We start from the raw sequence: 57,065 nt of genomic DNA on the forward strand, positions 1-57,065 counted from the left end.
CTTCCCCCGCAAGCGGGAGAAGGGAAAGAAAACAGCAAGGCAGGAGCAGGAGCAGAAGCCAAAGCCACTGCCACTGCCACTGCCAAAGCCAAAGCCACTGCCACTGCAATAGCAACGGCAACGGCCAGAGCCACAATCAGGGCCAGAGCTGGAGCCAAAAACAGAGCAAAAGTCGCAGCCACAAAAGCTATAGCCGCACTTCCCCCCGCCACGATGCGCAGCGAGCCAAGCAAAAAGTCCGAAGAGCAACAGCCCACTTTAGTAAAGGGGGCGCGCCGACAGGCGCGGGGAATTGGAGGGCAGAGGCCCGGGGCCCAAAGTTTTGCGCTGCAAAACTTTGGGGCTTTCATCGCCCGCCAGGCGATGAAAGCGGCGGAGCCGGCCGATAAGCCGGGTTTTGTCGTGGACAGTCATTCCTCTAGGCGCTACGTCACCGTAACGCTCAAGCAACCTACCCGGACCCGACGCGGGCCACGCCATTAGGTCCCTATTTGGTCTTGCTCCAGGTGGGGTTTGCCGTGCCGGTCTGTTGCCAGACTCGCGGTGCGCTCTTACCGCACCATTTCACCCTTACCACGCGCCCTGCTACCCCTTTGCCGTCTCCGGAAGCACTTGGCCAGCTTCGCTGGCAATCCGAAACACCGTCGCTTCGGCCAGCGGCGGCAAAGGGGTAACAGGGCCGTTCGGCGGTATCTTTCTGTTGCACTTTCCGTCGGCTTGCGCCGCCCAGGCGTTACCTGGCACCTTGCCCTGTGGAGCCCGGACTTTCCTCGGCATTCCCGAAGGAATGACGCGACTGTCTGGCCGACTCCGCCGTGCGCATTATCGCACGTCCGGTACACCACCGGCCGATCATTTCATTCAGCTGCAAGCATCTGGTAACGCAGCGGTCGCACGCCTTCATCAGTGAATGACAGCAGCCAGCCTTCATGCAGGATGTCGATCTGCTGGAAGTCCGCATGCGCGCCACTGTCCCGCAACTGCTGCGACAACTCATCCAGCGCCGCCAACGCCCAGCTGCGTAAAACTGCCGGATCGGCATCTTCGACAAAGGCCACAGCCGGCAACGGCCAGTTGTCGTACAGCAACAACACATTGCGCGACTGTCGCGCGAAGCCCGGCTTGTGAAGCACCTGACGCTTCTTCTCCACCGCCCAGCGCATCACCTCCACCCACAGCCGCTCAGGCTCATCGCCCGCCCATGGACTGCCTTCATAGGTATCAGCCAACAACTGACGCAGCAGCGGACTATCCCATTCGGCGCGTGCTTCCTCGGCGCGATGCTGCGGCACCGGCCGCACCCAGCCGGAATTGATGCCGTTCAACTTGGCCTGTAGCTGCTTGAAGGCCTCAGGCACCACTTCCATACATTCCACGCCAATCCGATCGTTGCCGACGTCCAGCATGAAGTCCGGGCTCTCGCGCTTGCTCACCCGCAGCGGATAGGCCAGCTCCGACGCCCAGGCGGCCAACCAGCGCACCATCATCCAGCGCTCGCGCTGGGTCTTGATCTCGCCGCCAGTGCCCCCCGCCAGCGGATGCTCGCGCAGGTCGAGTTGCTGACGCAGGCTGGCGGCATCGGCCGCCGCCCACATCGCTTCAGTCGTTGCTGCCCTGTCCATACAAAGCCTTGCGCGGCGCGCCGCTCAGTTCGGCCGCAAGCTTGGCGGCAGTGGAAGGCGGCAGGTGTTCGTTCAATTTGGCGTACAAGCGGCGGCCCTCGGCGACCTTGGCTTCTTCATCATCGCCTGCGCCCTGCACCATCACCACGAACTCACCCTTGCGCTGGTTGTCATCGGCCAACACCTTTGCCAGCAGCTGATCCAGATTGCCATCAAGCACGGTCTCGAACAGCTTGGTCAGCTCGCGCGCCACCACCGCCGGGCGCTCACCACCAAACGCGCCCGCCATGTCAGCCAGCGACTCGGCAATGCGGTGCGAAGATTCGTAGAACACAAGGGTGCCGGTCTCGGCTGCCAGCTTGTTCAGGCGTTCACGGCGGGCGGCGCCCTTGGCCGGCAGGAAGCCTTCAAATACGAAACGATCGCTGGGCAGACCGGCCACGCTCAAGGCGGCAATTGCCGCGCAGGCACCTGGGATAGGACTGACTTTGACCCCGGCCGCGCGCGCCGCGCGCACCAGACGGAAGCCCGGATCACTGACCAGCGGGGTACCCGCGTCACTGACCACCGCCAGCGACTCACCACCCAGCAACCGCGCCACTACGCGCTCGGCCATCGCCTCTTCGTTGTGGTCGTGCAGCGCCACCAAGGGTTTGCTGATGCCGAAATGCGATAACAGCTGACCGGTATGACGGGTGTCTTCCGCGCAGATGGCGGCCACCGAACGCAGCACCTCCTGTGCACGCGGGCTCAGATCGCCAAGGTTGCCGATCGGCGTGGCAACGACATACAAGGTGGCAGCAGCAGTACTCATCATCGGTATTTCCGTGGGCCAAGGGTAGAATCGTACCGTTTCCCCCGCCCGGCACTGCCGCGCCCTGTCGAACGGACCTCAAATGAACAAGCCAGCCGCACGGATATCCGCCCTGTCATTGTCGATGCTGCTGTTCGTCGGCTGCGCCACCACCAGCGTAGCGCCGACCAGCTCACCCGCCCAGCAGGCCGCCATCGCCCTGCTAGAACAAGGCAAACCGCGCGACGCCGCGCAGCAACTGGAAGCACAGGCCGCACTGGTACGCGGCGCCGCCAAGAGCCCGCTGCTGGCCGATGCCGCCTTTGCCTGGCAGGAAGCCGGTGACAGCGCGCGTGCGCGCATGCTGATGGCACAGGTGCAGCCGCGCCAGCTGTCCGGCGCCACCCGTCAGCGCTTCAACCTGCTGCAGGCCGAGCTGGCGCTGGGCGACAAGCAGCCGGCCACCGTGCTGCAGGTATTGACCGAAAATCCGGCAGCACTACCGGCGCCACTGCAGGCACGCTGGTACCTGGCCCGCGCGCAGGCGCTGGAAGCCACCGGCGACGCCTTTGCAGCCGCCGCCGAGCGCGCCCGCGCCGGCGCCCTGCTCAGTGGTAGCGAGCGCAATGACAACCAGCGCGCCATCACCCGCCTGCTGGCCGGACTGAATGACGCCACCCTCAGCAGCCGCGCCGCCGCGCTGCCAGTCGGTGATCCGCTTTACAACCACGCCGGCCGCGCCATGATCGGCCGCGGCCTGCCGCTGCCGCGTCCGTTCGACCGCGATACCGCCTCGCAACTGGATACCAGCAAGCGCCCGGCCGCCGATGCCGACGGCTACCGCCCGCCAGTGAAGATGGCCGTGCTGTTGCCGCTCAGCGGCAACCTGGCCGCTGCCGGCGCCTCGGTCCGTGACGGCCTGCTGGCCGGCTACTACGGCGAAAGCCGCCGTCGCCCGCCCATCGACTTCATTGATACCAAGGGCACTGCCAGCGGTGCCGGCGCGGCCTACGACAAGGCTGTAGCCAACGGCGTCGACTTCATTGTTGGCCCGCTCGGCCGCGACGAAGTGGACGCGCTGTTCCACCGCAGCGAGCTGCCGGTGCCTTTGCTCGCCCTGAACCGCGGCAAGGACGCACCGCCGCCGGGCAGCGCGGCTTTCTCGCTGGCACCGGAAGACGATGGCCTGATGGCCGCGGAGTATCTGCTGGGCCGCGAGCGCCGCAATGTATTGGTGATCGCCAGCAGTGATGATGCCGGCCGTCGTTCCAGCGGCGCATTCAAGGAGCGTTTCAGTGAGCGCGGCGGCAAGATCGCCGCGACCATCAATGTCGGCGAAGTGCCTGCCGATATCACCGCACAGCTGCGCCAGGCAACCGGTATCGACGCGATCCTGCTCGCGGTCAAGGGCAACCAGGCGCGCGTACTGGCGCCGCAGCTGGCCTTGGCCGGTTTGGGCGGCGTCAGCCGTGTCGGCACCTCGCAGTTGACCGCCGGCACCGGCAAGGCCGAAGACGACGTCACCCTGGATGGCATCGCCTTCCCGACCGATGCCTGGAGCAGCCGTGGCGTTGCCGGCCTGCCTGCAGCGGCGGCAGTCGCCACCACCTTGCCGACCGCACGTGGCGGCGCTGGCCGTTTGTTTGCGTTCGGCTACGACGCCTGGAAGATCACCGCCTATATGGAGAAGCTGGCCAACAGCACCAGCGGCGGCCTCAGCGGCGCCACCGGCACCCTGCACCTGGACGGCTTCGGCAATGTGCTGCGCACACCGGCCTGGTCCACCTTCAGCACGGGCCGCCCGGTTGCCATTGGTGATGGTCGCTGAGCAGAGCGAACGCGGTGCAGCGGTGGAAGCCGCTGCCCGTGTCCTGCTTCAGAACGCTGGCCTGCAGTGGCGGGCCAGCAATGTGCGCTTTCGCGGCGGTGAGCTGGACCTGGTGATGTACGACCGCGATGCAGCCAGCTTGGTCTTTGTCGAAGTGCGCTATCGCCGCTCCGCTCAGTTTGGCGGCGGCGCTGCCTCCATCGATATCAACAAGCGCCGCAAGCTGGTCCGCGCCGCCCAGCTCTACCTGAGCCAACATCCCGCACTGGCCAACAGCCCCTGCCGCTTCGACGTAGTCGAAGCCAGCGGCGAACCGCCTCGCCTGAACTGGATCCGTGACGCGTTCCGCGCCGACGACTGCTGATGCCAAGCATATTCACCCACGCCGCAGTTCCACTCGCACTGTGGTGCGCCAGCGAGCGCGGCCGCATTTCCACGCGCCTGCTAGGTGCTGGCGTTGTTGCAGCAATGCTCCCCGACGCCGATGTACTGGCCTTCGCCCTGCATATTCCTTATGCCGATAGCTTTGGCCATCGCGGTGCCAGCCATTCGATGATGTTCGCCACGCTGCTGGCGGCCTTGGCGATTCCTTTTGCGAAAGCGCTGCGTGCAAGCCGCCTGCAGGCCTTTGCATTCGTCTTCATCTGCGCGCTGTCACATCCCTTGTTGGACGCCCTGACCTCTGGCGGCCTTGGCGTCGCGCTATGGTGGCCGTGGAGCGATCAGCGTCTGTTCGCACCGTGGCGGCCAATCCGCGTATCACCCTTCGCCAACAACTTCTTCAGCGCGCGCGGCCTGCAGACCGTACTGTCTGAGTTGCGCTGGGTATGGCTGCCGTTGCTGATGGCCGTAGTCGGCTGGAAGATGGTTCAATCGCCCCACGGTTGGCGCCGCCGCGCCGACGACTGAGCCACCAAGGGGAAACCATGCGCCACCGCCTGCTGCAGTCTTCAAGACTGCTGTTGTCCTGCTGCCTGTTACTGCTGTCAGTTCAGTCATTCGCCGCTGCCATCCCTACCGCCGGCGAATTTCCGCCCCCGGTCGCACTTGGCAAGACCCTGCCGGGCGAGCTGGTCGACCTGCAGCAACGCCGTGGCAAGGTGGTCATCATGACCTTCTGGGCGAGCTGGTGTGGCCCCTGCATGCGCGAGCTGCCGGTACTGGCGCAGATGCAGAGAGTGATCGGCAAGGATGCGCTGGAGGTCATCGCGGTGAACTGGGACGAGCCACGCGCGCAGGTGGTGAACTTTGCACGTCGCAACAGGAAGCTCGACCTGGAATACGTACTCGACAGCAAGGGCAAGGCCGCCACCGCTTATGGGGTAAAGGCGATCCCCTTGATGTTCGTGCTGGATCAGGAGGGCCGCATCAACGCTGTCCACCAAGGTTACTCGGAGCAAGCGCTTCCGGGAATTCTGGAGCAGGTGCTGGCCCTGCTGCCCGAACATGTACGCACGCGGCCGGTACAGAACACCGACGGCGGCGGATGACACGGCCTAGAATGGGCGGGTGAACACGCACCTTTCCGACGCATTCAAGCACACCCTGTCACAGCTGCTGGGCGATGGCTGGCGCACCGATGCCACCTCGCTCGCAGCCCATGCACAGGACAACTCCTGGCGACACGCCTTGCCACAAGGTGTGGCGCTGCCAAGCACACGCGAGCAGGTGCAGGCCATCGTCCGCGCCTGCCGCGAACACGGTGTGCCCTTGGTCGGGCGCGGCACCGGCACCGGCACCACCGGTGCTGCAGTGCCCACGGCGGGTGGCATCGTGCTGTCGTTCGCACGCATGAACCGCATCGTTGCGATACAACCCGGCGATCGCTGCGCAGTGGTCGAACCCGGCGTTCTCAACGGCGATCTGCAGCAGGCCTTGATGCCGCATGGCCTGTTCTGGCCACCGGATCCTTCCAGCGCGGAGATCTGCAGCATTGGCGGCAACCTGGCCTGCAATGCCGGCGGCCCGCGCGCGGTGAAGTACGGCACCAGCCGCGACAACGTGCTCGGCCTGGTTGCGGTCACCGGCACTGGTGAGCTGATCCAATGCGGCGGCGCTTACACCAAGGATTCCACCGGCTACGACCTCACCCATCTACTGGTTGGCAGCGAAGGCACGCTGGCACTGATTGTTGAGGCCACGCTCAAGCTGACCCCACGCCCGCGCAGCCAGGCCGGCCTGCGCGTGCTGTACCGCGATGCCGAAGCAGCCGCTGCTGCCGTATCGCGGGTGATGGCACAACCGGTGACGCCGACCACCCTGGAATTCATGGATGCACGCAGCCTGCAGTTGCTGCGTCACAACGGCGCGCAGGTGCCCGAAGCCGGCGCGATGTTGCTGATCGATGCAGACGGTGATGAAGACACCCTGCCCTATCTATTGAATGCCTTGGCCGAGGCGGCTGAAGGCGACGGCATGCTGGCGCTGGATGTGGCCACCGATGGCAGCGCGCGCGAAAAGCTGTGGGCGGCACGCCGAGCACTGTCACCGGCACTGAAAACCATCGCGCCGGGCAAGATCAACGAAGACGTGGTGGTGCCGGTGTCGCAGATCCCTGCTCTGGTGGAAGGCGTGCAGCAGTTGTCAGCACAGGCGCAGCTGCCGATTGTCACCTTTGGCCATGCCGGCAATGGCAACCTGCACGTCAATATCCTTTATCACCCGGATGATGCGGACGAGAACGCACGTGCGCATGCGGCCTTGCCGAAGGTATTTGCGCTGGCCCTGCAGTTGGGCGGCACCTTGTCGGGTGAGCACGGCATTGGCCTGGCCAAACGCGATTTCATGACGCAGGCGTTTTCGGCAGGCACCTTGGCGACGATGCGTGCGATCAAGCAGGCACTCGATCCGGACGGCATTCTCAATCCGGGCAAGGTGTTGCCGGAGGCGTAGGGCACGGCTGGCTGTAGTGCCGAGCCATGCTCGGCAGGGGCTTTACAAGCGCCACGCCTGACAGCTCACCGGCTTCGCGGCTTACGCCGCTCCTACAATCCGACGCCGCTCCTGCAATAGACAGCTCAGGCAATCGCTTCGGCGTAGCGGCAGGACAGCAGCGCCTTGATCAGGAAATCGACCTGACTGGTTTCGCGGGCGTCCACCCACATCACCGGCAGGCGGTGGCCTTCGCCGGCCAGGGCATTGCGGAACTCGCTGAAGCTGAAATCAGGCTCACGGTCCTGACAGGTCACGCCTACGGCAAAGCAGGCATCCGGTGCCAATGCACGGAAACGCTCGAGCAATGTCAACGTACTTGGCAGCGCGCGCGGGTTGAGTGCGCTCACAAGTACGATCACGCCGATTGCACCTTCGGCCACGATCGGCCACATGAAATCCAGGTAGGCCTGACCCGGCACACCGTAGACATGCAGCAGCTCTCCATCGCCCAGTTCAATGGAGCTGTAATCCAGCGCCACCGTCGTATGCGACTTGTCTTCAAATGCTTCCAGCGCCGCGTCATCGCTGATCGGCATTTCAGTGCTGATCGGCTCCATGTCCGAGATCGACCGGATCGCAGTCGTTTTACCCGCACCCATTTCACCGACAAAAACCAACTTGGTTGCCATAGCCGTCAGACCTGAAGCCCCTTGGAAAAATTGAGCCCGAATCGCTTGGCGATACGTGTGAAGAAGCCGGATACCTTGTTGCCAGAACCCTGCGCAGGTACGACCTCGGCGCCGCTGGCATCGAGCAGCCCACTGCAGGCCGCCGCGGCCATGATACGGGCAATATCATCCAGCGACGTGCCGGTGGCCTGGGCCAGTTCGCCCGGCCGCCACGGTCGTCGCATCATCGCCGCCATCGGCAGCAGCCATTGCACCGGCAATTTGCCGGTTTCCACCTCCGGCCAGCCGCGCAGCTGGCATGGGTTCGTGGTCTCCCGCTGCAACAGCGGCTCGTGCGAAAGCGCCGCCGCCTGCCAGCAGAAATCCTCGAAGGCATGGCTGCTGACAGCATCAGCCATGCACTCGCCCACCGCCTCGGCGCTACCCAGCAGCGACAGGGTCCAGCCCGGTTCGGCGGCGGCCTTCAAGAAGTTCTCATAGGGCAGGTCGCGCAGCAGGGTTACCCGCGTATGCGTGGCATCAATCAGCAACTTGACCAGGCCCATGTGCAGCAGACTTGGCTTGCCCTTGCTATCGCCAAGACTACGGAACAGCGTGCGCGGCTTGAAGCGCTCACCACTGCTGTCAGACGCCAACAGCAGCTGCCGCAGCTGCTGGAAAATATCGCGGACGCTGGCGCCATAGGCCACGCCCGGAATGGACAGACCCGACAGCACCTTGCGCGTCACCGCCAGCACCGGCAAACCCTGCTGGTTGGCCTCGCGCAGCAACTGCTGACCACTGGTGTCATCGATGCATGCCACCAGCAGATCCACCTGTTGGTGGTTCCACTCCTGCACCTCGGCCTGGATGTACTCGGCCATCAGCAACGAGCTGGCAACCTTCAGCCGCATCATGTGCAGGACATCCAAACCCTGGCAGCCGATCACGGCAGCAGAGATTTTGCGGGCAGGTGCACTCATGGTGTCGATCAAGTCTGTGAGTCGAAGCTCTATCGGCGCTCAGCTGCTCCGTCACGGAGCAGCTGAACGTCATTGCATCACTTGAAATCGAGCGTCTGTTCGAACGACTTCAGCTCGTGGCGTGCCAACGCCAGGTTGGCGCGCGAACGGTCCAGCACCACGTACAGGAACAGGTCCGCATTGCTTTCCAGCGGACGGATCAGGTGGTACTGCTTGGTCAGGGTGATCAGGATGTCTTCGATCGCATCGGTGATACCGAGCGAGGCAGCAACGCGGCGCTTGGCTCGCACCACTTCGGTGTTGCCGGCAGCAGCAACTTCCAGGTTGATCGGGCCACCGCCGAGCATACCCAGGGCCATGCCGCTATCGCTGTCGACCAATGCAGCACCGACGAAACCAGCGATTTCATTCAACTTGTCCAACTTGACGTTTCCAGCCATGTGATTCTCCATTCCTGATCGATTGTTGTCTAAGTGTCGAGTGCGGCCATGCCGTTGTGCAGCGCTGGCAACACCTCGAATTGTTGTACCCGAACCCGTTCATCCGCGCCGCCTCCCTGGCATGCCAGGCAAGCTGCAGCACCGATGATTTACAGCCAGAGAGTTACAGCAACACCTTGATCCGCGCCGCGGCATCGCGAGCGGCATACAGCAGGATGGCAAGGGAGGTATCGGCATGGCCGAGCGCGGCCAGCGTATAGGGCCGGTCCGCAGCAACGCGTACCAGCACCATGCTGCCCTGTGAGGTGGACATGGTCACGTAGTCGGCCGCCGTCAGGCCGAGTTCGCGCGACAAGGTTTCCCCAAGCGTCAGGAAGGAATTGCTCATCGCTGACAAGCGCCGTGGATCGAGCTTGTTCAACGAACGGTGAGCGATCGCACGACCATCGGCCGTGGAGACCAGCAGCATCGAGATGCCAGCATTGCCGTTGATGACGGTGTCGAGTGCTGTTTCCAAGGCACGACTGTCCACCGTGACCGAGGGCGTACCTACATCACTCATCTTCGCCCTCACTTTTTCCAACGTTGCTGTTTCCACGACTACTTCCCCCTGTTTGCCGTCGCCGGATGCAGACTCTCGATTGCATCAAACCGCGACTTCCATCACGAACGAGATGGTAAATATGAATACGTGGACGCCGCGTGAACACAGAAATTCTTCTTACGGATTGCGGGGCTCCCCTATTCCCCGACGTCAGAAAAGTGGTTGTAGCCCTGCCTTGATGCCACCAGCACGCCGCCCTCCTGGTTGATCACCTGTACCCCTGTCCCGGCTCGAATATAGCCAATACGGGTAAGCGGAACTGCTACGGATGCCATGGTTTCGTGCACCGCCTGACGCCGTGCCTGCGGCGCGGTGAAGCACAACTCATAGTCGTCGCCGGCGCTGGCACGCGACGCGTTGAACGCCTCGGACAGGCCCGCCTGCGCAGCAGCCGACGAGCTCGGCAATGCGTTTTCGAGCACATCGGCGGCAACCCCGCTGCGTACACAGATGTGCCCCAGGTCGGCGAGCAGACCGTCGGATATATCCACCGCAGCCGTCGCTACACCCTGCAACGCACGGCCCAGCTCAACGCGTGGTGTTGGTCGCGCCAAGCGCTGGCGCAGATGCTCCAGCGCTGTATCACTTGCAACCCGGCTTACATCCAGTGTTTTCTGTTGCCACAACGCCAAGGCCAGGCCGGCCTCACCCGGCGCGCCACTGACCCAGATGTCATCGCCTACCTGTGCGCCATCACGGCGCAATGCCTGCCCCGCTGCTGCCTGGCCCATCGCGGTGATCGAGATCGACAGCGGGCCGCGCGTGGTGTCGCCGCCTATCAAGGCAATGCCATGCAGATCGGCAAGCTGGAAGAAACCTTCAGCGAATTGATCAACCCAGTCCGGATCAGCATCGGGCAGCGACAGCGACAGGCTGCACCAGGCCGGTTGTGCGCCCATCGCGGCCAGATCGGACAGATTCACCGCCAATGCCTTCCAGCCGATATCGGCTGGCGGGGTTTCCGCCGGAAAGTGCACGCCTACGTTGAGCGTATCGGTGGTCACCACCAGCTGCTGGCCCGGCACCGGCTGCAGCAAGGCCGCATCGTCACCGATGCCGAGCACGATGTCAGCGCGCGCGGCAGTACGACTACGGATCCGTTCGATCAGTCCAAACTCGTCAAGGCTCATGATCGCGCTCCCTTAAAAACAACAACGCCGGTGCCGATGATGCCGGCCCGGCGCTGTAGCAAACCCCGTTGTCGGCGAAACCGCCGACGTCGGTTATTGGTTGGATTCAGTCTTGCGCCACTCTAGCGCGGCACGGTCAAGCACGCCATTGACGTAGGTATGGCCGTGCTCGGAGCCGAAACGCTTGGCGGTTTCGATGGCTTCGTTGATGACCACGCGGTACGGCACGTCCTGGCGGTAACGCAGCTCATAGGCGGCCACGCGCAGCACTGCACGCTCGATGGCATCGACTTCTTCAACCGCGCGGTCGACGAACGGGGCCAGCGCCTCGTCCAGATCACGACGGTTGTCGAGCACACCACGCAGCAGGCTTTCGAAATACGTCAGATCGGCGATTTCGTGGGCCTGTTCATGGGCAAACTGGGCCAGCAGCGACTCGGCGTTGCCACCGGAGATCTGCCAGGCGTAGATGGCCTGCAGGGCACGGCGGCGCGCGCGCGAGCGCAGCACCGGATCGATGCCGTCGCGACGGACCGGCTTTCCGGCAGGCTTGCCGTTGTTCTTGTTGTTCATGGCAGCTGTTCCAGAAGATTGACCATTTCAATTGCCGACAATGCGGCTTCCTCACCCTTGTTGCCGTGGCTGCCACCTGCGCGGGCCTCGGCATCTTCCACCCGCTCCACCGCCAGCACGCCATTGAGCACCGGCACGCCGAAATCGAGCTGGGCGCGCATCAGGCCTTCGGCACAACGATCGGCAACGTGCTCGTAATGGCGGGTATCGCCACGGATCACGCAACCCAGGGTGATGATTGCAGCGTGCTGCCCGGCCGCAGCCAGACGTGCCGCAACCAGCGGGATTTCCCAGGCACCGGGCACACGCACCACGTCGATGGCGTCCTCGCCGACACCATTGCCGGCCAGGCTCTGGCGCGCGCCGGTCACCAACGCATCGGTGATGCGGGCATTCCAGCGGCTGGCAATGATGGCAAAACGGGCCGATCCGGCCGGGCGGAGGTCGCCTTCGTAGTGGCTCATGGGGGGCGTGGGGTTCCAAAAGGTGGGTAAGTCTAACGTGCGGGGGCTTAACCCGCGACGCAGAAAGCGGCTGCAAGCCCGGTCCAGCCGGGCTTGCAGGTCAGCCCAATGGCTCAGGGCTGCACGGTTTCGACGATTTCCAGCCCATAACCGGCCAGGCCGATCTGCCGGCGCGGGGTACCGAGCACACGCAGCTTGCCCAGCCCCAGGTCCGACAGGATCTGTGCGCCGGCACCGTTACGGCGCCATTGGCCCACGTCCTTGTCCTTGCCCGGGGTGACCGGCGCCGGCTGTTGACGCAGGCGGGCCAGCAGCGAATTGGTGTCACGCGGCGCCGACAGCACCACCATCACCCCGGCTCCGGCGGAGTCGATGGCGCGCAGCGCGTCGGTATTGGCTACACCGAAGTCGTCACGGCGCCAATGCAGCAGGTCGGCCAGCGGGTTCTCCACCTGCACCCGCACCAAGGTGGGGGTGTCCTTGTCCGGGGTACCGCGGACCAGCGCGAAATGCAGGTCATTGGCGATGCGGTCGCGGTAGGTCACCAGCTTGAACGCGCCGAACTCGGTGTCGATCTCGCGCTCATCCACGCGCTCGACGGTGTGCTCGGTGGCCAGGCGGTAGGCGATCAGGTCGGCGATGGAGCCCATCTTCAAGCCGTGCTCGCGGGCGAACACCTCCAACTCCGGGCGGCGCGCCATGCTGCCGTCGGGGTTGAGAATTTCCACCAGCACGCCAGCCGGTTCCAGCCCAGCCAGCATGGCCAGATCGACACCAGCTTCGGTATGCCCGGCGCGGGTCAGCACGCCACCCGGCTGGGCGATCAGCGGGAAAATGTGACCCGGCTGGTGCAGGTCGGACGGTTTGGCATTGGCCTTCACCGCAGTGCGGATGGTGTGGGCACGGTCATGCGCGGAGATGCCGGTGGTCACGCCTTCGGCGGCTTCGATGCTGACCGTGAAGTTGGTCTGGAACTGCGCGGTATTGGCCTGCACCATCGGCGCCAGACCGAGGTCGGCTGCGCGGGTACGGGTCAGCGGCAGGCACACCAGGCCGCGGCCGTGGGTGACCATGAAGTTGATGTCCGACGCCTTGACCAGCTCGGCGGCCATGATCAGGTCGCCTTCGTTCTCGCGGTCCTCGTCATCGACGATGACCACCATGCGACCGGCGCGGATCTCTTCCAGCAGTTCGGGAACGGGGGCGAAATTCATTGTGCGGCTCCTTGGCCCAGCAGGCGCTCGACATAGCGGGCGACCAGATCGATTTCCAGATTCACCGCACTGCCCACGCCGGTGGCGGAGAACGCGGTATTGGCGACGGTGTGCGGGATCAGTGCGACCTCGAAGCCCTCGTCATCGGCTTCGTTGACGGTGAGGCTGACGCCATCCACGCAGATCGAGCCTTTCTTGGCGATGTACTTGAGCAACGCCTTGGGCGCGGCAAAGCGCCAGCGCAGCGCGCGTGCATCCTCGTGGATGGACAGCACCTTGCCGAGGCCATCGACATGGCCACTGACCAGATGCCCACCGAGGCGGTCGGTCGGGCGCATGGCGCGCTCAAGATTGATTACCGCGCCTTCGGCCAAGCCACCAAGGGTGGTCAGGGCCAAGGTTTCGGTTGAGGCATCGGCCTTGAAGCTGCTGCCGTCGAAGTCGATGACGGTCAGACAAACCCCGTTGACGGCGATGCTTTCGCCCATCTGCACCTGTTCGAACGGCAGGCTGCCGACATTGAAGGTAAAGCGGACATCGCCGCCGATGGGTTCGCGTGCGGCCAGACGGCCGACGCCTTCGATGATTCCAGTGAACACTAACGTTCTCCGCAGTAGATGAGCGAAAAACGCCGCAAGGCAAACAGGCGCACGGACCCCGCAAGGGGCCCGAAACACCGTCTTCTTTCATCCGGACTATGACCGTCGGCTCCGGCATCTGACCGGATCTGCTGACCTCCAACCGGGTAGCCGCACTGCTGTGCGGACCTTGCTGGAGCGCTCGCGGGCTCGCACAGCGCCCCATCCGAGGCATTGCACCTACCGCCGGTGGGGAGTTGCACCCCGCCCTGAAGACGTTTGTGAGTGCCGGCGAACCGGCCCGGTGATTGTACCAGCGCCGTTCCAGGGAAGGCCTTGGCCGGGCTGAACAAGTGCTTCCCATCGCTGGAACGGGTATCAGGCCCCACCGCCCCCATGGAAAGCCGCGTGCGGCTACTGCCGCTTGCGCACGAAAAAACTGCCCACGCTGACAAGGGCAAACAGGCAGCCCAATCCGTTCATCATTTCATCGCGCCACTGCGACATTGCCGCTGCTGCAAACCAGAGAACCGCCACGCAGAGGAACAAACAGCTTTCAAGCTTCAAGACGATTACTACCTCTGAGCGCCATTGCTCACCGTGGAGCGCGCACAAATTAGGTAGCAATCAGCCTCGCGATAATAGGATTGTTCTGGAAAATGAGCCTTTCGGGAGCGCCCCGGGCCGCAGTCGCGCAAACATACAAGCGCCCATCATCTTCCAACGCCAGCAAATCGGCAGCCATCTTCGGTAAAAACCCCATCAACGCGCGCCCTTCGCGACTGCAACCTCGGTCACCAGCACGATTTTTCAGGTGTAAAGGTTTCGTTAGACTCCGCCCGCCGCTACATGACGTACGGTCCCGACCCGCAGTGGGCCGGTTGACACGGATATCGCACCGAAGAGGATTCCATGCGCAAGACCCTGATTCTGGCCGCCATGCTGGCTGCCGCACCTGTTGTCGCCTCTGCCGACGAGCTGAGCTACACCTACGCCGAAGCTGGCTGGACCCAGGTCCAGATCAACGACAACTTCCTCAACGACCCGAGCCTGGACGGCGCCTATCTCCGCGGTTCGTTCGACATCGCCGACAAGGTCAACCTGTTCGCCGGTTATTCGCGCATCTCCAAGACCTACAAAGTAGAAGGCATACGCATCAAGCACGAACTGGGCCTGCCGGAACTGGGCGCCGGTTACCACATGAACATGAGCGATCGCGTCGACTTCACCGCCGATATCGCGTGGCTGCGCCTGAACAATGAAGTAAAGGTCCGCGATGCTGGCCAGTACAGCGATACCTATAAGGACCACACCAACGCAGGTCGTGTGACCCTGGGCCTTCGCGGCAAGCCGTCGGCACGTACCGAAGCCTGGATCAAGGGCGGCGCCATCGATGGCAGCGACATGGACACCGAGTTTGTCGGCGTGCTGGGCGGCCAGGTCAAGTTCAACAAGACCTGGGGCGTGGTTGCGGAAGGCCAGTGGCTGGGCGACTTCGCCCAGTACTCGGTCGGCGTACGCGCCAGCTTCTGATCCGGCACTACCGGGTTTAATGCAGCGGGGGCCGAAAGGCCCCCGTTTTTATTGTCTCGATTACGCCGACCAGCGCGACCGGCCACGGCAGCAGCACTGTCTTGTGGGAGCCACAGCTGTTTGTAGGAGCGGCATCAGCCGCGAAGCTGGCATTGATGAAGTACCAACTTGTCCATGCCATCTGATGGTGTACGTGCTTCGCGGCTGACGCCGCTCCCACATGATGGCGATCAGGCAGGCCGCAGCAGTAGCCGCAGATCCTGGCCCAGCATCCGCGTATCCAGCAACTGCAGGTTCTGCACCTGCACCATGGCATCTATGCCCAAGCCCGCCAACAGCGGACGTGCGCTATCGCCCATCAGCAGCGGCGCCATGTACAGCAGCAGTTCGTCGACCAGCTCCGCCTTGAACAAAGCGCCGCACAAGGTGGGGCCGGCTTCCACGTGCACTTCGTTGATACCGCGTGCAGCCAGCACCGCCATCACTTCAGGCAGATCAAGCCGACCGTCCTCCTGCGTCGGAATACCGGCAAATTCAGCGCCCTCCAATTCCGGCGCCGGCACCGCCGGATCATGTAGATACAAGGTAGACGCATCGCCGTGGCGCACACGCTTGCACGCCAGACTGCGCAGCCGTGCATCCAGCACCACCCGCAGCGGTGGCAGAAACTCGCCCGCGTCCGGGCGTGCGGTCAGCAGGGGATCATCCGCCATTACCGTGGCCGCGCCGGTCAGGATCGCGCCAGCGCGCGCACGCCATTGCTGCACATCAGCGCGCGCCGCCTCCCCGGTAATCCACTTGGACTCGCCATTTGCCATTGCCGTGCGACCATCCAGACTACCGGCCAGCTTCACCCGCACGAATGGGCGACCACGTTCGATGCGCGACAGGAAGCCGCGATTGAGCTCACGCGCCTGCGCCGCCATCAAACCTACTTCGACGGCAATACCGGCCTGCCGCAGCAGCGCAAAACCGCCACCATCCACATCCGGGAAGGGATCAGCCATCGCTGCCACCACCCGGCTTACACCGGCATCGATCAAGGCCAGTGCACACGGCGGCGTGCGCCCGTAATGCGCGCAGGGCTCCAAAGTGACGTAGGCGGTGGCACCACGCGCCCGCTCTGCGGTCTGACGCAGTGCGAACACCTCGGCATGCGGGCCGCCAGCACGCTGATGCCAGCCTTCACCCACCACTTCATCGCCGTGGGCAATGACGCAGCCGACCATCGGATTGGGGCGGGTGGTCCAGGCCGCGCGTTCGGCCAGGCGCAGCGCGCGGGCCATCAGCAGGTGATCGGTGGCGGTGAACTGACTCATCGGTAAAACCTCATTGCGAATGCGGCACGCTGCTCGTTGCGGCAGCGGACGTCGGCAAGTGTATGCGCAGCAACGCCAGCATCGTCGCCGCAGTGCAACTCAGTGGTACCCGGTGTCCACTGCCATCACCGTGATCGCCAGCGGCCCCAACTGCAGCTCGGCGTGCACGCGCCAGCCCAGACTCCGGTACCAGGCAACCAACGGCGGCTCGCAATACAGATACAGGACCGGCACGGCCAGCGCCGCTGCCTGTGCGACGCAATGCGCGACCAACGCCGCGCCTACCCCTTTGCCGCGCGCAGCCGGACTGACATACAGCGACGCCAACCAGGGCGACCAGCCGCGGATCTGCTCGTGATCGTCGTGCAGCAGGCTGACCGAGCCCAGCCAGCCGCTCTCATCTTCGGCCAGCCAGGAACAGGGAATGCTGTCGCGCTGCTGCGCTCGCAGCTCGGCTTCTGCCTGGGTCTCGGTCCACTCTGGCAGCAGGCTGCCGAATGCCTGTACATGCGCGGCAGCCAAGGCCGGCAGCAGCTCGGGGCGGTCAATCAGATTGACGAACAACATCGGGATTCAAGACCTGCGCAAAGAACGGCGCACACGGTACGCCTGCATTCATCGCGCCGCCAGCCTGGACATGGACCGCGTGTAGGAGCGGCGTAAGCCGCGAAGCCGACGTTGCTTGAGCCACAGGTAGCTGTGCCATCTGATGATCAGTCAGCTTCGCGGCTTACGCCGCTCCTACAGACAGACAACAGACAAATGCCAAGCCCGTGGATCATCTTCGCTGAAAGCGGTCGAAACTCAACGCTTTGCAGACTTCGCGGTCCTGCCATCCGGGGAACCCGCACCTTCCAACAAAGGCAACTGATCGTTGTCGGCGGAATGGTCGCGCTCGAGCTTCTCGATCTCGTCGCGGAAATCGGCTACGTCCTCGAAGCTGCGGTAGACCGAGGCGAAGCGTACATAGCCGACATGATCGAGCTTGCGCAGTTCGTCCATCACGAAGCCACCGACCTTGATCGAGGGCACTTCGCGCTCGCCGCACATGCGCAGCTGGTGCACCACTGCCCGCACTGCCGCCTCGATGCGCTCTTCCGATACCGGCCGCTTCTGCAGCGCGCGGTCGAAACCCACCCGCAGCTTGCGTGCATCGAAAGCCTCACGGCCGCCATCACTCTTGACGATGACCGGCAGCTTGAGCTCGATGGTTTCCAGCGTGCTGAAACGCTCGCCACAAGCCTCGCAGCCACGGCGGCGACGGATGGTGGCGCCATCTTCGGAAACGCGTGAGTCGATCACGCGGGTGTCGGTGTGCTGGCAGAACGGGCAATGCATGTTTCAAGCCTTGGACATCAGGCGCCGCGCATGCGACGTGGAAAACCTGTAACGCAGATACAACAAACCCCGGGCCGGGGCAAGCGCCCAACCCGGGGTGATGTGGTCAGCTGTGGGCAGAACAGGCGTCAAAAACCGCTGACACCCGGCGCCGATCAGCCATAAACCGGGTACTTGCGGCACTGCTCGCTGACTGCATCACGCACGCGGGCGATGACGGTTTCATCGGCCGGGGCGTCCAGCACGTCGGCAATCCAGTTGGCCAGCGCAACGCAGTCGGCTTCCACGTAACCGCGGGTAGTGATGGCCGGGGTGCCCAGGCGCAGGCCCGAGGTCACGAACGGCGAGCGCGGGTCGTTCGGCACCGAGTTCTTGTTGACGGTGATGTGGGCCTTGCCCAGCGCGGCTTCCGCATCCTTGCCGGACACGTCCTTGCCGATCATGTCGACCAGCATCAGGTGGTTCTGGGTGCCGCCGGAGACGATCTTGTAGCCGCGCGCGATCAGCGTGGTGGCCATCGCCTGGGCGTTCTTGACCACCTGCTGCTGGTAGGCCTTGAATTCCGGCTCCAGCGCTTCCTTGAAGGCCACTGCCTTGGCGGCGATGACGTGCATCAGCGGACCGCCCTGGATGCCCGGGAACACGATCGACTGCAGCTTCTTCTCGATCTCTTCGCCAGCGCCCTTGGCAATGATGATGCCGCCACGCGGACCGCGCAGGGTCTTGTGGGTAGTCGAGGTGACCACGTGCGCGTGTTCGATCGGGCTCGGGTACACGCCGGCAGCGACCAGACCGGCGACGTGCGCCATGTCCACGAACAGGTAGGCACCGACCTTGTCGGCGATGGCGCGGAAGCGCGCCCAGTCAACGATCTGCGAATAGGCGGAGAAACCAGCCACCACCATCTTCGGCTTGTGCTCCAGCGCCAGGCGCTCGACTTCGTCGTAATCGATCAGGCCGGCTTCGTTCACGCCGTACTGAATCGCATTGAAGATCTTGCCCGAGGCATTGACCTTGGCGCCGTGGGTCAGGTGACCGCCATGGGCCAGGCTCATGCCCAGGATGGTGTCGCCCGGCTGCAGCAGGGCGAAGTACACGGCCTGGTTGGCCTGCGAGCCGCTATGCGGCTGCACGTTGGCGTAATCGGCGCCGAACAGCTGCTTCAAGCGGTCCAGGGCCAGCTTCTCGGCGATGTCGACGTACTCGCAACCACCGTAGTAGCGCTTGCCCGGGTAACCCTCGGCGTACTTGTTGGTCAGCTGGCTGCCCTGCGCTTCCATCACCATCGGGCTGGCGTAGTTCTCGCTGGCAATCAGCTCGACATGGTCTTCCTGACGCTGGCACTCATCGGCAATGGCCTTGGCCAACTCGGGATCGTAGGACTCGATACGGGCTTCACGCGGGAACATCACAGCTCCTGGTACGGGGGCGAGGGAGCTGTCGATTGTAGCGCTTCCTTCAGCCCCCAGCCCGGCAGCGGTCGGTGCCATCTGCAACCAACATCACGGCCAGCAAACAAAGAAGGCGCCCCGCAGGGCGCCTTCAGGGAACCGGCCGCAGCCTGGCTCAATGATTGAACACGATGTCGGCGATGATGCCGGTGGCGATGGCCACCATCAGCATGTTGCCGCGGTCGTCGCGGATCCAGCGGTGGCCGTAGGGCGGACGACGCACATGGTAACGGTCGTAGTCGTTGACCACATAGACCGGGCCGCCGTAGTAGTTGCTGTAGCGGTGGCCACGTTCAAACCCGTACGGGCGGTAGGCCACGCGCGGCGGCGCGTAGTAGCGGCGATCGTTATAACGACGGTCGTTATAGCGGGCATCGCGGTAGCCCTCGCGATAGCCGTTGCTGTAATGGCGGCGGTCATCACGACGGTCGTCACGGTCATGGCCGTGGCCACGTCCGCGATCATGGCCCCTGCCGCGGTCATCCCAGCCGTGGCGGCCACGGTCATGGTCGTCCCGGTCACCCGCCGCAAAGGCCGGGGCGGTGGCACCTAACGCCAATACGGTGGTCATCGCAGCGACAACAAAGCGGTTCATCTTCATGGGTGGCCCTCACTGGGTTGGTGGACGGTTTCCATCATGCTCACTTCATCTGAACGAATTCCGGCTGGAAACGGTTACGGGCTTTCCCATTCATAAATCAGCAAGGACAGCCGCCGTCCAGCCGGGCATGGCGGGGTTCCGGTTATAATCGGGGATTCCCTTTTGCCTTTGGCCCTGTCCTCAACTGGACCGGGCGCAGGCGTGCGCTACGGAGACGTCATGTCCTCGCAATACATCTACACCATGAACCGCGTCAGCAAGGTGGTCCCGCCCAAGCGGCAGATCATCAAGGACATCTCGCTGTCGTTCTTCCCCGGTGCCAAGATCGGCCTGCTGGGCCTGAACGGCGCCGGCAAGTCCACCGTGCTGAAGATCATGGCCGGCGTGGACACCGATTTCGAGGGCGAGGCCCGCCCGCAGGCTGGCATCAAGGTCGGCTACCTGGAGCAGGAACCGCGTCTGGACCCGGCCCAGACCGTGCGTCAAGCGGTCGAGGAAGGCGTGGGCGAAGTGCTGCAGGCCCAGGCCGCGCTGGACAAGATCTACGACGCCTATGCCGAGGAAGGCGCCGACTTCGATGCGCTGGCAAAGGAACAGGAACGGCTGGAAGCCATCCTGGCCGCTGGCGATGCCCACACGCTGGAGAACCAGCTGGACGTGGCCGCTGACGCCCTGCGCCTGCCGCCGTGGGACGCGGTGATCGGCAACCTGTCCGGCGGTGAAAAGCGTCGCGTGGCACTGTGCCGCCTGCTGCTGCAGAAGCCGGACATGCTGCTGCTCGACGAACCGACCAACCACTTGGACGCTGAGTCGGTGGAATGGCTGGAGCAGTTCCTGGCGCGCTACACCGGCACCGTGGTGGCCGTCACCCATGATCGCTACTTCCTGGACAACGCCGCTGAGTGGATCCTGGAACTCGACCGCGGCCGCGGCATTCCGTGGAAGGGCAACTACACCCAGTGGTTGGAGCAGAAGGACGAGCGCCTGAAGCAGGAAGACAACCAGGAAAAGGCTCGCCAGAAGGCGATCCAGAAGGAACTGGAGTGGTCGCGCCAGAACGCCAAGGGTGGCCGCACCAAGGGCAAGGCCCGTCTGGCCCGCCTGGAAGAGCTGCAGAGCGTTGACTACCAGAAGCGCAACGAGACCAATGAAATCTTCATCCCGCCGGGCGAGCGCCTGGGCAACTCGGTGATGGAGTTCAAGAACGTCTCCAAGAAGTTCGGCGAGCGCCTGCTGATCGACAACCTGTCGATGATCATCCCGCCGGGTGCCATCGTCGGCATCATCGGCCCGAACGGTGCCGGTAAGTCCACCCTGTTCAAGATGATCACTGGCCAGGAAAAGCCGGATTCGGGCGAGATCGTGGTTGGCCCGACCGTCAAGCTGTCCTACGTCGACCAGAGCCGCGATGCGCTGACCGGCAACCACAACGTGTTCCAGGAAATCGCTGGCGGCCTGGACATCCTCAACATCAACGGTGTCGAGATCCAGTCGCGTGCCTACATCGGCCGCTTCAACTTCAAGGGGCAAGACCAGCAGAAGATGGTCGGCTCGCTGTCCGGTGGTGAGCGTGGCCGCCTGCACATGGCCAAGACCCTGCTGCAGGGTGGCAACGTGCTGCTGCTCGACGAACCGTCCAACGACCTGGACATCGAAACCCTGCGTGCGCTGGAAGATGCGTTGCTGGAGTTCCCGGGCAACACCTTCGTGATCTCGCATGATCGCTGGTTCCTGGATCGCATCGCCACGCACATCATTGCTTTCGAAGGCGACTCGCACGTGGAGTTCTTCCAGGGCAACTACCGCGAGTACGAGGACGACAAGAAGCGTCGCCTCGGCGACAATGCCGGTCCCAAGCGCCTGCGTTTCAAGGCGCTGAAGTAATACCCGACAGACGGCCGCCCAGTGCGGCCGTCTGCTTTTGGCGGTACCCGCAGATCGCGTAACCGCCGCTTGAGCCCCTCTCCCGTTTACGGGAGAGGGGTTGGGGTGAGGGCAAGCCCTGCGCTGGAAACCGCCATCGCCTTGCCTTGATTAAAAAGCTGGAAGAGCTCAAGAGCGGGTGAAGCCCCCTCATCCGCCCCTTCGGGGCACCTTCTCCCGCACCCGGGAGAAGAAAAGTCAGGACTCCGCTTTGGGTTCCTGCGACGGATGGCAGCGCGCCCCGCTCCCGCCTCCGGCCCCCTCTCCAACCCTGCGAGAGGACACAGCCTGTAATCCACGGAATTCCCCCATGTCCCTGCTAGACCGAATCTTCAAACTGCAACAGCACGGCACCAGCGTCCGTACCGAGGTGCTGGCCGGTATCACCACCTTCCTGACGATGTCCTACATCGTCTTCGTCAATCCGGAGATCCTCGGCACCACCGGCATGGACCCGGGCGCGGTGTTCGTGGCGACCTGCCTGGCGGCAGCGATTGGATCGGCGGTAATGGCGCTGGCAGCCAACTACCCCGTCGGCATGGCGCCAGGCATGGGCTTGAATGCGTTCTTCGCCTTCACCGTGGTCGGTGCTGCAGGGCTGCCTTGGCAACAGGCGCTGGCGGCGGTGTTCATTTCCGGCATCGTGTTCTGGGTGCTGTCGCTGACCGGTATCCGCGCCTGGCTGGTCGCCGGTATTCCTGCCTCGCTGCGTTCGGCCATCGTGGCCGGCATCGGTCTGTTCCTGGCCATCATCGCGTTGCAGAAGTCGAACGTGATCGTTGCCAATGAAGACACCATGCTCACGCTGGGCCCGCTCAATACCGCACCGCCACTGCTGGCATTGGCCGGCTTCCTGCTGATTGCCATTCTCGAGGCACGCAAGGTGCGTGGCGCGATCCTTATCGGCATCCTCGCCGTCACCGGCATTGGCTGGGCGATTGGCTCGGTGCAGTACCAAGGCATCGTTTCCTTGCCGCCGAGCCTGGCCCCGACCTTCCTGCAACTGGACCTGCCCGGCCTGCTGCACCACGACGGCGGCGCGCCGCTGGCGGTGTTGCTGCAAGTGGTGCTGGTGTTCGTGCTGGTGGAAGTATTCGATGCCACCGGCACCTTGTACGGGGTACTCGGCCGCGCCGGGCTGCTGAAACTGGAAGATGGCAAGAAGCGCTTCAGCCGCGCCCTGCTGGCCGACAGCAGCGCGATTGTCGCCGGCTCGCTGCTCGGCACCAGTTCCACCACCGCCTTTGCCGAAAGCGCCTCCGGCGTGCAGGTCGGTGGCCGCACCGGCCTGACCGCACTGGTGGTCGCCGCACTGTTCCTGGCCGCCCTGTTGTTCTCGCCGCTGGCGGCAATGGTGCCGTCCTATGCCACCGCGCCGGCACTGCTGTTCGTCGCCGGACTGATGCTGCGCGAGCTGGTGGAAGTGAAGTGGGATGACCTGACCGAGTCAGTGCCCGCCGCGCTGTGCGCGCTGGCGATGCCGTTCACCTACTCTATTGCCAACGGCCTGGCCTTCGGCTTCATCGCCTATGCAGCCCTGAAGGCGGGTACCGGCCGCTGGCGAGAAGTGCATCCGGCGGTGTGGCTGGTGGCGGGTTTGTTCGTGCTGCGCTACGCGCTGGAGTAATCGCGGCCGCTGCTCAAGCCAAACGTGAGCGGGTCATCCAACCCGCATCACGACCAGCGCTGCGACCATCACCGCCAACGAGCTGAGCACTGAGAACACCGCCAGCGATACCGCGGTCCGCCATAGCGTCGACCACACCGGTCGATCCTGGAAGAACTGCACCAGCGAAACGCCGCTGTAGATCATGCCCAGCAACGCTGCCATCAGCTGTACGTGCGGCAACCACCGGTGAAGCAGCACCAGAACCGACCAGATCACGAATGTCTGCACGGTCAGCAGGGTGATCATCACCAGCCATTCGGGGTAATTCAGCTGGCTGTAGCGGCGGAACACCTGCCAGAACACCAGCGCTTCGATTGGCAGCAACATCAACGTGAACGCGGCAAAATGGGAGTCGACCCAGGCCCCGACCGTTCGATAGGCCGCCATCACCCTTGCCACCTCGGCAGGCAGTGCCTGCGCGGTCGCCATTACTTCGCTCGCACCCGCGTCCATCACGCTGCTGCCGGTAACCAGGCGATTCAGCAACACCACGGCCGCCGCCATCATCGTGATCAGCAGCAGCGGCTTGACCTGGTTGCCACGCCGCCCCTCGATGTAATCACGCAGCAACTTACCTGGCTGCAGCATCAGCTGCTTGAGCGAATACAGGATACCCCGGTCCATGTGCAGCACGCTGTGCTCCAACTCATGGCTCAGGAAATGCCAATCGATGCGATGCACCGGTGTCGGCTGGCCGCAGTTAGGGCAGTACTTCTGCTCAGGACCGCCGGCTATGCGATCGCAATTGATACAGCTGGTGTCGACGTGCATCCCCATGCATCGCCCCCGTTGATGGCAAGCCAGCATTCTAGAACGAGGCGAAGAATCTTCGCCATCGCCCCGGATACGCGCAGCCACCAGCTCCGCTGCGATACCGCTTGCCTGGCGCCTCCCGCCACGGCATCGGCGGGGCGGATGGGAACCCCAACGCCGGTGCCGGCCCCGCACTCTGCTAGTTGTACTGAATGGTGAACGTCGCAGCGCCGTTCGCTTTGCCGGGTACCACCCTACCCGCGCGGGTCTGGATGTAGCGTGCGCGCAAGGGCAGGCTCAGGGTGCTGCTGCCAGCCACGCTGGTGCCCATCTCGATGTTCTCGGCAAACCGTACGGTTTTCTCGGCGGTACCATTGCGCTGGACCAGCTCGATTCCGATGCCGGCGGCCGAGTTCGCAATTGCACTCAGCGGCAACACACCCGGCAGATTGGATGCATCCTGCAACGCATCCAGCCGGATCCCGATCCTGCTCTGGTACTGCGCGACATTGCTACCCTGGCAGTCCAGGCGGATGTCGAAATCGCGATTCACCGCACGCGTCCCCACGCCAGTGAATGTGCTGGCAGGTACAGCCCCGAACTCAACGACGATATTGCGACTACCCGCCTGCACAGAACAGGTTGGGTTCACCACCGTCGTGCCCGTGCCTTTGAACGTCGATACAAGTATCGGCTTGCCGATGCCGTCCCCGTCAAAGTAGTAGCTCGTGAACCTGCCGCTGGGTGCAATCAGCCCGGAACCGGTGACGGCGGCCGTCTTGATCAACTCGACACGGAAAAAGCCGCCGGCCAGATCCACTGCACCAACGGTGCTCACCGAGTACACGTGCGGATAATAGGCCTTCACTTGCCCAGAATCGCGATAGACGCGAATACCGATACCTGCCACATCGGTTGCATGAACATTGCTCAGGCCCGGCACCACCGTCTGTTGCCGCGCATTGTTATAGATACCGATGACGTTGCTGGCACCGGTGCATCTGCCCACGCTGGCGCGCTCATTGATGTTCACCACCAGTTCCTTGATCAGCCCACCCACCGGCAAGCTCGGCAGAATCACCAGTTGTCCCATGTCCATCTGCACGTCTTGCGGCACGAAAAATCCATCGTTCAACGTACACTTGGCCTGCGCCACAGGTGCCAGCAGCACCACAGTCACACCAAGCAATGCTGCCCGCAGCGTACGGGCACGTTCGTGAATCAACGACATATTGCCTCCATCGTTATGGAAGCCGGCAGCGCTACAGCTACTGGGCCGGCGGTTGATAAGCGATGCCGCAAAGTCAACGGCGGCACTCACCTGGCGCAGCGCGCAGGCGAAAAATCGGCTGTTGCTGGTTCGCACATACCTGCGCCGTCCCCGCTGTACATGCAGCGCGGCCGAACATGCTCAACAGGTCTTTCGTACGAGCGCAGGCTGCAGTTGACTGCAGTGCGATCCGACGCGTGGCGTCAGCTGTAGTTGAAGGTCACGTTGACATCACGCGAGCAAGCACTGCTGCAACGGGAGGAACACCATCCCGCAAACGCCACAGCGCTCGTCCAGCCTCCCGGCGGGAGTGCCAGTGATGCGGTTCAGACAGCCAGCACCTTGATCGGTATAGCCAAGCACATAGGCAAGCACCTCCGTTTGCTAATTGAATCGAACGCAATCAGGCGTATCGACCACACCACTGATGTCGGAGTAAACGCACAACATCACGCTCTCTACCACCGGTCTTGTGCGGAAAAACGCATCCTTGACCTCGGCCTTCGGCATCCAAGCTGCCTCCATTGGAGCGGTGGCCATTGCTGCGACCACCACCCGGCCCATCCAACCACTCACGCCTACACCTTAGAACTTGGAATTGATGCTGGCGCGCAAAGATACCATCGGCATTGCATCTGAGTGCCTGAGAATTCATTACCAATGGGAATATGACTTCACTGCATTGACTCAATTGTATTGAATGGTGAATGTCGCCAACCCGTTCGCCTTGCCCGGCGTCACCTTGGCTGCACTGGTCTGTATATAACGGGCACGCAGCGGCAGCACCAGTCTTCCAGCGCTCCCCGCTGCGCCAGTGAGCACGACGCTCTCACCAAAGCGCAGCGGCCGCTCGCCCTGAGCCCCACGTTGGACTATTTCAATCGCCACGCCTGACGCTGTGTCCGCTGACGCGGTCAGTGGCATGACCCCAGGCAAATTTGAGGCATCCCGCGGCGCATCCACGCGCACGCCGATCACGGTACCTGCCGGATCGAAACCCTGGCAATCAAGCTCGATATCAAAATCCCGATTCGCAGCGGTGATTCCCATCCCCGTAAACGCATTCCGGGACACGGAGCCAAATGTTACGGCGACATTCCTGCTTCCCGCGGTAGGCGTACAGGTGCCTGGCTTGATGATGCCCGAATCCTGGTTCAGATACACCGCCAGTACCGGCGAGCTGTCAGGAGTAAGCCAGATTTGATGAGCGGCAAAAAAATACCCTGGGGGAAATATCTGCCCGCTACCAACGACGCTGGCGGTCTTTATCAGCTCCACAACCAAGGGGTCTCCCGGAATCCCGATGATCTGACCATTATTGTAAAAAAAGTGGGCGGGGTAATACGTCGAAACCACCGTGCCTCTTTCGTTCACGACTGACTGTCGGATCCTGATCCCGATCCCTGGAACGTCCGTTGCAGTGACCGAATCCATTCCCGGCACCTCTTTGAAAGCCCAAGGAGAAGAGTATGACACTCGCGCCATGGACTGCCCGCCAAAACCCGAGCAAGAAAAGTAATTGTCCTTTCGCGTAACTGGATAGCTGCGCGTGATGATTGTCGCCCCCACCGGCAAGCTGGACGGAACAACGATCTCGCCAAGGTCCAGGTACACATTCTGTGTAGCATACGTCGCGGGATCGACGGCAAAACACCATGCCGAAGCCGGCGTAATGGACGACAACCCTGCCGCTGCAACCACGCCGCAGGCAAACAAACGCAACCACCCCTGGGTCACTGACATAGCGTCTCCAATGAAGTCATTCCAAGCTGCTCCTGACCTGAGGCAGCAGCCACCTTGTAATCGAGCACACAACGTTGTGAGGCTTGCGTGCCCCACTCAACCTGCAGCCGTCCGCTGTTGTGCTCGGTACGCACATAGAGACGTCCACCTTGCCCTACCAGACCGACAAGTTGCCCGACCTCATCCTTGACCGACGCACCTAGCGGAAGCGATTGGCCAGTTGCGCCGCGCACACTGATCAACAACGCCCGACCACTGCGGGTCTGGAATCGCAGCAAGCTGATGGCGCCAGCGTAAGGCGCCACCGACTGACTACTGGCGTCCAGCTCGACATCCCGCGCCATGTTGGCTGGATCAAGCGTGACGGCATTGAGTCGGTACGGCGATACATAGGGCACCAGCGCATAGCCACGTTTGTCCACACGCAGGCCGGAGGCATTGCTCACCGTCGCATCGGACGCACCAGGCGCATGTACAAGTACCATGGTGTCACCGCGATACGGCCCGAGCGTCACTCCGCCGCCGTGCACCAGCAGGTTGCCACTGGCGCTGAGCGAGAGCTGCTGGAAGGCGTTGGAATACCCATATGTACCGTTGAGTGTTGCGTAACGGGCGCGATAGCCCGCCGAGGCCATCACACTGGAGCTACCGCTACGACTGTCGGCCAAGGTCAGCCCATAGTTGAAACGGTAGTCGGCACCAAGCGCGCCAGTGATCCCTATGCGGCTATTGTCATAACCGCCGTTGGGGTTACGCGAGCCAGCATCACGCATTCCCACATCTGCGTTCAGTGACATTGACCGGCTGCGTCGGCCCAGCGGCATGCTGATACTCAGCAGATACTGGGTGTCGCGCACCGCAGGCAAACCTTCTTCGGTACGAGCCGCGGACAAGCCCAGGTTCATAGCACGCCAAGAATTGTTGTAGCCTATTTGGTACTGCACGCTGTTACCTGGGATGTCGTAAAAGTCGCGTACCGATCCGGTCACATACAGTGACCCCCAGCCTTTTTCCAGCGGCTGATTCAGGGTCAACTGAAACTGGCTGCGTTGCCGACCGAACCGCTGCGCGTCGAATCCGCGCGCGATTGCATCACGGTGACGCATTGCATCCTGCAGGCTGTAATAGCCGCGGGTAGAGTATCGGTAGGCTGCCAGAGTTACATTGGTGCCAAGCTGAGCAATCAGGTTGCTGTAGCTCAAACGCATGCTCGACCCCAAGGCATCCTGCCCACCTTGGAAGCGCGCGCGCGCGTGGGTCATTTCAAGCGAGACCGCGCCCACCGGCGTCGCCAGTCCGGCGCCATACAACAGCGCTCCATATTGCTCACTCAACAGGGCACCGCCATACAGGGTCAAGCGATTGGCGATGCCGCGCTGGTAGGTCCCTTGAGCCAACCATGGTCTATCCAGCAGATTGTCATTTCGCACCTCGCCCAGGGTAAACGCATAACGCGACATGCCCGGGCGCAGCATCTGTGCGACAGAGCCGAACGGGACCTTGAACGAGCGCGTGCGTCCGTCCGCCTCGATGACGCTGACGTCCAGGTCGCCGCCGTAGCCGGTGGGGAACAAATCCTCAATGAGGAAGTTTCCCGGCGACACCGTGCTGGAATAGATCAGCTGTTGGTTCTGCCGAATCTCCACGCGCGCGTTGGTTTCGGCGATACCACGGATCACCGGTGCGTAGCCACGCAGCGAATCGGGCAACATGCGATCGTCAGTCACCAGGCTGATGCCGCGATAACCTAGCGAATCAAACAGTTCACCGCTGGTATAGGCCTCGCCAACGGTGAGCTGGCCACCCACGCTCGCGATTCCACGTTGAGCATAAGTACTGATACGTTGATAGTTGCTGCCGCCGCCCTCGTTCCACGTGAGATTGGAGTCCTGTCGCAGCTGCCAGCCCCCCAGATTGAGTCCCATGTTGAGGCCAAGATAGGCACTGCGATTGCGCGTAGAGAAAGCGCCGCGTGTCCGCCCATCCACCACGTTGAAACTGTAGCCAACAAAACCGGCGTTGATGCCACGGTCCCACAGCGCCGGATTCACGTAGCCACGTGCCTCGCGACGCAGGTTGACCTGCGGGATGCTCAAGTCGTAGCGCAGATTGCCACTGTCATAGATGCCGAATGCATCGGGCATACGCTCCTGCACCTGGACACAGGCATCGGCTGTACTTGCACTGCCAGCAACGGTCTGCAGTTGCTCGGTATCTACGCCAAGGTCTTCAAGCAGCGCCATGTCCAGGCAGGCCCCCACCTCGCCCTGCCCATTGCCGCGAAACCGCAGATCCCGGCGCCCCTTCCAGCTGCCGTTGACGTAAATATCCACGCGATAGTCGCCCGCCACCATCGGATTGCCATTGGTGAAGGCAGATAGATCAACCTTGGTGCCAGACCCGGAAAGAAAGTTGGAGTCGAACTGCGCTACTTCAGGGGCAGCACGCTTGGCCGGACCAGCACTTACCAGCAACGCCTGCTCGCCGAGATTGCCGCTTGGCTCCGGCTCCGGCGCCGCCCACACACGCAGCGGCAGCGCAACGCCTGCGACAAGCAGAAACATCGGCAGCATTCGCTCAATGCCCGCTGCTGCATCGAAGATCGACCTCCGAATAGAAGATGACAGTCTGCTCTCAATCACACCGGTTTCCTTCAGAACGATCGCAACTGCAAGTACGCCCGATCCATCGATCCGTTACTCAGAGACCAGCAGCTACGCTGGCGCTGTTCTCCACCCTTCCGCCGTAGTCGTTGATGGTGATGAAGCGCACCGTGTCCATGGGACCAGCGGCATCCAGCACCAATTGCTGGTTGGGGCCGATCATCTTTCCTTTCTCTTCAACCAGCTTGTCCACGTTGGCGCTGATTGCATGCACCTCTGCCAACGTCACGTGATAAGGCGTTGGATTGTCTGCCCGCAGCTTTCCTCCCGACCAGCTCCAGCGCAGCTTCGATGGCGCATCGTTGGCCGATTCCGGCATCCCTTTTGGGCGATAGAACAACTTGATTCGCGAACGGAATGCCACCTGCAGATAGTTCTGCTCTTCAGCGGATTCTTTCGGCGACGGCGCGACATCCAATACGTTCAACCAGAACAGTGACTCGCGATCTCCAGGCAAATCGGCTCCGGTGAAGATCACCCGCAACGCCTGGCTGCGTCCGGCCTCAACCCGGGCGATAGGCGGCGTCAACAAGAATGGAGCATCACTGTTTTCCGCCGTCTGCTCGGGGTCGCCACTGTCGATCCAGGCCTGCACCAATGAGGGCGCCTCGCCGACATTGCTTACCTGGACGGTGACTTCGCGCGCCGGCCCTGGGTAGATCACCCTTGTCCCGTTGATCACCACGCCTGCCATGGTCGCCGGGCAGAACGACACCATCAACACCGCGCCAAGCAGTGCTTTCAGGAAATGAGAATTCATCGCAGCCACCGCTTCTATGCGTGGAATAGATCCCTCGGCCGGCCGCATCGCCGGCCAAGGGTGGCGACAACTGCGATCAGTTGTAGATGATCGTGTACTTCACGCTGCTGGTGACTTCACCCGGGGTCACCGCACCTTGGGCGTAGTACTCGACGGCGTAGTTCAGGTTTGCCGATCCGTCTGCAGCAACAGTGACCCATTGCGAGTTGGTCTGCGGCTGGCCCGCACCTGCAGCCGTCATCGGCAACGCAAGGTTGTTGCTGCCGAGCAGCTGCAGCTGCACCCGGGTTGCCGCGTTGGCGGTAGCGGTGTTGTTCAAACGACCACTGCTGGCATCGATGGTGGCGCCCGGCTCAAAGTAGGTCGCCACGTCGCCAGCATCGCATTGAGTCAGACTGATGGAGAAAGGCGTGCGGCCGGCAACCTGGCCATTGGCGGCCAACGCGTTGGCACCGACAGTCGGCAGAGTCACAGTGAAGTCCTTGCCCTGCGGCGTGGAGATGGTGCAGGTCTTGTCGGTGATTTCGCCATTGAAGGTGATGGTGCCGTCAGTGGCGCTGGCAGCAAGCGGGGCTGCTGCCAGCAGGAGAACTGCGATTATGTTGACGTTGCGCATTGCGATTACCTTGCCCTGAGGAGTTGAAGTGGGTCCGGGGCAAGCAAGGAGCTCAACGAAGCAACATTCGATCCTTGACTCGCTTCCCGATCAGAACTCGACACCTGCTGTTCGAGAACTGGACGAGAAGTTATCAGGAACAAATGTGACGCTCTCCACATAAATTGCCAATTAGCCGTTCCAATCAAATCTGCAACAGCCATTCACATGATCCCTGCACATGCGGCACCTGCAATAGCTGCCGTGTACCCGGATCAAGCTCAGCACAGTCGATTCGCCAGAATTCCCATCTTCCGTGGACAAGGAGCGATTTGATCGTGATCACTCAACACGCGTGATGTCCGCGAGCAGAACGGCATGTTGCCTCTTCTGCTTCGCTTCCAGCAGGCGCCTACTGAAGCTCCCAAACGCGGAGTACGGCCATGATTCGTTCTCTCCTGCTCGGTGCGGCGTTGCTTTCCATCACTTCGGCAAGCAACGCAAGTCAAGGCACCATTCGCTTCGTGGGACGCATAGTTGATTCGGGCTGCAACGTTGGACTGCTGCGCGACCAGCAACAACTGAACCTGGATACCTGCCCGATGTCTGCACAAGGCGCGCAGCTGCAGGTATCCACCCTGGCCACCGGCGATGTCGTCACCTTGGTGGCCTACCACGAGCAAGTTGGCCTTGCGGCACATCCAGACCAGGCTCACGAGCGGTTCTTTTCCCAAAGCTATGCATTGCAGGCTCGCCCCGAGCAACGGGCAAAAGCGGGCTATCTGGTAGTGGTCACCTACCCGTGACACTCCCAAGGCACCCGGCAGACCTGGAATGGCCTGCCGGGTTTCGTGCCAGTTATCCATGACCTTCCGATGCTTGCGCTGCAAGCAGTGACATCGGCGGCCCGCGCCGATCAGTCGACGCCCAGCTTGCGCTACAGATCGACCAGCGTGATCCCGCCTTCGCCATCGAGAGACGCGCAGATGCGCTCCAGCATGATCAAACTTTGCCTGGTACCTGCGCTGGCCTGGCAAGGGCCAACGCCTGCAATACAAAACGAAGTCAGGCGGTTCCCGCTGTACTGCAACCTCGCAATCACCCAGTAGCCACTCAATGGCAGCCATCTGGTCGCGATCAATTTTCTGTGGGTTCTCCGCCCATCCGCGCGGCCGCACAGGAGCCGCTCCGATGACAGTCGGTCATGCATTGCTGAACCGCCCACGTGTTTCATCCATGCATGCTGCACAACGGGGGCAGGCTCTGGGATCATGCGTGGGTCTCTGCTTCCGGTGCCTGAGTACCCATGACCGCTGCCCAGCCCGCTGCCGCCGTTGTGCACAACCGCCGACGCCTGTTACAGGCGGCTGTGCTGATCCCAACCTTGGTGGCGCTGGCGGGGCTACCTGGCTGCTCGCTACCAGAACAAGTGGATGGTACCTTCCTGCAGCCTTGGCGCGACCATCAGAACTGGACCGCCGCGGACTGGCAGCGCTCGATGACGCTTGCCCAACGCGCCGGTTGCCGCCAACTGGTAGTGCAATGGAGCGGCATCCTCGGTGGTCCGGAGGGCGATTGGCAACTGTCAGACGCCAGCTTCACGATGCTGTTCAATGCCGCCGATCACGCTGGCATCAACGTGCGTGTCGGCCTGCCGTTCGAGCAGCGCTGGTGGCAGGTAATCAGTGCCGACGAAGTGCAGCTGCGCGACTTCTTCGCCGCCAGCCTGCAACGCGCCCGCGCTTGGCTGGGCCAGAGCAGCCTGCCCCGACAGCAACGCTTCGCCGGTTGGTACCTGCCCTACGAGCTGGAGCAGTACCACTGGGCCGAACCTGCACGTCTGCAGCTGCTGGTTGGCTGGCTGCACGAGATGCAACAGGCGACGATCGCACATGGTGGCGACTGCGCCATCTCCACCTACTTCAGCCAGCTGCAGACCGAGGGCACGCTGGTCGGTCTGTGGCAGCACGTGCTCGATGGCACCACCCTGCGCCCGATGGTGCAGGACGGCATTGGCGTGGCCGGCCAGGACAACCACCAAGCACTGACGCCGCTGCTGGCCTTGTTCAAGCAACGTGGCGTGGCCTTCGATGCCATTGTTGAACTGTTCCGCCAGCTGCCGCCACCGGCTGGCGACGAAACCCAGTTCCATGCTGAGAGCGCCGACTTCAGCCGCGTCCAGCGGCAACTGGAGTGGGCCCGCACCAGTGGTGCCGGCAATGTTCTGGTGTATGCGCTGGAACCCTGGCTCTCACAGGACACACCCCAGGCCAAGGCGCTGCGGCGAGCCTGGGGCTTGTAGCGCTGCCGGAACCCAACGCGAGCGCGGTCACGCGGCTTCAATCAGCTCCAGCAGATGCCCGTTGCGCAGGAAAAGAAAAACAATGCGACGGCCACCGAATGCAACTGCTGCGGCCGGCTCAGCGGTTCGGCGTGCGCCTGCATCTTCCAGTGCATCCAACGCCACATCGAACTCCTTCACCTCGAACGCCTGGTGGTACATACGTGTGCGTCGGCTGAGCACACCTTGCACCGGCGAGTCGGCCGAGGTTGGCACCAGCAATTCCAGGCGCGGGCCCGGCCCAACCAGGAAACGCCCCTTCACCCGCTGTACCGGATCCTCGAATTCCTCACCTTCCTGATGGTAGCCAAGCTGCTCCCACACCATCTGCTCCAGTGCGAAATCCTTGCAGGCAACGCCAATGTGATGAAAGGTGCAGCCAAGTTTTTCCAGCATTGCGGGTCACCTGCGACAGAAAAGGGAAAACAACCGGCAGGATCACCGGATTCAGAACTGGAAATAGAGGAACCGAGCGGTCTTGTCCAGGTTCAACATCGCATAGGCAAGCACCAACAAGGTCAGCACCAGCCAAGCGAGGTTCGGCCGCCAACGCATCCATGCACGCGGTGCCGGCGACGCCCCTTCCAGCGCAGGCGAATAGGCACCCATGATCTGGTTGGAGTTCGGTGCCAGCCACACGATCGCCAACAAGGCCGCAATCATCAGGCCCGGGGCCCAACGCTCGAACAGCATGCGCAGCAGATCACCGCTGCTCCACTCCGGATTGCCGGCAAACATTGCCTGCAGCGGGAACAGCACAGACGTCAGCGACTCCATGCCATGCAGGCCGGTCATGCCCGCCAGGATGCGGAACGCATCAGCAGTGCTGTTGGCCCGGAAGAACAGCAGCGCCACCACGACACACAGGAAGGTGAGCAGAACATAGCCGGCACGATGCCAGCCGCGTGCAACCGTGCCGAGCGGAGCCGGACCGAACTGGCGCCAGGCGTGATTGATCGCCAGGTAGCTGCCATGCAGCAGGCCAAAGATCAGGAACTGCAGCCCGGCACCGTGCCAGACGCCGGCCAGCCCCATCGTCAGCACTGTGGGAAACACCACCATGCTGGCAAAACCACGCAGCGTGGCGGTGGCTTTGCGTCCCACTGGCAGCCCTTTCTGCGCCCGTGCACGGGTGATCGCCAAGGCAACCGGGTTGTACAGGTAGGCAGTGAGATAGCGCGTCAGCGTCATGTGGAAACGCGTCCAGAACTCGATGATGCCTGTCGATTTGTAAGGCGAGTTGAAGTTCATCGGGAAGCGGATGCCGAACATCTTGGCCAGGCCCATCGCCATGTCCGAGTAGCCGGAGAAATCGAAGTACAGCTGCAGCGCATACGCCAGCGCGGCACTCCACGCACCCAGCAATTGCAGCTCACCCGGCGCCGAAAAGCCCGCCTCGGCCCACGGCGCGATGTTGTCGGCCAGCAATACCTTCTTGGCCAGACCGATCACGAACAGCGCGCCGCCCACGCTCAGGTTCTCCGCCTTGAAGCGATAGTTCGCGCGGTCAGCGAACTGCGGCATCATTTCCTTGTGGTGCAGGATCGGCCCGGCGATCAGGTGCGGGAAGAAGGTCACGAACAGCACGTAGGACGAGAAACCACGCTCGCGCACCACGCCAGCACGGCAGTCCAGCAGGAAGCCCATCTGGGTGAAGGTGAAGAACGAGATACCCAGCGGCAGGATGATGTCGCTGGTGCTGTGCGCGACCAAACCCCAACCATCCAACACGCCCAGCAGCGATGCAAAGTACTTGTAGTAGAACAGCACGGCCAGGTTGGCGGCGATGCCCAAACCCAGAACCCACAACTGCAGCTTTGGCCTGTCCTCGGTGGACAGGATCACCAGGCTGAGCAGGTAGTTGAATACGATCGACGCCATCAAGAGCACGACGAAGCTAGGGTTCCACCAGCCGTAGAACACCAGCGATGCAAGGCTCAGCCATATCGCTGCCAGACTGGGACGAATGCCACCAAGAAGGTAGTAGCCGCCCAGGGCAATGGGAAGAAACAGCAGCAGGAACGGGAGTGAATTGAACAGCATGGCTTCGCTTCGTTGAGGCCGGGCTTGTGGCCCGGCCGGGTTGGATCAACCGCCTTTCTGCTTCTGGATCAGCGCGATGAGCTCACCTATGTTGCGCAGCCCTTCCACTTCCGAAGCCTTGAAACGCACGCCGAAACGCATCTCGGTGGCGACCATGATGTTGACGTTGCTCAGCGAATCCCAGGCAGGGAAGTCGGCTGCGCTGGATGCCTCGGTGATCACCACCGACTCATCGTCGAAAACATCACGCAGGGTTTCCTGGAGGATGGCGAGAATTTCTGCGTTGTTCATTGTTTGCTCCTGATCTGCATGGGGACATCCCCTGGTTTGAATCCTTCAAGCTCCAACACCCAATCGCTGCCGGATTCATCCTGCGAGCGAAGTGAGAAGCCCAGCTTTTCGTAATGTGCGGCGACCATGCCGTTCTTGGCCGTCGCCCGGAACTGCCCCAGCAGGCGCTTGGCGCCGGCCTTGCGGGCTTGTTCGACGAGCACCTGCAAGGCAGCCTGTTCGACGCCCCGGCCCAGCACCCGGCAGCTCATCAGCCATGTATCGATGATCCACTCCGCGTCCGCCTCCTGGCTTGGCAGTGCGGCGATGATCGAGATGATGCCGTTGTCGCCAAACGTATCGGACAGGCGCAAGCTCAACAGCACCGCCCCTGGCGTTGCCATCAACTGCTCGACCTCCGCATCGCCGTAGCGGCGGGTGGTGAGGTTGAACTGGTTGGTCTTGTTGATCAACTGGACAATGCGGGCTTGATCGGTGGCGTTGAAGGGCGCCCATTCCAGCACCATCGCCAGGCTGGCCAGGTAACCGGCCAGGTCACCCTGGCTCCCCCGCAGCAGCTCACGCTGCTGGTTGGCCTGGTACTGGCTGGCGCGCTCACGGTCTTCGGCGGTCAGCGCCAGCGATTCGAAGTAACCAGAACCGGCGACACATTCGACATACAGCGCCGGGTCCTCGGGCAGCTCGGGGACGCGCACCATCGGCAGCTCGCGGCGGACCAGGTTGCGTTCGAACGGGTTGTCGTCGGCGAACACCAACGCATCCACGCCGATATTCAACTGCTGTGCGATCGAACGCAGGTTGCTGGCCTTGTCATTCCAATTGGCGACAAAGCAGGCAATGTGCTCGGTACGCAGCACCATCTCCGGGTGCGACTGGAAGGGCAGACGGGCGTTGCTGTCGTCATTCTTGGAACAGACCGCCAGGATGATGCCGCGTCGGGACAGCTCAAGCGCATAGCGCTGGAATGCGATGAAAGCCTCACCCTCCGCGCTGCCCTGGCCGAGAACGATGCGCTCCAGCCCATCATCACCAATCACGCCGCCCCACAAGGTGTTATCCAGATCCAGCACCAGGCATTTGCCGGTGGCGCCGCGCCGCGCCGCAACCAGGCGCGCGACCAGTTCGCCGAACATCGGCGCTGCAGCCGGAGAGACGTACTGCTTGGCGCGCAGCCACAGGCGAGTGTCATGCCATTCACCCAGGCCATCGCGCTGGCAGGCGTCATCCAATGCAAGGATGTCCACGCCCTCTTCGTCCGCAGCAATGCGCAGTGCTGCGTTGATCTGCCGCAGCATCGCGTTGCTTACGCCGCTGAAGCGGTGCTCGTTGTTGCCCATCAACACCGGGAACACCGGCATCAGGCTGGGCTGGATGACCTGTGCGCCAAATGCCTCGCGTGCCAGCTTCCAGACGCCGCGCAGCTGCGCGACCACCGCGGTGATCCGGTCATTGGCCTCCTGCTGGGTCAACAGCGCCACGCCCTGTCGGAGCAGGTGCCACGGGTCCATTGCACACACCACCACCTGCGGCGCGAACGAATGTAAGCCCGAGCCGGGAGTCAGCAACTCCTGGTAGTACTGGGCGTAATCCGGAAAGTAGATCTCGGCCTGCATGCCCCAGCGCATCGCTGCAATGCGCAGCCCCGGTGCAAGGTGCTCCAGGGTGGACGCGCCGAGTACCGCCACGCGCACGCGGGCGCTGTCCGCCACCTGCATCTTTTCATCCTGCAACGCACTCACCAGGCGCTTGTCCAGCTTGGCTACCTGGAGGAAGTCCAGCGATTCGTTGGCCAGCCCAACCAGCTGGTCCCAACGAACCTCGTCAGCACGCGTGGCCACATCCAGGCGTTTTACCCAGTCGGTCGTTTTCGGCAACCAGTTCATTGCGGGCATATCAGTGTCCTTGTGATGCGTTGGCCGCGCTTGGCATGCCAACCGTCTCGCGTTCCAGCGCTGATAGCGGCTGCAACAGCGACATTTCCGAGAGCTCCCACACCACCAGCTGCAGGCCTTCCGGCAAGGGAGTCTTCAGCACGTCCAGCACCGCGTCGGCGAACTTCCCGCCATCGCGGCTCTGGTTGAGGATGGGTTCGTGCAGATGACGGCCGAGTTGCTCGGCAAAATTGCTGCGGCGGGAATTGGAACTGCCTGCCAGCAGGACGCGCGCCGTCGGGCCGTCATCCAGCAGGCCGCCGCTTGCGACCATTTCAATCGTTTGCGGCACCTCCTTGTCCAACGCCGGGCGCCAACCGTCAGGCGCGTGTTCCAAACCGGCCAGCACGATCAGATCCCCCATGCGTGGCTGTTCGCTGGCGGCTTCGGAGATGGTGTACTGCTGCGTCCCCTCCCCATCCAACAACGGCTTGGCCGCGTCAGCGACCGCGCGTGCGGCGCGCTCAGCCCCTTCCTGGTCCAAGTGCACGTCGGTGCGGTAGTACGGCAGCGGCAAGGTCTCTTCGGCCAGCGTCCGGCGCAGATCGACATGCGCGACAGCGGCTGCATCGAGCGCCTGTACGAAGCCCTCCAGCTGCATCTGGCTGGGTACGGGACGGGACAGTCCACACAACTGCTGGGTGGCGATGCGTGACTTGTCCGGCACGGTCACCACCAGCAGTTGCACGCCACGCTCGCGCAGCGCAGAAGCAACCTTGTGCATCACCTGTACGCGCACGGCCTGGGCCTGCGCCAGATCGGTACCGGCCGGCGAACGCAGGCCGTCGGCGTAGAACAGCCAGCCCGGGCAACCCTGCAACACCTGCGGCCCCAGCTGCCCCAGCATGCGATAGCGCCACGCGGCATCGGCCGTTTCCAATGGCTCCTTGAATGGCAGCTGCAGGCTTTCCTCGACGCCGCGCGCAGCCTTCCCTACCCATGCGCTGCTGGCGTTGAACGCTGGCACTGCGTCCGTTCCCTTCAGCTGCACGGCTGCGTATGCCATGCCCGCAGCCATCAATGCCAACCACACTGCAGCGACCCGGCGATGGGCCGGGCGCTGCTGTGCGTCTGCGGTCTGTTCCTGCGCTGGCTGCCCGCTCATTTCGCCAATGCCGCCTGCACCCGGTTGCGCCATGCTGCCGGCGCAAGCAGCGCGGAAGCATCCCACTGCCCGGCCACATCCGGACCGAACAGCAGCTGCGACTCGTTGAGCTGCCATACCACTACATCTGGCTTGTGCTGCGCGAACGCATCGGACTCCAGATACTCCAACAACACCGACCACGGCCCGAAGTTGCCGTACTTCCAGGTCAGGCCAACCGGCCGGTCCAGCTTGTTGGACAGCATCTGCGGAAAGCCCAGATAGGGCTGCACGGCACTGTTGCCAATGACCTGCACCACCGCTACGTCATCATCCAGCAGCCCACCCTGGTCAACCAGCTTGCGCACGGTGTAGATCTCCTGACCTACCGTTTTGCGCTGCGCGGCGGTCATCAGCTCGGTGAAGTCACTGAACCGACGCTCCTTGATCCAATCCCCCAGCGCCTTGCCGGTACCGGCCTCGCCGGAAAGCGTCCAATGCTGTTGGATCTCGCCTGCGGTGGCCTCTGCGGCAGCTTCCGCGCTCCAGGCCGTCCAGTGCGAATCCTTGCGGAAGAACGCGCCTTGCCCACTCTGCTCGACAGCAGTCAACGCCGGCATCAGGTCGACGCTGACGATGCCAGCAGCCTTCAACTGCTCCTGCGCGGCGGCATAGCGCGGCTGTGCGGCTGCACTGATCGCGCTGCCATCCGGCAGGTTGCCCTGGCCGAAGCGTGCCTTCAACGGCACCACCACCACCACCAGGCCAATCCCCTTGGCCTTGAGCAGTTCATTGGCATCGCGCATCAGCGCGATGTTCTCGCGCATTGCCGCCGTGCCGGCCTGACTCATGTCATCACCGGCATAGAACAGCCAGTTGTCCTTGCCCACCAGCACCGCCTGCGCGGAGGCAGGGGCCGCCACGCTGGTCGCAAGCAGCGCCACCATCAGAGCGCTGGCCAGTCGTGGCAGGAATCGAGTCGTGTTCGGCATTGAATCTTCTTCCTGTGAATTACGATCGTCTGCGTTGATCAACATGCTCAACGTGCACGATAGGGTTCTGTGCGTGCAGCCTGCCCCTTGAGCACCGGCGCGTTGGCAGTACCGGTGACGAACAGGCTGTAACGGTCACCGGCCTTCAGCGCGGGCAGCTGCAGCGGTGCGGAGGCACGCGCACCACATTTCGCCAGCAGGGTCGCCTGCACCGGATTGATCGCGCGCGTGCCACGGCTTGCCTCGGCTACCGATGCCAACACCACGTCACCAGAGCTGAGCTCCAGCCGGGCATTGCAGCCGGGCACCAGGTTGTAGAGCGCAAGCTCCGCCTTCAAACCCGTATTGCCGGTCGCCTGCTGATCCTGCACGACCCGCACACCAGCACCGGCGCCCACCAGCAGGGTCACAAAGCCACTGGCCGGTGCTGGCGTCGCCACCTGCAGCGGCTTGCCATTGACGCGCACACGGAATGGCCGGCCGCCGGGCTGGACGTAGTAATCGGTTGCAACCTTGCCACCGGCCGAAACCTGCTCGCCGCGCCCCTCACCCACCTGCACGCTGAGTGGTGTCGCCTGGGCGTTGGCAACGCGTACATAGATGGAGCCCTCCGGCGGCAAGGCGTAAAGCCGCGCCACGTCACGCGCGGCGGAACCTGCCGGCGACGCGGCGACCTGCAGCGGCACAAGAACTATGGCCATCCAGATCGAGCAGCGGACGGCGCATTGGATCACGCCTTGGAAAACGGACATGCGTTACTCCTGGATCAATAAGAGAAATAGAGACCGGCAAACATGCCCTTGGAACGGTCGTCCCCGGCCACGCGCAGGCGGTACTGCAGGTTCAGTTCGACAAAGGAGCGCTCGGCACGATGGCTGTCACCACGGAACCAGTAGCGCGCCAGCACGCCAGGCCCGATTCCCAACGTGCCTTCGCGCGCCAACAGGTTGTCGTAACCGCCGGTCAAACCGCCGTAAGGCACCAGCACCAGCCGCGGGCTGGCCTGGTCCATGCGGAATGCTCGGCCGTAGCGCACATCCAGCGTACCCAGCGTCTGCGGGTGCTCGGTGAAGCGATCAGCTTCGGCATACACCTGCCAGTAGTTCCAGTTGCTGACGTCCTGGCGCAGACCACCGCCGCGTCCTTCGGACCATGCTGCACGCAGCAGCCAATCATTGCGGCTGTTGTCACCCACACGCAGGAAACGCTCCACCGCGACGACGACATTCTGCGTGCGAAATGGCTTCCAACGCGCACCCAGCACAGCCTGGTTGGTCGACATGCCAGTCGCGCCACCCGTGCCGTCGTACAGGGCCTGACCCATCCGTGCATACAGCTCGACGCGGGCGCCGTTGCGATTGCCAATCACTGGCGGACGCCAGAACACCTCCTGGCTGGCCTGCAGGGTCTTGCGCGCAGAAAGTGAGGGGGCGAACGCAGGGTTCATCACCCCGACCGTGCCGTAGCCCAGTGCCGCGTTGAAGCCCCACTGCCGCTCCAGGTCGGAGATCGCCTCGGTCAGGTTGCGGCGGACCTTGGGATCCTGGCTCAGCTGGCCCGCGTCGATAGCGTCCACGCCCTTGCTGAACCACGTTGCCGCCCAGTCGTTGCGATAGGCACGCTGCGCGGCATAACCGGCACCGAGCAGCTGGTCAGCAGGCAGCACCTGTGTGCGCAGCGGCTGCAGTTGCGTGCGGGCTGCCGCCTGTTGACCACTCATCGCCAATGCATCGGCATGCAGCACACGGTAGGTGATGTTGTCCGGCTCGGCTTCCGACGCGGTGCCCACTGCAGCCGCAGCCTCACGATACCGGCCGGATGCATAGGCCTTGTAGGCCTGGTCAGCCGCAATGTAGGCAGGGCTGCCCACCGCCCCGCCGCCGCCAAGGGCAACACTGCAGATCATCTGCTCACCCTCGCCGGTACAGAACACCCGCGGCGCCGGTATGCGGTCCGGCGCGCTGCGGATCTCGCCCGCCATGCGCTTGAGCGCGGCCATCTGTTCTTCAGGCAACCAATCCTGGGCCAACGCCAACTCCAGGTCGGCGTCAGCAGCGGCCTTGTCGCCGCTGCGCGCGGCAGCGTAGGCGCGCATCGACAACGCCGACACATCCAGCTCGTCCTGATCCAGCGCGGCAGACGCTGCCTGCCGCGCTTCGACCAACTTCGATAGTTCCAGCAACGAGGTGATCTGCAGATAGCGGTAGCCCGCCACATCAGGTGCGAGCTGGATGGCGCGTGCTGCAGCATCAAGCGCTCCCGCATAGTCCTTGCGCTCGTATGCGCGCCAGGCTTCAGCCGCAGGCACGGTCGCCTGGCGACGTCGCAGTCGATCCAGCAGGGCCGATAAGGTCGTATCGTCCGGGAACGCGCTTACCGCTGCGGCTGCAGCATCTACGGCCGCGTCCAACCTTTCCTGCTTCTCCAATGCGTACACCAGCAAAGTACGCAGCGCGGCATTGTCAGCACCCAGCGTCATTGATTGCCGTGCGAGTGTGGCGGCCTGTTCGAACGCGCCGCTGTTATAGGCCTTGTACGCGGCGTCGCCGGCCTGCCAGGCTTGCTGCGCGCGATCGGCCTGCTTGTTGCGTGGTGCCGTATCACTCACCGCTGGCTTGGGTGCCTGCACGCGGGCCGGCGGCGCAGGCACGCCGCTGGCGGCGCGCTTGGCCTGTTCCGCGGTGCGCAGCAGGTCCTTGAGCGTGGCCAGGTCCGGCCGCAACCGCAGCGCTTCACGTGCCTGCCTGACGGCCTCGTCGTAGTCACCACGCGCATACGCCGCATAGGCCTGTTCGGCATTGCGATAGGCGGCGCCGGACAGCGGCAGTTCGTCGGCCATCGCCGGCGCGCAGGCACCGGCAAGCACGAGGACAACCAGGGGTTTCAACAGTTTCTTGCTCATGCCAGGAACACGTCCGGATGCAGACGTGCTTCGCGCGCACGTCGTTGTTGTTCTTCCACGGCGGTGGTGATGGCCTGCTCACTGGCCACGCCGCGGCGCACCAGGTAGTCACCAATACGGCCATCACGGTGCGGCCGATACTCGTCCAGCGCGGCTTGGAAGTGCTCGCGCGTGATCAGCTTCATTTCCACAAGCAAGTCGCCCAGCAGCGGCACCGCATCGATCCGGTAATCGGAACCACAGATCAGGCGCAGACCAGCATTGATCTCGCTTTCGCGGGCGATGAACTGTTCAACACGCTCGACCTTTGCGGTTTTTGCCAGTGCCTCCAGTACGTTGTCAGGCAGCGTGCTGGTCACGGCCAGGCGCAGGGCCTGCGGTGCGGCACTGGGCAGCGGCAATGCCCGCCATTGCACGCAGGCATCCACAGGCAGCAGGAAATTCCCCTGCTGCAGATAGTCCACATCAATAGCGGCGCGCGGCAGGTCTTCCTGGAAGGAGATCGCCTCGGCCAGGGTTTCGTCATCCAGCCAACCCTGCGCCACCAGGATGCGGCCCAGCGGTTGCTGGCGTCCTCCCTCCTGCTGGTCCAGCGCCTGCTGCAGCCGCTCCGGCTCTACCGCCTGCCAGACGCTGAGCAGTTCGCCCAGGCGCCGACGGATCTGCACCAGCTGGGTGTTGGTCGGGAAGTCATGCATCGTCTTGTCCCAGACCAGACGCTTGCCGAACAGCAGATAGCCGGCAAACAGGCGCCAGGCCCGGGCGGTGGCGGCGCAATTGATGACATTGCCCACGATCATGCGCGGCACCGACATCACGGCATGCTCCCAACCGTACAAACGATTGACGAAATACATGCGCTGCACCACACGCATGACCAATGCGGCGGTGGTGAACAAGGCAATGGCCATGGGCCAGGAGCCCGCCTGGAATACCGTGGGAAACTCCATCTGCCACACACCCGTCACCTTCAGCAGCCAGAACAACATCAGCTGTGCAAACAGCAGATAGGCCAGGATGCTGACGAACGAAGTGATGATGCCCTTGCGATCACGCAGCAGCAGATAGCGGTTGGCCAGGCTGCCGCCCCAGCCCAAGGTCTCCCAGCTCTGCATGCCGATACCCAGCACCCAGCGCGCCTTCTGCCGATAGGCGGCGCGGAAGTTGTCGGGGAAGTATTCACGTACGCACAAGGCCATGCTCAGCTTGCGCTCGCGCGCACCACCCCAGCCAAACCACGACGACGGACGCCGCACCCGGAACTCCACCGGAAAGCGGGCAAAGATCGACTGCATGCCCATGCGCCCCAAGCGCGCACCGATGTCGTAATCCTCGGTCAGGCTGTCGGTGTTGAACGGTTGGCTGTTGGTCTCGGCACTCAGGGCCAGCAGCGCCCTACGCGAAAAACAAGTGCCCACACCGGCCGAGGGCACGGTGCCTGACAGGCTTTCGCGCACCACCAGATCCTTGGCATGCCACTCGGCAAACTCATCCATGTAAGTACCGGCCACAAGCTCATACCACTCGCGGTCCAGCGAGGTCACCGGCAGCTGGATCATGTCCTTGCGCGGTAGCAGGTAATTGTAGAAACGCAGCTCCAGCGGGTGCAGCACGTCCTCGCTGTCATGCAGAACAACGCCAGCGAACTCAATACGGTTGCGCTTTTCGTAATCGAAGATCGACAGCACCAGCCAGTTCAGGCAGTCGGCCTTGTTGGTCGGGCCGTCGTGCGGTACTTCCACCCGCTGCAGGCGACGGTAGCGCCGGCGCATGCGTTCGACTTCGGCGATGGTGTGGCTGTCATTGGGATAGGTACCGACAAACACCACGTACTCCTGGTAATCGAGTACGTCGATCATGTTCTCCACCATCTGCGCGATCACGTCGTACTCAGCCCAGGCCGGCACCATGATCGCAATCGGCTGCTCGGCGCGCGCAAGCAGATCCGTGGCCGCCAGTGGGCGGTACGAGGATCGTTTGAGCACGGTCAACTTGCGCCATACCAGTCGCGTCCAGTACCACGCGTCAATGAACAGATCGTCCAGACTGGACAGCAGGATCAGCACGGCCAACACCAACGCGGCCTTTTCAAGCCCCGCGTAGTAGTTGGCCAGCTGGATGTTCCAGTAGACGGAGTCCATGAGCTATCAGTGCACGTCGGTGAGCTTGCGACGGCTACGGATCTGCGCCACGCGGGCAGCCAGCAGCAGGAACACGATCACGCCGATCAGCAGCAGCAACCACACCATGTGACGCTGCCAGGCAGGCTGCGGGTTGCCATCAACCGCCAGGCGCAGACCTTCCGGGTCGTCTCTGTCGAAATCCTGCACCAAGCCGCGGCCATCGAGCAGTGCCACCGAACCGCGCATCAACCGGAACGGCTCGGCGATGCTGGGAATGCGGCTACCGAGCTCACGGTAGATCACCCCCTGCTTGTCACTGTTGCCGGTCACCTCGACCAACGCTGCGTTGTCCAGGCCCGCCAGGTCCAGCACGGTGTCGTCCTGCTTGCCGCTGATGCGCAGATGTCCGCCATCCACCACGGCAGCACTTTTGACGCCTTCCGGCTGCAGATTGAAGGCCAGGTAGGACTGATCCTGCGTCGGCAAGGACTTGCCTTTCACCACTTCCAGCGTGGCCCGCTCCACTGCTGCACCCACCGAATTACTGATACGGATCACGGTCTGCAGGGTGGTCGGTGCGTTCTGCAGCCACGCCTCCGGCACCAACACCTTGTGCGCGCCGGACAGGTGCGCGGCAGCTCCCACGAAGTCCGCTGCGGTGCCGCGCTCGCCCATCACGATGTGGCTGCTGGGCAGCAATGACACCGGGTAAGGCGTGGCCGGATCATGGCAGTGCGGCCGGGCCGGCTGGCGCAGGAACGACACCCGCACCTCGTTGCGCGCGGCAATCGCGTACAGCGGCACCTTGGCGGCAATGCGCTGCGGCTTGCCGTTGGTATTGAGCACCGTTGCGCCGAGCAGATAGTCGTTGAAGAAGATCGAGGCAACGGCACCTTCACCAGTAGCATTGGGGGCACCGGATACGTCGATGACCACCTCCAACGGCAAGCGTCCCTCGCTGGAAAGCAGGCCCAGGTCGGCATTGGCGGTGCGGTCGCTGCGAGCGATGATGTCCTGGGTACCGGAGAAGGAACCGAGACGATCGAGCAGCACCACACCCTTTTCGTTGACCAGCGGCTGCGCCTTGTTGACCTGCAGGTTCTGGCCCAGTGCGTAGGCACGCCACTGCGCACCCAGCAGGCCGGCAACCTCGGCGGCGGCACCAGTACCCACCACCAGCATCGGCTGCCCAGCAACCACGCCGGCACCGACATTGCGACCTTCCACGGCAGTTTCCAGAGTGGACATGCTGCTCTTGCGCCAAGCGGCGAATGCCGCAGCGCCTTCGGCATCGGCACTGCCCACCTGCGTGGCCAGTGCATCCAGTGCGCGCTTGACCGCAGTGCGCAGTGCCGGGCTGGCGACGGCAACATCCAGCGGTAGGCCGCTGTTGCGGCCCAGCGACAGCAGCGCCCCCACCTCGGCCTCGCTGCCTACCCGGTGCTGTGCTTCACCTGCGGCCAGCGCTGCGTAAGCCGGTACCGCCATCAGGCTGGTCGGCACCTGGGTGCCACGCAGATCGATGCTGTCACCCACCTTGGGCAACGCCGTCACGGTCACCCGCTTGCCAGCTGACTCCAGCACCGCGCCAACGCGCCAGGCGGTGTCGTAGCTGGCAGCGTCCAGCTGCCGCCCGTCCACCAACAAGCGCACGCTGCGCGGCAGCGCGCTCCAGGCTTTGGCCACGGTATCGATGGCACGGCCATCGAACTGATAGCTGAAACGCGTTTCCGGCGCGATCCGCAGGACGTTGGCCGGTGCGCTCTGGTCAGCGCACTGGTAGTCCGACACGGTCGACCACCAACCCACACCGAAGCGCACAAAACCACTGGAACGCGGGAATCCATCTATGCCGATCAGCTGGCTGAGGTCGCCCTGGGGATCGGTGACGGTGCGCGCTGCCACCGCATCATCATCGATGCTCAACAGGTTGGAGGTGCGGCCCGGATGACCACGCAGATAGCGTGCATCCAGCTGCAGCTGCGCGTTCTGGGTGGCAATACCGGCCGGCACCGGCAGATAGATCTCACGCTGGTTGTCCTGACCGCGCAGGCTGATGGGCTGGGTGAAGCCCAGGTCGCGCAAGGTCATGTTGCGCGATACAAGGGCATTGGCGCTCCACTCCCGGAACTGGCCACCCGCTGTATCGGCAGCAGACGCCGGCAAAGCAATGCTCAATGCGAGCACAAGCAAGGGCAGAGCGACACCCTTGGTGCCAGGTTTACGTGCATAAAAGGTCATCAGGCACACTCGATTTGGTTTGACTGGTTGCGCTTCTTGGATACTTCGGCAGAGCCATCCGGGACGAACTCGTGATACGGCGCGTTGATCAACGCCGCAACGATGCGCTCGCTCGCCCCTCCATCGCCGTAGGGACTCAGATGGGGATCGAAACGGGCCACCCGCGCTGGCTGTGCCAAGGCCTGCCGGACCGCGCTGACGATGCGATCCGATGCGGTTCCCACCAAGGTGACCACGCCCATGGCGACAGCTTCGGGGCGCTCGGTGACGTCGCGCATGACCAGCACCGGGCGGCCCAATGCAGGCGCTTCTTCCTGCACGCCGCCGGAATCGGTCAGGATCACATCCGCCCGCTGCATCAGGCGCACGAAGCTCAGGTAATCCTGCGGCGGCAGAAGATGGATGTTGTCCTTGCCTGCCAGATGGGCATGGACCGGCCCCTGCACGTTGGGATTCAAGTGAACCGGATAGACAATATCCAGATCGGGCTCAGCAGCGAGCGCGGACAAGGCGATGCAAATGTTGTTGAAGCCTTCACCGAAGCTCTCACGGCGATGGCCGGTTACCAGAAGCACCCGGCGCCCCGCTCGCAACGGCAGCCCCGCATCGATCGAAGCCTGCAGTTCCAGATCGCCATCAAGCCGTTCAACGCTCAGCTTCAGCGCATCAATGACGGTATTTCCAGTAACGATGACCTGTCCGGACGGGCTCTCATTGGCCAGATTCAGCCGCGAGCTCTCAGTCGGTGCAAACAGATAGTCTGCGACCAGGTCCACGACACGACGATTCAGTTCCTCCGGCCATGGCTTGTGCAGATCGCCGGTGCGTAGTCCTGCTTCGACATGGCCGATCCGGATCCGCCGATGGAAAGCTGCCATCGCGGCGGTCATCGCCGTGGTTGTATCGCCATGGACCAGAACGAGATCAGGCTGAACCTTTGCGTACAGATCATCCAGCCGCTCGTACAAGCGAGCGCACAATCCGTTCAAGGTCTGATTGCCCGTCATCACATCCAGATCAACGTCCGGGACGATCTGGAAAAGCTGCAGAACCTGATCCAGCATCGCTCGATGCTGTCCGGTGGTCGCAACGATTGATTCAACTCCCGGAGCGGCAGCTAGAACTCGTACCAACGGCCCCATCTTGATCGCCTCAGGACGGGTCCCAAAAACCGACAAAATCCGCATTGCCCCCCCGATCAGAACAACATCGTACCCACATGTACGTGGGCACAGATATTACACCGGTGTGCCGGGGATGTCCTTAAACTGAGAACAACGTCACAAACGTAAGAAGCATCTATATGTGACAGAAATTAGTCACTACCTTGTGCGCGCTCTACGCACAACCTGCAACTCACTGATTAATTTGAAATACATTCCGCAGATAGGACAGATAGCCCGGATCATCACACATGCTCTTGCCGGGCGAGTCGCTGAGCTTGGCCACCGGCTGGCCATTGCAGCGGACCATCTTGATGACGATGTTCAGCGGCGTCGGGCCCAGATCATTGGTCAGGTGGGTGCCAACACCGAAAGCGACCTGGCAGCGGCCACGGAAGTGGTCATACAGCTGCATCACTTTTTCGATGTTCAAGCCATCGCTGAACACCAGCACCTTGCTGGTGGGGTCAACGCGATTGGCCTTGAAGTGGGCGAGCATGCGGTCGCCCCAGGCAACCGGGTCGCCGGAATCATGGCGCACGCCATCAAACAGTTTGCAGAAATACATATCGAAGTCGCGCAGGAAGGCTTCCAGCCCGACCACGTCGGACAGGGCAATGCCCAGATCGCCACGGTACTCACGCGCCCAGGATTCCAAAGCTGCCACCTGTGAGTCACGCAGACGCGGCCCCAGCGCCTGAAAGGCCTGCAGATACTCATGCGCCATGGTGCCGTGCGGGGTCATGCCATACATGCGCGCGAAATAGACGTTACTGGTGCCGACAAACTGCGAGCCCAACGCATCACGCAGCATCGGTAGCATCCGCCCGTGCCATTGCCGCGAGTAGCGACGTCGGCTGCCGTAATCGGCGATGCGGCAGTTCTCGAACCCGGCGCTATCGCGCAGCAACGCGGTCTTGGCCTGCAGGCGACGCTCGCCCTCGGCGAAATCAGCGGTGGTGGTGTTGCGGAACCAGACCTCGTTGATGATCGCCAGCAACGGCACTTCAAACATTATGGTGTGCAGCCACGGGCCGGTGATATCCAGCTCGATCTCGCCCGGCACGGTCTGCGATGCACGCAGGCTGATGTACTTGCGGTCCAGGTGGAACAGGCCGAGGAAGTCGGCGAAGTCCGGCTTCACGAAGCGCAGACCACGCATGTACTTCAACTCGTCGTCGGTGAAGCGCAAGCTGCACAGATGATCGATCTCGGCACTGATCTCGTCCATGTACGCAGCCAGATCAATTCCCGGCGTGCGGCATTTGAACCGGTACTGGACGATGGCGCCTGGGTACTGGTGCAGTACCGCCTGCATCATCGTGAACTTGTAGAGGTCGGTGTCGAGCAGGGATTGGATGATCATGCCCCGCATTATGCGCTGGCTGGCGGCCCGGGTTCAGGCTGGCGCGGCTGCTTGTTCATGGTCTGTGGCGGGCAAGGGGCTTAGGGCTGATGGCGTCTTCTCGAAGAGCACCCCTCCCAAACCCTCCCCTGCGCGGTGCGCAAGGGAGGGAGCGATGCACGCTTCTGCCCCCTCCTTTTGGCGTAGCCAAGGGGAGGGTTGGGGAGGGGTGCTTTGAATGCCCCAACACCCCAAGATCCAAACTTATTTCAGCAACAACCGGGGCACCTGCAACGCCGCATGCGCCCAGATCGCACACCACACCCCCGCCCTGACCGGCAGGCTGCGCTGGCTGGCTTCAAACTTGCGGAAGTAACGCCATAGCCCGCGATGCTTGTGCCATTCCACAAAGAACGGTCGCGAGCGACTGGATACACCACGCACGTGCAGCACCTTCAGATCATTGGCGATGGCCACTACCGCACCGGCCTGACGCGCACGTCGACACAGATCCAGATCTTCGGCATGCAAGCGATAGCCATCGTCCCAGCCATGCAGACGGTCGAACAAACCTCGTGGCATCAGTAACAAGGCGCCCGACAAAGCCTGCACCTGCTGCAACGCTGCGGAATGGTCTACTTCCACCGCCAGCCGCGAGCCCGCGCCTGGATTGCGCAGCATCGCGGCGAAGTCCGGGTCACGTCGTCGCACGGCCGCATCGGCCACGCCGCTCTCGTCCAACTGCTCCACACCCAACAGACAGTCGCCAAAGGGCTGGCCCAAGCGCCGCAGCTGCGACAAGGTCTGCGGCTCGACCATCAGATCCGGATTGATGAAGGCCAGCCACGGCATATGACATTCACGCGCGCCTTGGTTGCAGGCGGTGGCGAAGCCCGGATTGTCCGGGTTGGCAATGAAACGCACCCGCGCATCGGCCAGGGCATGCCGCTGTGCGATCGCCAGCGAGCCATCACGTGAAGCGTTGTCCACTACCCTGATCTCGGCCACGTCCTCGGCCGCGCGCAGCCGCTGCAGGCATTGATCCAGCGTGCTCGCACTCTCGTAACTGACCACCACAACTGCAATTGAATCGCTCACACCGGCTCCGCGCCTGGAAGGGAACCACAGGCGTCGAACAGGTCGGGCTGGGCTTGCGGCATTATCGCCTGCTCGCACAACTGCTGCAGTTGCTGGCGATGCGCGTACAGCGGGTCATTCATCAGGAATGCGGCCAGCCGCGCAGTCCATACCGGCCAGCGATTGGCCAGCACCTCCATGTCGCCCTCAGCCGGCCTGCCTTCGCTCTGGCGACCGACAAAGGCGTTGTCACACAGCACGTTGCGCCAACCCAGCCCACTCATGCGCAGGCTCAGGTCTACCAGCGCGGCATACCACGAGCCGTAGCTATGGATATCCAGCCCACCCGCGCGACGACGTGCACTGCCGCGTATCAGCACCGCATGGGTGACCGCCGAAGGCAGCTCGGGCTGCAGCAAGGGCATTGCCGCCAAGGCCAGCAGCAACCGTGCCGGATCGGCAGGCAGCGGATTGAGTTCACCGGCGCGTGGCCACGATACGGCCTCGCCGGCGTTGCTCCACGGCGTGGCGGTGGCGATGGAGGCATCACGCGCCAGGCAGTCGCTGAGCTGCTGCAACCACCCCGCCATCGGCAACGCATCCGGCGCCAGCACGGCGACGTCGGCATCGCCGCAGGCTTTCAGCATCTCATCCAGATGCGCCGCCTCGCCGATCGGACGCGGACGGCGTGTGTACTCGGCCTGCAGGTGGGTGCTGGCGAGCCAATGTTCGATCACCACCTGTCCACGCGGCCCACTCTGGCCATCATCGGCCAGCCATACCGGCGTTCCGGCCGGCGTGTGTTTTTCCAATGCCGCCAGGCAAGCATCAAGCGCCGCGTCGTCCACACCCACCGGCAACAGAATGACCGGCAGCGTCATGCTCAGCGCCCCTTGGGTGCGTTGATCGGATCCAGCGCACGGAACTTACTGCCGTACTCGTCAGTGAGATTGCGCGCTTCTTGCGGGTTGCGGACGATGGTCGGGGTCAGCAGCACAATCACTTCGCTGCGTCGGCTGCTTTGGGTCTTGCGGCCGAACAGGCCACCGATCACTGGCAGTCGGCTCAACCCGGGCAGACCGGATGAGCCCTTGGTGGCGCTGTCCTCGATCAAGCCGGCCAGCATCACCGTGTCGCCGGCGTTGACTGCCGCTTCGGTCTTCATGCGACGGGTGTTGATGCGCACGTTGCCGTTGTCATCAGGCTCTCCCTCAGGCGAACTGACTTCCTGCACGATGTCCAGGAACACCATCCCATCGCGGGTAACACGTGGGCGCACCTTGAGGATGGTGCCGGTTTCCAGGTACTGCACCTGCGCGTACTGGTTGTCGCTGATGCCAGACACCGACACCGAATACACCGGGATCTTGCTGCCCACATTCAGGGTGGCCACTGCGTTGTTGCGTACGAACAGCGACGGTGTCTGCAGCAGGCGGACATCGGTGACCTGGTCCAGCGCCGTGATCACCGCAGCAGCGTTCTTGCCGAGGAAGGTCCAGCTCAGACCGCCGCCGCCCTTGCCATCACCGGGAATCAACGAACCAGCGATATCACCCCAGATGCCGCGCCCTAGGGCTGACGGCAGGCCGGCACCACCCTTGTCGACGGCGGCGTTGACCGCCTGCTCGAAATACCAGTTGACGCCATAACTCAGGTCGCCGCTCAAAGCGACTTCGGCAACCTGCGCCTCGATATGCACCTGCATCGGCATCACGTCGAGTTTTTCCACCACCTCGCGGATCGAACGCCATGCCTGCGGCGTGCTGCGCACCAACAAGGTATTGGTTTCCTCCACGGCGGAAACACCGACGCGGTCGCCCTCCACTTCCAAGGTCACGCTGCCATTGCCGGAACTGCGCTGCGGCAAGGCCATGCCCTCACCCATTCCGTTGCTCCCGCTTCCGCCGGCCATGCCATCGCTTTTACCGAACGAACCGCCGCCGTCACCAAGCTTGTCGTCGGCGCTGGCCGATGGATCGACGGTGCCCCCGCCTTGCAGGTTGATCGCGCTGGCGCCAGGGGCCAGCGAAGCGGGACCGCTCTGCCCGCCACGCGAACCACTGCCAGCGCCAAACACTTCGGCCAGCCGCTCTGCGAGGTCCTTGGCCTTGATGTACTTCAACTCATGCGAGAACAGACGGGCGCTGCCACCGGCACTGTCAATGCGATCCAGCCACTGCTGGATCTGGTCCAGATAACGCGCCTGCGGGGTGATCACCAGCACCGCGTTGGCATTGTCCAGCGGCATGAAACGGAACATGCCGGCGCTGGGCGTCTTGCTGCCTTCGCCAAATACCTTCTCAAGGTCACTGGCCACCTGCGAAGCGCGTCCGGACTGGATCGGGAACACGCCCACCGACATGCCCGACAGCCAATCCACATCGAATATCTCGACCGTGCGCAGGTAGTTCTCCAGCTCGGTGCGGGTGCCGCCCAAGGTGATCACATTGCGCGAGCCATCGACGCCGACGATGGCGTTGGGGCGTGCATAAGGCTCCAGCACTTTCTTCATCTCGCTGGCCGAGATGTATTGCAGCGGCACCACACGTACTTCGTAACCGCGTGCGGCCGAGGCCGGTGCGGTGCTCGGCGCGACCGTGCCTGCCAGCGACTGGTCAGCCGGCACCACGTTGTAACGGCCACCGCTGTAGATCAGGCGAGCGTTGTTCCAGCCCAGCACCATCTCCAGCAGGTTCAACGCCTGCGCCGGCGATACCGGCTTGGGCGTGGCCAGGGTTACCGTGCCCTGCACCGTTGGGGCGATGACGTAGTTCTGGCCCAGCATGTCGCCGAGGATGGCCTTGGTGACCGCCTGTACCGACTCGCCTTCAAAGTTGAATACCGCCGTACCGTTGCCAGCCGCAGTCAACGCAGGTGCCGGTGCCGAGGCAGCTGCGCGATTGATCACGGTGCCGTTGCCACGCCGGATCACCGCACGCCCCTGATTGTCATCGGCCTTGGGTGCCTCTTCGGCGCTCAGGGGATTGGTTCGTGCGGCCTCACCTGGGACTGGCGTGCGCGTGTCCGGCGCAGCAGTGCGGCGGATATCCGGCGTCGGCGTGGTGACGCAGCCACTCAGGGCGCCGATCAGCAGGCTGGCTGCAACTATGCGTGATGTCATGCGCTCACTCTACGGGTTCTGGCGGCCGGAGCCGCCGTTCTGATTCTGTTGTGCCTGCCGACGGCGGGCCTGGATGCGATCACGGATCGCCTTGATCTGGTCTGCTGACGGTGCAACCGGATCGGCTGCTGGCGGCGGTGTGGGTACGGCGACCGGCGGAGGAATCGGCTGCGCATTGCCAGGCATGGGCGCTGCAGCACCGTCTATTGGCGGTTTGGGCCCGCCACTGAACACCTGCAGTTCCAGATTGAGCGTGCCTGCCGGCCCACTGACCATGGCGCTGCGCGGCTGCAGCGACAGCAGTTGCCAACCGTCCTGCACCTCGCCGCCCAGACGCAGACGCAGCGACTTGCCTTGCTCGGTGGTCAGCGTGACCATGTCCAGGTCCGGCGTCATCAAGACACCGGTCAAGCGCACACTGGCTGCTGCGGGTTCGCCGGCTTCGCCGATGAAAAACGGGTGCGGCCGCCGATCGCTGGCAAACAGCGGCCGGCTCAAGGCCTCGGAATTGTCGGCAACCGCAAGCGGCGCAGGCTGCGGAACCGCTGGCAAGGCCGGCACGTCCAGTGCGGCAGTGCCGCTGCTGATCCTGCTGCCCAGGCCAAACAGGCACGCGGCCCAGACCAATAGTGCCCAGCCCGCGAATGCGCCCAACAACCAGGTGCGCAGACCCGCTACGTCATTGCGCATTGGCTGCCTCCGTGGCCGGCGCGACTACGCCGGGGCGCAGATAGCCGCTGAGCTCGAAACTCACATCAAGGCCACCACCGCCTTCACCCATGCCAGCGGACAGGATGTCGAGCCGGTCCACACGCAATTGCGGCGTTCCGGTCTCCAATGTCTGCAACACGCTCATCCATTCGTTCATGCCGCAACGCAGCCGCGCCTGCACCGCCACCCGCGGAAAGCGGCCAGTGCTGTCGGCCGGCAACGGCGAGCGGTCGCTGATCGCACAACTGCGCTGATCCGGGCTGGCCAGCCGCGCGGCCTCTTCCAGTCGCTGCACAAGTTTGGAGGTCGCAAGTTCCGCCGAGCTTTCAGCCATGAAGCCGGGTTGATCGGCCAGTGTCTGCTGTGCCTGCTGCAACCGTTGCGCGATATGCGGGGCCTGCCGCAGCTGTATGCCGATGCGCTGCTGGCGCTCCTGCAACGCCTGGATTTCCGCGTCGACCGCCAGCATTGGGCGGACCCACAAGGGCTGCACCAGCAGCAGGTAGATCACGCCCAGTACGGCCAGCAGCAGACCAAGGGCCAACCAGCGGTCACGGCGCGCGGGGTGCGGTGCCATCGGCAGCCTCCTGGTTGGGGCCGCGCAGTTCTGCGGTCAAGGTGAAACGTTCACGCCCGGCACCTTGGCCAGCCTGCAACACGCCGGTCAATGATGGCGTCTTCCACAACTTGGAACCTTCCAGCTTGGAGACCAGCGAGGACGCACTGCTGCTCATGCCGATCAGCTGCATGCGCCCGCCTTCAATCGAGAGCTTTTCCAGCGAGGTGTCATCGCCCAGCCGTTGACTGAGCTCATTGATGAGCTCGGTAGCAGAAGCCTGCTGGGCACGCTGTGCAGTAAAGAATTGCTGACCATCGACCAGATCCTGCAACTGCTGCCGCTGCGCAGCCACCGCCCGTGCGCGAACCGCCGAGGCCTCCACCTGCGCCGACAACTGCGCGGCGGCGGCGCGGCGGTTTTCCAGCAACTGCCAGGCAGCCAGCACCAGCATCACCAAGCCTGCGATCAACAACAGTCGGTTGAGCCTGCGCATCGGATCGATACGCTGCCTGCGCATCGGCAGCGGCAGCAGATTCACGCCCAAGGGCTGGCCTTCAGCACCGACCGCATCCACGCCATCAAGCTGCTGCTGCCACACCTCAACCGGACCCAGCAACGCATCCACCAACTGCCGCGGTGCGACCACCAGTTCGGTATCCAATTGACCGTCGTCGCGACGCTGCAACAGGCGCACGTCGTAGTACACCTGCCCGGCGCTGAAGGGAGTTTGCCGGTCAATCTCGAAACCCAGCACTTCGCGCAGGCGTGCCTCGGCCGCGCCCGGCATGCGCAGGGGCTTGCGCAGTACTGCGCTGACCGGCAACAGCCCGTAGCGCGGCAAGCCGGCCACGCGTGGCGGCAAGGCAGCTTCCACCTCGTTGGGCACCGAGCCGCTGGGCAGCACCTGCAGCGACTGCCGTTGGCCGCCCTGCAACAGCGACACCGTCAGCTTCGCGCCGGCAGGCTCCAGCAGCAAGCGCGCATCGGAGACCCCAAGCAGGGCCCGCCAACGTGACGGCAGCCACGACAGCAACGCCTGCGACCACCACGCCCAGAAGCCACCGGCACCCGGCACGATGCGTGCACTCACCTGCCCCAGTCGTTCACGCAACCCCGTCATCTAGACATCGCTCCCTGTTCCCACTGCAGCACCGTATACGGCGCACCGGCCATAGCACCGGGATTAAGACGGACCACGGCACGGGTGACCGCTTGCCGCTCGGCCACCAGCTGCACCTTGCTTTCGACACTATAAGTGCCGCTGTCGCCTCCCAAGGGTGAAGTTTCGCCCATCCCGGCACTGCCGTCTGCACGCTCACGCTGGGCCATGATCAGCGCCGCATCCATCCCCATCGCGGTCAGCACCGGCGCTGGTGCGAAACGTGGATTGGGCTGGCCGCTACCGTACACCGTCACCAACGGTGCCAGCTGCGCATAAAGCTCCGGCTCCATACCGAGCACCCGCTGCAGCTCGCTGATACTGTCAAACGGCGCGTTCTTGGCGCCGTACGGCAGGCCAGCAGCCTGATAGTCTGCGGTTTCCGCGCCGCCGGAGACCTGCAGCAACGAATCGACGTCACGCCAATCGACGATGGCGCCGGCCAAGCGCGCGGCTTTGTCAGGCGCCACTCCGAGTGCACGCAACAGGCCTTGTAGCAGGTTCAGATCACCCTTGTTCAGATCGACCTTGCCGGCCTCATCAACGATACGCAGCTCCACCGCATGGCCGTCAAACTGCCAGCGGTAGGGCCG

53 protein-coding genes, 1 other RNA gene and 1 riboswitch (1 of these 55 only partly in view) are annotated in these 57,065 nt (G+C 63.2%); of the genes, 10 read left to right on the forward strand and 44 right to left on the reverse strand.

Annotated features, from left to right (window positions below; genetic code table 11):
- Positions 1 to 370 precede the first annotated feature (370 nt).
- The 3 genes from rnpB to rsmI form a co-directional block, all read right to left on the reverse strand.
- Positions 371 to 812, reverse strand: an RNA gene (rnpB, locus tag ACVOLL_RS06665) — RNase P RNA component class A.
- 45 nt (positions 813 to 857) lie between these two features.
- The gene (locus ACVOLL_RS06670) at positions 858 to 1,622 is read right to left on the reverse strand and encodes a hypothetical protein (protein ID WP_481512186.1); all 765 of its coding nucleotides are present in this window, start codon (positions 1,620 to 1,622) and stop codon (positions 858 to 860) included.
- On the reverse strand, positions 1,600 to 2,436 hold the full coding sequence (gene rsmI / locus ACVOLL_RS06675) for a 16S rRNA (cytidine(1402)-2'-O)-methyltransferase (protein ID WP_481512187.1): 837 nt from the start codon (positions 2,434 to 2,436) through the stop codon (positions 1,600 to 1,602). Before rsmI ends, ACVOLL_RS06670 begins: the two co-directional genes overlap by 23 nt.
- A gap of 82 nt (positions 2,437 to 2,518) precedes the next feature.
- Between rsmI and ACVOLL_RS06680 the strand changes: the two genes are divergently transcribed.
- Genes ACVOLL_RS06680 through ACVOLL_RS06700 form a run of 5 tightly spaced genes read left to right on the forward strand, consistent with a single transcriptional unit; the run spans position 2,519 to position 7,135 of the window.
- Entirely contained in the window at positions 2,519 to 4,243 is a 1,725-nt protein-coding gene (locus ACVOLL_RS06680; protein WP_481512188.1) for a penicillin-binding protein activator, read from the forward strand.
- Positions 4,233 to 4,607, forward strand: a complete 375-nt coding sequence (locus tag ACVOLL_RS06685) for a YraN family protein (RefSeq protein WP_481512246.1) — start codon at positions 4,233 to 4,235, stop codon at positions 4,605 to 4,607. The genes ACVOLL_RS06680 and ACVOLL_RS06685 overlap by 11 nt, the downstream gene beginning before the upstream one ends.
- Positions 4,607 to 5,152 (forward strand): metal-dependent hydrolase, encoded by a 546-nt coding sequence (locus ACVOLL_RS06690; protein WP_481512189.1) that lies wholly within the window; start codon positions 4,607 to 4,609, stop codon positions 5,150 to 5,152. Before ACVOLL_RS06685 ends, ACVOLL_RS06690 begins: the two co-directional genes overlap by 1 nt.
- Positions 5,153 to 5,169: 17 nt before the next feature.
- Positions 5,170 to 5,733 (forward strand): TlpA disulfide reductase family protein, encoded by a 564-nt coding sequence (locus ACVOLL_RS06695; protein WP_481512190.1) that lies wholly within the window; start codon positions 5,170 to 5,172, stop codon positions 5,731 to 5,733.
- Positions 5,734 to 5,752: 19 nt separating this feature from the next.
- Entirely contained in the window at positions 5,753 to 7,135 is a 1,383-nt protein-coding gene (locus tag ACVOLL_RS06700) for an FAD-binding oxidoreductase (protein ID WP_481512191.1), read from the forward strand.
- A gap of 125 nt (positions 7,136 to 7,260) precedes the next feature.
- Here ACVOLL_RS06700 and ACVOLL_RS06705 read toward each other — a convergent pair whose 3' ends face one another.
- From ACVOLL_RS06705 to ACVOLL_RS06750, 10 genes are all read right to left on the reverse strand, one after another.
- Positions 7,261 to 7,815 (reverse strand): GTP-binding protein, encoded by a 555-nt coding sequence (locus ACVOLL_RS06705; protein ID WP_481512247.1) that lies wholly within the window; start codon positions 7,813 to 7,815, stop codon positions 7,261 to 7,263.
- Positions 7,812 to 8,768, reverse strand: a complete 957-nt coding sequence (locus ACVOLL_RS06710) for a hypothetical protein (protein WP_481512192.1) — start codon at positions 8,766 to 8,768, stop codon at positions 7,812 to 7,814. The genes ACVOLL_RS06705 and ACVOLL_RS06710 overlap by 4 nt, the downstream gene beginning before the upstream one ends.
- 77 nt (positions 8,769 to 8,845) lie before the next feature.
- Entirely contained in the window at positions 8,846 to 9,208 is a 363-nt protein-coding gene (locus tag ACVOLL_RS06715) for a roadblock/LC7 domain-containing protein (protein ID WP_057627433.1), read from the reverse strand.
- A 163-nt stretch (positions 9,209 to 9,371) separates the two neighbouring features.
- On the reverse strand, positions 9,372 to 9,770 hold the full coding sequence (locus tag ACVOLL_RS06720; RefSeq protein ID WP_481512193.1) for a roadblock/LC7 domain-containing protein: 399 nt from the start codon (positions 9,768 to 9,770) through the stop codon (positions 9,372 to 9,374).
- A 179-nt stretch (positions 9,771 to 9,949) separates the two neighbouring features.
- On the reverse strand, positions 9,950 to 10,942 hold the full coding sequence (thiL, locus tag ACVOLL_RS06725) for a thiamine-phosphate kinase (protein WP_481512194.1): 993 nt from the start codon (positions 10,940 to 10,942) through the stop codon (positions 9,950 to 9,952).
- 93 nt (positions 10,943 to 11,035) lie between these two features.
- Complete coding sequence (gene nusB, locus ACVOLL_RS06730) at positions 11,036 to 11,515, reverse strand: transcription antitermination factor NusB (protein WP_481512195.1); 480 nt, start codon at positions 11,513 to 11,515, stop codon at positions 11,036 to 11,038.
- Positions 11,512 to 11,979, reverse strand: a complete 468-nt coding sequence (gene ribH, locus ACVOLL_RS06735; RefSeq protein ID WP_481512196.1) for a 6,7-dimethyl-8-ribityllumazine synthase — start codon at positions 11,977 to 11,979, stop codon at positions 11,512 to 11,514. Before ribH ends, nusB begins: the two co-directional genes overlap by 4 nt.
- Before the next feature lie 113 nt (positions 11,980 to 12,092).
- A complete protein-coding gene (gene ribB / locus ACVOLL_RS06740; protein ID WP_481512197.1) occupies positions 12,093 to 13,193 on the reverse strand; it encodes a 3,4-dihydroxy-2-butanone-4-phosphate synthase in 1,101 nt (366 codons plus the stop codon).
- A complete protein-coding gene (locus ACVOLL_RS06745; RefSeq protein WP_481512198.1) occupies positions 13,190 to 13,792 on the reverse strand; it encodes a riboflavin synthase in 603 nt (200 codons plus the stop codon). The genes ribB and ACVOLL_RS06745 overlap by 4 nt, the downstream gene beginning before the upstream one ends.
- A 75-nt stretch (positions 13,793 to 13,867) precedes the next feature.
- A riboswitch (FMN riboswitch) is annotated at positions 13,868 to 14,052 on the reverse strand.
- A gap of 133 nt (positions 14,053 to 14,185) precedes the next feature.
- A complete protein-coding gene (locus ACVOLL_RS06750) occupies positions 14,186 to 14,338 on the reverse strand; it encodes a hypothetical protein (protein ID WP_481512199.1) in 153 nt (50 codons plus the stop codon).
- A gap of 345 nt (positions 14,339 to 14,683) precedes the next feature.
- Here ACVOLL_RS06750 and ACVOLL_RS06755 point away from each other — a divergent pair, with 345 nt between their 5' ends.
- Positions 14,684 to 15,304, forward strand: coding sequence for an outer membrane beta-barrel protein (locus ACVOLL_RS06755; protein ID WP_481512200.1), 621 nt, complete (start codon positions 14,684 to 14,686; stop codon positions 15,302 to 15,304).
- A 230-nt stretch (positions 15,305 to 15,534) separates the two neighbouring features.
- On the opposite strand, the gene ribD is transcribed toward ACVOLL_RS06755, so the two are convergent.
- The 5 genes from ribD to ACVOLL_RS06780 all read right to left on the reverse strand — a co-directional run bounded on the left by ribD (position 15,535) and on the right by ACVOLL_RS06780 (position 20,013).
- Positions 15,535 to 16,623 carry a bifunctional diaminohydroxyphosphoribosylaminopyrimidine deaminase/5-amino-6-(5-phosphoribosylamino)uracil reductase RibD gene (gene ribD / locus ACVOLL_RS06760; protein ID WP_481512201.1) on the reverse strand — a complete coding sequence of 363 codons (1,089 nt, stop codon included), beginning with the start codon at positions 16,621 to 16,623 and terminating at the stop codon, positions 15,535 to 15,537.
- A 99-nt stretch (positions 16,624 to 16,722) separates the two neighbouring features.
- Complete coding sequence (locus ACVOLL_RS06765) at positions 16,723 to 17,190, reverse strand: GNAT family N-acetyltransferase (RefSeq protein WP_481512202.1); 468 nt, start codon at positions 17,188 to 17,190, stop codon at positions 16,723 to 16,725.
- A 237-nt stretch (positions 17,191 to 17,427) separates the two neighbouring features.
- Positions 17,428 to 17,961 carry a transcriptional regulator NrdR gene (nrdR, locus tag ACVOLL_RS06770; protein WP_481507937.1) on the reverse strand — a complete coding sequence of 178 codons (534 nt, stop codon included), beginning with the start codon at positions 17,959 to 17,961 and terminating at the stop codon, positions 17,428 to 17,430.
- Between the two features lie 155 nt (positions 17,962 to 18,116).
- Entirely contained in the window at positions 18,117 to 19,370 is a 1,254-nt protein-coding gene (glyA, locus tag ACVOLL_RS06775; RefSeq protein WP_481512203.1) for a serine hydroxymethyltransferase, read from the reverse strand.
- A 157-nt stretch (positions 19,371 to 19,527) separates the two neighbouring features.
- Positions 19,528 to 20,013, reverse strand: a complete 486-nt coding sequence (locus ACVOLL_RS06780; protein WP_481512204.1) for an RcnB family protein — start codon at positions 20,011 to 20,013, stop codon at positions 19,528 to 19,530.
- Positions 20,014 to 20,232: 219 nt separating this feature from the next.
- Between ACVOLL_RS06780 and ettA the strand changes: the two genes are divergently transcribed.
- A complete protein-coding gene (ettA, locus tag ACVOLL_RS06785; protein WP_481512205.1) occupies positions 20,233 to 21,897 on the forward strand; it encodes an energy-dependent translational throttle protein EttA in 1,665 nt (554 codons plus the stop codon).
- 349 nt (positions 21,898 to 22,246) lie between these two features.
- Complete coding sequence (locus tag ACVOLL_RS06790) at positions 22,247 to 23,563, forward strand: NCS2 family permease (RefSeq protein ID WP_282266305.1); 1,317 nt, start codon at positions 22,247 to 22,249, stop codon at positions 23,561 to 23,563.
- A gap of 33 nt (positions 23,564 to 23,596) precedes the next feature.
- On the opposite strand, the gene ACVOLL_RS06795 is transcribed toward ACVOLL_RS06790, so the two are convergent.
- The 7 genes from ACVOLL_RS06795 to ACVOLL_RS06825 all read right to left on the reverse strand — a co-directional run bounded on the left by ACVOLL_RS06795 (position 23,597) and on the right by ACVOLL_RS06825 (position 31,410).
- A complete protein-coding gene (locus tag ACVOLL_RS06795; protein ID WP_481512206.1) occupies positions 23,597 to 24,286 on the reverse strand; it encodes a DUF3667 domain-containing protein in 690 nt (229 codons plus the stop codon).
- Between the two features lie 271 nt (positions 24,287 to 24,557).
- Positions 24,558 to 25,589: a fimbrial protein gene (locus ACVOLL_RS06800; RefSeq protein WP_481512207.1), complete on the reverse strand. Its 1,032-nt coding sequence runs from the start codon at positions 25,587 to 25,589 to the stop codon at positions 24,558 to 24,560.
- A gap of 423 nt (positions 25,590 to 26,012) precedes the next feature.
- Complete coding sequence (locus ACVOLL_RS06805; protein ID WP_481512208.1) at positions 26,013 to 26,204, reverse strand: hypothetical protein; 192 nt, start codon at positions 26,202 to 26,204, stop codon at positions 26,013 to 26,015.
- A gap of 111 nt (positions 26,205 to 26,315) precedes the next feature.
- Complete coding sequence (locus tag ACVOLL_RS06810; RefSeq protein ID WP_481512209.1) at positions 26,316 to 27,371, reverse strand: fimbrial protein; 1,056 nt, start codon at positions 27,369 to 27,371, stop codon at positions 26,316 to 26,318.
- Positions 27,362 to 29,935: a fimbria/pilus outer membrane usher protein gene (locus tag ACVOLL_RS06815; protein WP_481512210.1), complete on the reverse strand. Its 2,574-nt coding sequence runs from the start codon at positions 29,933 to 29,935 to the stop codon at positions 27,362 to 27,364. The genes ACVOLL_RS06810 and ACVOLL_RS06815 overlap by 10 nt, the downstream gene beginning before the upstream one ends.
- Before the next feature lie 136 nt (positions 29,936 to 30,071).
- Positions 30,072 to 30,842 carry a fimbrial biogenesis chaperone gene (locus ACVOLL_RS06820; RefSeq protein WP_481512211.1) on the reverse strand — a complete coding sequence of 257 codons (771 nt, stop codon included), beginning with the start codon at positions 30,840 to 30,842 and terminating at the stop codon, positions 30,072 to 30,074.
- A 28-nt stretch (positions 30,843 to 30,870) separates the two neighbouring features.
- Complete coding sequence (locus ACVOLL_RS06825) at positions 30,871 to 31,410, reverse strand: fimbrial protein (RefSeq protein ID WP_481512212.1); 540 nt, start codon at positions 31,408 to 31,410, stop codon at positions 30,871 to 30,873.
- Between the two features lie 422 nt (positions 31,411 to 31,832).
- Here ACVOLL_RS06825 and ACVOLL_RS06830 point away from each other — a divergent pair, with 422 nt between their 5' ends.
- Both ACVOLL_RS06830 and ACVOLL_RS06835 read left to right on the forward strand, forming a co-directional pair.
- Entirely contained in the window at positions 31,833 to 32,195 is a 363-nt protein-coding gene (locus ACVOLL_RS06830; RefSeq protein ID WP_481512213.1) for a hypothetical protein, read from the forward strand.
- A 500-nt stretch (positions 32,196 to 32,695) separates the two neighbouring features.
- The gene (locus tag ACVOLL_RS06835) at positions 32,696 to 33,691 is read left to right on the forward strand and encodes a DUF4434 domain-containing protein (protein WP_481512214.1); all 996 of its coding nucleotides are present in this window, start codon (positions 32,696 to 32,698) and stop codon (positions 33,689 to 33,691) included.
- A 27-nt stretch (positions 33,692 to 33,718) separates the two neighbouring features.
- On the opposite strand, the gene ACVOLL_RS06840 is transcribed toward ACVOLL_RS06835, so the two are convergent.
- The 19 genes from ACVOLL_RS06840 to ACVOLL_RS06930 all read right to left on the reverse strand — a co-directional run.
- Complete coding sequence (locus tag ACVOLL_RS06840; protein WP_481512215.1) at positions 33,719 to 34,126, reverse strand: VOC family protein; 408 nt, start codon at positions 34,124 to 34,126, stop codon at positions 33,719 to 33,721.
- 51 nt (positions 34,127 to 34,177) lie between these two features.
- Positions 34,178 to 35,773, reverse strand: a complete 1,596-nt coding sequence (locus tag ACVOLL_RS06845) for an MBOAT family O-acyltransferase (RefSeq protein ID WP_481512216.1) — start codon at positions 35,771 to 35,773, stop codon at positions 34,178 to 34,180.
- Between the two features lie 45 nt (positions 35,774 to 35,818).
- Positions 35,819 to 36,064, reverse strand: a complete 246-nt coding sequence (locus ACVOLL_RS06850) for an acyl carrier protein (protein WP_481512217.1) — start codon at positions 36,062 to 36,064, stop codon at positions 35,819 to 35,821.
- Positions 36,061 to 37,956: an HAD-IIIC family phosphatase gene (locus tag ACVOLL_RS06855; RefSeq protein WP_481512218.1), complete on the reverse strand. Its 1,896-nt coding sequence runs from the start codon at positions 37,954 to 37,956 to the stop codon at positions 36,061 to 36,063. Before ACVOLL_RS06855 ends, ACVOLL_RS06850 begins: the two co-directional genes overlap by 4 nt.
- A gap of 1 nt (position 37,957) precedes the next feature.
- Positions 37,958 to 39,100, reverse strand: a complete 1,143-nt coding sequence (locus tag ACVOLL_RS06860) for an alginate O-acetyltransferase AlgX-related protein (RefSeq protein ID WP_481512219.1) — start codon at positions 39,098 to 39,100, stop codon at positions 37,958 to 37,960.
- Positions 39,097 to 40,071 carry an alginate O-acetyltransferase AlgX-related protein gene (locus ACVOLL_RS06865; RefSeq protein ID WP_481512220.1) on the reverse strand — a complete coding sequence of 325 codons (975 nt, stop codon included), beginning with the start codon at positions 40,069 to 40,071 and terminating at the stop codon, positions 39,097 to 39,099. The genes ACVOLL_RS06860 and ACVOLL_RS06865 overlap by 4 nt, the downstream gene beginning before the upstream one ends.
- 47 nt (positions 40,072 to 40,118) lie before the next feature.
- Complete coding sequence (locus ACVOLL_RS06870; RefSeq protein ID WP_481512221.1) at positions 40,119 to 40,823, reverse strand: alginate O-acetyltransferase AlgF; 705 nt, start codon at positions 40,821 to 40,823, stop codon at positions 40,119 to 40,121.
- A gap of 14 nt (positions 40,824 to 40,837) precedes the next feature.
- On the reverse strand, positions 40,838 to 42,973 hold the full coding sequence (locus ACVOLL_RS06875) for a bacteriophage N4 adsorption protein A (protein ID WP_481512222.1): 2,136 nt from the start codon (positions 42,971 to 42,973) through the stop codon (positions 40,838 to 40,840).
- A complete protein-coding gene (locus ACVOLL_RS06880) occupies positions 42,970 to 45,114 on the reverse strand; it encodes a glycosyl transferase family protein (protein ID WP_481512223.1) in 2,145 nt (714 codons plus the stop codon). The genes ACVOLL_RS06875 and ACVOLL_RS06880 overlap by 4 nt, the downstream gene beginning before the upstream one ends.
- Positions 45,115 to 45,120: 6 nt before the next feature.
- Positions 45,121 to 47,337: a cellulose biosynthesis cyclic di-GMP-binding regulatory protein BcsB gene (locus ACVOLL_RS06885; RefSeq protein ID WP_481512224.1), complete on the reverse strand. Its 2,217-nt coding sequence runs from the start codon at positions 47,335 to 47,337 to the stop codon at positions 45,121 to 45,123.
- On the reverse strand, positions 47,337 to 48,524 hold the full coding sequence (gene wecB, locus ACVOLL_RS06890) for a non-hydrolyzing UDP-N-acetylglucosamine 2-epimerase (RefSeq protein WP_481512225.1): 1,188 nt from the start codon (positions 48,522 to 48,524) through the stop codon (positions 47,337 to 47,339). Before wecB ends, ACVOLL_RS06885 begins: the two co-directional genes overlap by 1 nt.
- 169 nt (positions 48,525 to 48,693) lie before the next feature.
- Positions 48,694 to 49,866 (reverse strand): nicotinate phosphoribosyltransferase, encoded by a 1,173-nt coding sequence (gene pncB, locus ACVOLL_RS06895; protein WP_481512226.1) that lies wholly within the window; start codon positions 49,864 to 49,866, stop codon positions 48,694 to 48,696.
- Between the two features lie 243 nt (positions 49,867 to 50,109).
- Entirely contained in the window at positions 50,110 to 50,943 is an 834-nt protein-coding gene (locus tag ACVOLL_RS06900) for a glycosyltransferase family 2 protein (RefSeq protein ID WP_481512227.1), read from the reverse strand.
- Positions 50,940 to 51,803: a glycosyltransferase family 2 protein gene (locus ACVOLL_RS06905; RefSeq protein ID WP_481512228.1), complete on the reverse strand. Its 864-nt coding sequence runs from the start codon at positions 51,801 to 51,803 to the stop codon at positions 50,940 to 50,942. The genes ACVOLL_RS06900 and ACVOLL_RS06905 overlap by 4 nt, the downstream gene beginning before the upstream one ends.
- A gap of 2 nt (positions 51,804 to 51,805) precedes the next feature.
- Complete coding sequence (gspD, locus tag ACVOLL_RS06910; RefSeq protein ID WP_481512229.1) at positions 51,806 to 54,043, reverse strand: type II secretion system secretin GspD; 2,238 nt, start codon at positions 54,041 to 54,043, stop codon at positions 51,806 to 51,808.
- A 9-nt stretch (positions 54,044 to 54,052) separates the two neighbouring features.
- Entirely contained in the window at positions 54,053 to 54,733 is a 681-nt protein-coding gene (locus ACVOLL_RS06915) for a type II secretion system protein XpsN (RefSeq protein ID WP_481512230.1), read from the reverse strand.
- Positions 54,723 to 55,331, reverse strand: coding sequence for a type II secretion system protein GspM (gspM, locus tag ACVOLL_RS06920; protein WP_481512231.1), 609 nt, complete (start codon positions 55,329 to 55,331; stop codon positions 54,723 to 54,725). The genes ACVOLL_RS06915 and gspM overlap by 11 nt, the downstream gene beginning before the upstream one ends.
- On the reverse strand, positions 55,306 to 56,433 hold the full coding sequence (locus ACVOLL_RS06925; RefSeq protein WP_481512232.1) for a PilN domain-containing protein: 1,128 nt from the start codon (positions 56,431 to 56,433) through the stop codon (positions 55,306 to 55,308). The genes gspM and ACVOLL_RS06925 overlap by 26 nt, the downstream gene beginning before the upstream one ends.
- On the reverse strand, positions 56,430 to 57,065 hold the 3' portion of the coding sequence (locus tag ACVOLL_RS06930; protein ID WP_481512248.1) for a type II secretion system minor pseudopilin. Its footprint extends 219 nt past the window's final position; only the last 636 of its 855 coding nucleotides appear in the window; the start codon falls outside the window, past its right edge — the gene reads right to left on this strand; its stop codon occupies positions 56,430 to 56,432. Before ACVOLL_RS06930 ends, ACVOLL_RS06925 begins: the two co-directional genes overlap by 4 nt.

The organism is Stenotrophomonas sp. STEN035 (genome assembly GCF_056759935.1).

Excerpts from the sequence above, each read along its gene's own strand:
- ACVOLL_RS06670 (WP_481512186.1), bottom strand. The coding sequence starts at position 1,622 with ATGGACAGGGCAGCAACGACTGAAGCGATGTGGGCGGCGGCCGATGCC.
- rsmI (WP_481512187.1), bottom strand. The coding sequence starts at position 2,436 with ATGAGTACTGCTGCTGCCACCTTGTATGTCGTTGCCACGCCGATCGGC.
- ACVOLL_RS06680 (WP_481512188.1), top strand. The coding sequence starts at position 2,519 with ATGAACAAGCCAGCCGCACGGATATCCGCCCTGTCATTGTCGATGCTG.
- ACVOLL_RS06685 (WP_481512246.1), top strand. The coding sequence starts at position 4,233 with ATGGTCGCTGAGCAGAGCGAACGCGGTGCAGCGGTGGAAGCCGCTGCC.
- ACVOLL_RS06690 (WP_481512189.1), top strand. The coding sequence starts at position 4,607 with ATGCCAAGCATATTCACCCACGCCGCAGTTCCACTCGCACTGTGGTGC.
- ACVOLL_RS06695 (WP_481512190.1), top strand. The coding sequence starts at position 5,170 with ATGCGCCACCGCCTGCTGCAGTCTTCAAGACTGCTGTTGTCCTGCTGC.
- ACVOLL_RS06710 (WP_481512192.1), bottom strand. The coding sequence starts at position 8,768 with ATGAGTGCACCTGCCCGCAAAATCTCTGCTGCCGTGATCGGCTGCCAG.
- ACVOLL_RS06715 (WP_057627433.1), bottom strand. The coding sequence starts at position 9,208 with ATGGCTGGAAACGTCAAGTTGGACAAGTTGAATGAAATCGCTGGTTTC.
- ACVOLL_RS06720 (WP_481512193.1), bottom strand. The coding sequence starts at position 9,770 with ATGAGTGATGTAGGTACGCCCTCGGTCACGGTGGACAGTCGTGCCTTG.
- thiL (WP_481512194.1), bottom strand. The coding sequence starts at position 10,942 with ATGAGCCTTGACGAGTTTGGACTGATCGAACGGATCCGTAGTCGTACT.
- nusB (WP_481512195.1), bottom strand. The coding sequence starts at position 11,515 with ATGAACAACAAGAACAACGGCAAGCCTGCCGGAAAGCCGGTCCGTCGC.
- ribH (WP_481512196.1), bottom strand. The coding sequence starts at position 11,979 with ATGAGCCACTACGAAGGCGACCTCCGCCCGGCCGGATCGGCCCGTTTT.
- ribB (WP_481512197.1), bottom strand. The coding sequence starts at position 13,193 with ATGAATTTCGCCCCCGTTCCCGAACTGCTGGAAGAGATCCGCGCCGGT.
- ACVOLL_RS06755 (WP_481512200.1), top strand. The coding sequence starts at position 14,684 with ATGCGCAAGACCCTGATTCTGGCCGCCATGCTGGCTGCCGCACCTGTT.
- ribD (WP_481512201.1), bottom strand. The coding sequence starts at position 16,623 with ATGAGTCAGTTCACCGCCACCGATCACCTGCTGATGGCCCGCGCGCTG.
- ACVOLL_RS06765 (WP_481512202.1), bottom strand. The coding sequence starts at position 17,190 with ATGTTGTTCGTCAATCTGATTGACCGCCCCGAGCTGCTGCCGGCCTTG.
- nrdR (WP_481507937.1), bottom strand. The coding sequence starts at position 17,961 with ATGCATTGCCCGTTCTGCCAGCACACCGACACCCGCGTGATCGACTCA.
- glyA (WP_481512203.1), bottom strand. The coding sequence starts at position 19,370 with ATGTTCCCGCGTGAAGCCCGTATCGAGTCCTACGATCCCGAGTTGGCC.
- ACVOLL_RS06780 (WP_481512204.1), bottom strand. The coding sequence starts at position 20,013 with ATGAAGATGAACCGCTTTGTTGTCGCTGCGATGACCACCGTATTGGCG.
- ettA (WP_481512205.1), top strand. The coding sequence starts at position 20,233 with ATGTCCTCGCAATACATCTACACCATGAACCGCGTCAGCAAGGTGGTC.
- ACVOLL_RS06790 (WP_282266305.1), top strand. The coding sequence starts at position 22,247 with ATGTCCCTGCTAGACCGAATCTTCAAACTGCAACAGCACGGCACCAGC.
- ACVOLL_RS06800 (WP_481512207.1), bottom strand. The coding sequence starts at position 25,589 with ATGTCGTTGATTCACGAACGTGCCCGTACGCTGCGGGCAGCATTGCTT.
- ACVOLL_RS06810 (WP_481512209.1), bottom strand. The coding sequence starts at position 27,371 with ATGTCAGTGACCCAGGGGTGGTTGCGTTTGTTTGCCTGCGGCGTGGTT.
- ACVOLL_RS06815 (WP_481512210.1), bottom strand. The coding sequence starts at position 29,935 with ATGTTTCTGCTTGTCGCAGGCGTTGCGCTGCCGCTGCGTGTGTGGGCG.
- ACVOLL_RS06820 (WP_481512211.1), bottom strand. The coding sequence starts at position 30,842 with ATGCGGCCGGCCGAGGGATCTATTCCACGCATAGAAGCGGTGGCTGCG.
- ACVOLL_RS06825 (WP_481512212.1), bottom strand. The coding sequence starts at position 31,410 with ATGCGCAACGTCAACATAATCGCAGTTCTCCTGCTGGCAGCAGCCCCG.
- ACVOLL_RS06830 (WP_481512213.1), top strand. The coding sequence starts at position 31,833 with ATGATTCGTTCTCTCCTGCTCGGTGCGGCGTTGCTTTCCATCACTTCG.
- ACVOLL_RS06835 (WP_481512214.1), top strand. The coding sequence starts at position 32,696 with ATGACCGCTGCCCAGCCCGCTGCCGCCGTTGTGCACAACCGCCGACGC.
- ACVOLL_RS06840 (WP_481512215.1), bottom strand. The coding sequence starts at position 34,126 with ATGCTGGAAAAACTTGGCTGCACCTTTCATCACATTGGCGTTGCCTGC.
- ACVOLL_RS06845 (WP_481512216.1), bottom strand. The coding sequence starts at position 35,773 with ATGCTGTTCAATTCACTCCCGTTCCTGCTGCTGTTTCTTCCCATTGCC.
- ACVOLL_RS06850 (WP_481512217.1), bottom strand. The coding sequence starts at position 36,064 with ATGAACAACGCAGAAATTCTCGCCATCCTCCAGGAAACCCTGCGTGAT.
- ACVOLL_RS06855 (WP_481512218.1), bottom strand. The coding sequence starts at position 37,956 with ATGCCCGCAATGAACTGGTTGCCGAAAACGACCGACTGGGTAAAACGC.
- ACVOLL_RS06860 (WP_481512219.1), bottom strand. The coding sequence starts at position 39,100 with ATGAGCGGGCAGCCAGCGCAGGAACAGACCGCAGACGCACAGCAGCGC.
- ACVOLL_RS06865 (WP_481512220.1), bottom strand. The coding sequence starts at position 40,071 with ATGCCGAACACGACTCGATTCCTGCCACGACTGGCCAGCGCTCTGATG.
- ACVOLL_RS06870 (WP_481512221.1), bottom strand. The coding sequence starts at position 40,823 with ATGTCCGTTTTCCAAGGCGTGATCCAATGCGCCGTCCGCTGCTCGATC.
- ACVOLL_RS06875 (WP_481512222.1), bottom strand. The coding sequence starts at position 42,973 with ATGAGCAAGAAACTGTTGAAACCCCTGGTTGTCCTCGTGCTTGCCGGT.
- ACVOLL_RS06880 (WP_481512223.1), bottom strand. The coding sequence starts at position 45,114 with ATGGACTCCGTCTACTGGAACATCCAGCTGGCCAACTACTACGCGGGG.
- ACVOLL_RS06885 (WP_481512224.1), bottom strand. The coding sequence starts at position 47,337 with ATGACCTTTTATGCACGTAAACCTGGCACCAAGGGTGTCGCTCTGCCC.
- wecB (WP_481512225.1), bottom strand. The coding sequence starts at position 48,524 with ATGCGGATTTTGTCGGTTTTTGGGACCCGTCCTGAGGCGATCAAGATG.
- pncB (WP_481512226.1), bottom strand. The coding sequence starts at position 49,866 with ATGATCATCCAATCCCTGCTCGACACCGACCTCTACAAGTTCACGATG.
- ACVOLL_RS06905 (WP_481512228.1), bottom strand. The coding sequence starts at position 51,803 with ATGACGCTGCCGGTCATTCTGTTGCCGGTGGGTGTGGACGACGCGGCG.
- gspD (WP_481512229.1), bottom strand. The coding sequence starts at position 54,043 with ATGACATCACGCATAGTTGCAGCCAGCCTGCTGATCGGCGCCCTGAGT.
- ACVOLL_RS06915 (WP_481512230.1), bottom strand. The coding sequence starts at position 54,733 with ATGCGCAATGACGTAGCGGGTCTGCGCACCTGGTTGTTGGGCGCATTC.
- gspM (WP_481512231.1), bottom strand. The coding sequence starts at position 55,331 with ATGGCACCGCACCCCGCGCGCCGTGACCGCTGGTTGGCCCTTGGTCTG.
- ACVOLL_RS06925 (WP_481512232.1), bottom strand. The coding sequence starts at position 56,433 with ATGACGGGGTTGCGTGAACGACTGGGGCAGGTGAGTGCACGCATCGTG.